Source organism: Rhodococcus sp. LB1, assembly GCF_001583455.1.
GTDB classification, from domain to species: Bacteria; Actinomycetota; Actinomycetes; order Mycobacteriales; family Mycobacteriaceae; genus Rhodococcus_F; species Rhodococcus_F opacus.
In genome coordinates, this window is sequence record NZ_LTCZ01000005.1 from 1 (window position 1) to 47,259 (window position 47,259).

Annotated in this window: 41 protein-coding genes and 1 riboswitch; of the genes, 25 read left to right on the forward strand and 16 right to left on the reverse strand. The window is 67.6% G+C overall.

Annotated features, from left to right (window positions below; all coding sequences use genetic code 11):
• From AZG88_RS01195 to AZG88_RS01210, 4 genes are all read right to left on the reverse strand, one after another.
• Window positions 1–768 (reverse strand): alcohol dehydrogenase catalytic domain-containing protein (locus AZG88_RS01195; protein ID WP_061696802.1); only part of this gene is annotated, 768 nt, incomplete at its 3' end.
• Window positions 765–2,147: an MFS transporter gene (locus AZG88_RS01200; RefSeq protein WP_061696803.1), complete on the reverse strand. Its 1,383-nt coding sequence runs from the start codon at window positions 2,145–2,147 to the stop codon at window positions 765–767. The genes AZG88_RS01195 and AZG88_RS01200, both read right to left, overlap by 4 nt.
• Window positions 2,148–2,243: 96 nt before the next feature.
• On the reverse strand, window positions 2,244–3,665 hold the full coding sequence (locus AZG88_RS01205; protein WP_082764694.1) for an MFS transporter: 1,422 nt from the start codon (window positions 3,663–3,665) through the stop codon (window positions 2,244–2,246).
• A 239-nt stretch (window positions 3,666–3,904) separates the two neighbouring features.
• Window positions 3,905–4,621: a GntR family transcriptional regulator gene (locus tag AZG88_RS01210; protein ID WP_061043536.1), complete on the reverse strand. Its 717-nt coding sequence runs from the start codon at window positions 4,619–4,621 to the stop codon at window positions 3,905–3,907.
• A 156-nt stretch (window positions 4,622–4,777) separates the two neighbouring features.
• Here AZG88_RS01210 and manD point away from each other — a divergent pair, with 156 nt between their 5' ends.
• From manD to AZG88_RS01230, 4 genes are all read left to right on the forward strand, one after another.
• Window positions 4,778–5,989, forward strand: a complete 1,212-nt coding sequence (gene manD / locus AZG88_RS01215) for a D-mannonate dehydratase ManD (RefSeq protein ID WP_061043537.1) — start codon at window positions 4,778–4,780, stop codon at window positions 5,987–5,989.
• Entirely contained in the window at window positions 5,986–6,930 is a 945-nt protein-coding gene (locus AZG88_RS01220; RefSeq protein WP_061696804.1) for a sugar kinase, read from the forward strand. Before manD ends, AZG88_RS01220 begins: the two co-directional genes overlap by 4 nt.
• Entirely contained in the window at window positions 6,927–8,393 is a 1,467-nt protein-coding gene (locus AZG88_RS01225) for a mannitol dehydrogenase family protein (protein ID WP_061696805.1), read from the forward strand. Before AZG88_RS01220 ends, AZG88_RS01225 begins: the two co-directional genes overlap by 4 nt.
• A 155-nt stretch (window positions 8,394–8,548) precedes the next feature.
• Window positions 8,549–9,196, forward strand: coding sequence for an alpha-ketoglutarate-dependent dioxygenase AlkB (locus AZG88_RS01230; RefSeq protein WP_005244217.1), 648 nt, complete (start codon window positions 8,549–8,551; stop codon window positions 9,194–9,196).
• Here AZG88_RS01230 and AZG88_RS01235 read toward each other — a convergent pair whose 3' ends face one another.
• Window positions 9,197–10,285 (reverse strand): 3-deoxy-7-phosphoheptulonate synthase, encoded by a 1,089-nt coding sequence (locus AZG88_RS01235; RefSeq protein WP_005244219.1) that lies wholly within the window; start codon window positions 10,283–10,285, stop codon window positions 9,197–9,199. It lies immediately after the preceding gene.
• A 281-nt stretch (window positions 10,286–10,566) separates the two neighbouring features.
• On the opposite strand from AZG88_RS01235, the gene AZG88_RS01240 reads away from it, so the two are divergent.
• The 5 genes from AZG88_RS01240 to metE all read left to right on the forward strand — a co-directional run bounded on the left by AZG88_RS01240 (window position 10,567) and on the right by metE (window position 16,750).
• Window positions 10,567–11,514, forward strand: coding sequence for an ABC transporter ATP-binding protein (locus AZG88_RS01240; protein ID WP_005244221.1), 948 nt, complete (start codon window positions 10,567–10,569; stop codon window positions 11,512–11,514).
• The gene (locus tag AZG88_RS01245; RefSeq protein ID WP_061696806.1) at window positions 11,514–12,290 is read left to right on the forward strand and encodes an ABC transporter permease; all 777 of its coding nucleotides are present in this window, start codon (window positions 11,514–11,516) and stop codon (window positions 12,288–12,290) included. Before AZG88_RS01240 ends, AZG88_RS01245 begins: the two co-directional genes overlap by 1 nt.
• A gap of 19 nt (window positions 12,291–12,309) precedes the next feature.
• Window positions 12,310–13,425, forward strand: coding sequence for a sensor histidine kinase (locus tag AZG88_RS01250; protein WP_231913757.1), 1,116 nt, complete (start codon window positions 12,310–12,312; stop codon window positions 13,423–13,425).
• On the forward strand, window positions 13,422–14,030 hold the full coding sequence (locus AZG88_RS01255; protein WP_061043544.1) for a response regulator transcription factor: 609 nt from the start codon (window positions 13,422–13,424) through the stop codon (window positions 14,028–14,030). The genes AZG88_RS01250 and AZG88_RS01255 overlap by 4 nt, the downstream gene beginning before the upstream one ends.
• A 140-nt stretch (window positions 14,031–14,170) precedes the next feature.
• Window positions 14,171–14,361: riboswitch (cobalamin riboswitch) on the forward strand.
• A gap of 127 nt (window positions 14,362–14,488) precedes the next feature.
• Window positions 14,489–16,750, forward strand: a complete 2,262-nt coding sequence (metE, locus tag AZG88_RS01260) for a 5-methyltetrahydropteroyltriglutamate--homocysteine S-methyltransferase (RefSeq protein ID WP_061696808.1) — start codon at window positions 14,489–14,491, stop codon at window positions 16,748–16,750.
• Window positions 16,751–16,793: 43 nt separating this feature from the next.
• On the opposite strand, the gene AZG88_RS01265 is transcribed toward metE, so the two are convergent.
• Window positions 16,794–17,801: an AraC family transcriptional regulator gene (locus AZG88_RS01265; protein WP_005244230.1), complete on the reverse strand. Its 1,008-nt coding sequence runs from the start codon at window positions 17,799–17,801 to the stop codon at window positions 16,794–16,796.
• A gap of 170 nt (window positions 17,802–17,971) precedes the next feature.
• Between AZG88_RS01265 and AZG88_RS01270 the strand changes: the two genes are divergently transcribed.
• The 5 genes from AZG88_RS01270 to AZG88_RS01290 are packed head-to-tail and all read left to right on the forward strand — an operon-like array spanning window position 17,972 to window position 23,606.
• The gene (locus AZG88_RS01270) at window positions 17,972–19,411 is read left to right on the forward strand and encodes a GntP family permease (protein ID WP_005244232.1); all 1,440 of its coding nucleotides are present in this window, start codon (window positions 17,972–17,974) and stop codon (window positions 19,409–19,411) included.
• Window positions 19,412–19,436: 25 nt separating this feature from the next.
• Entirely contained in the window at window positions 19,437–20,690 is a 1,254-nt protein-coding gene (locus AZG88_RS01275; RefSeq protein ID WP_061696809.1) for a CaiB/BaiF CoA transferase family protein, read from the forward strand.
• Window positions 20,687–21,625, forward strand: coding sequence for a hydroxymethylglutaryl-CoA lyase (locus AZG88_RS01280; protein ID WP_005244236.1), 939 nt, complete (start codon window positions 20,687–20,689; stop codon window positions 21,623–21,625). Before AZG88_RS01275 ends, AZG88_RS01280 begins: the two co-directional genes overlap by 4 nt.
• Complete coding sequence (locus AZG88_RS01285; RefSeq protein WP_061696810.1) at window positions 21,622–22,617, forward strand: 2-hydroxyacid dehydrogenase; 996 nt, start codon at window positions 21,622–21,624, stop codon at window positions 22,615–22,617. The genes AZG88_RS01280 and AZG88_RS01285 overlap by 4 nt, the downstream gene beginning before the upstream one ends.
• Window positions 22,614–23,606, forward strand: coding sequence for a glycerate kinase (locus AZG88_RS01290; RefSeq protein ID WP_005244240.1), 993 nt, complete (start codon window positions 22,614–22,616; stop codon window positions 23,604–23,606). The genes AZG88_RS01285 and AZG88_RS01290 overlap by 4 nt, the downstream gene beginning before the upstream one ends.
• Here the strand turns inward: AZG88_RS01290 and AZG88_RS01295 are convergent.
• Window positions 23,572–24,357 (reverse strand): IclR family transcriptional regulator, encoded by a 786-nt coding sequence (locus AZG88_RS01295; RefSeq protein ID WP_025431892.1) that lies wholly within the window; start codon window positions 24,355–24,357, stop codon window positions 23,572–23,574. The genes AZG88_RS01290 and AZG88_RS01295 overlap by 35 nt on opposite strands.
• Window positions 24,358–24,680: 323 nt before the next feature.
• Here AZG88_RS01295 and AZG88_RS01300 point away from each other — a divergent pair, with 323 nt between their 5' ends.
• On the forward strand, window positions 24,681–25,148 hold the full coding sequence (locus tag AZG88_RS01300; RefSeq protein ID WP_061696811.1) for a DIP1984 family protein: 468 nt from the start codon (window positions 24,681–24,683) through the stop codon (window positions 25,146–25,148).
• Between the two features lie 263 nt (window positions 25,149–25,411).
• Here the strand turns inward: AZG88_RS01300 and AZG88_RS01305 are convergent, their stop codons facing one another.
• Both AZG88_RS01305 and AZG88_RS01310 read right to left on the reverse strand, forming a co-directional pair.
• Window positions 25,412–27,838, reverse strand: a complete 2,427-nt coding sequence (locus tag AZG88_RS01305; RefSeq protein WP_061696812.1) for an ATP-dependent Clp protease ATP-binding subunit — start codon at window positions 27,836–27,838, stop codon at window positions 25,412–25,414.
• Between the two features lie 152 nt (window positions 27,839–27,990).
• Window positions 27,991–28,878 carry an arginase family protein gene (locus AZG88_RS01310; protein WP_061696813.1) on the reverse strand — a complete coding sequence of 296 codons (888 nt, stop codon included), beginning with the start codon at window positions 28,876–28,878 and terminating at the stop codon, window positions 27,991–27,993.
• 103 nt (window positions 28,879–28,981) lie between these two features.
• Between AZG88_RS01310 and AZG88_RS01315 the strand changes: the two genes are divergently transcribed.
• Window positions 28,982–31,006: an APC family permease gene (locus AZG88_RS01315; protein WP_025431890.1), complete on the forward strand. Its 2,025-nt coding sequence runs from the start codon at window positions 28,982–28,984 to the stop codon at window positions 31,004–31,006.
• On the opposite strand, the gene AZG88_RS01320 is transcribed toward AZG88_RS01315, so the two are convergent.
• The gene (locus tag AZG88_RS01320) at window positions 30,975–32,591 is read right to left on the reverse strand and encodes an FAD-dependent monooxygenase (RefSeq protein ID WP_061696814.1); all 1,617 of its coding nucleotides are present in this window, start codon (window positions 32,589–32,591) and stop codon (window positions 30,975–30,977) included. The two genes, AZG88_RS01315 and AZG88_RS01320, sit on opposite strands and share 32 nt — an antisense overlap.
• Window positions 32,592–32,682: 91 nt before the next feature.
• Complete coding sequence (locus AZG88_RS01325; protein ID WP_061696815.1) at window positions 32,683–33,447, reverse strand: ABC transporter permease; 765 nt, start codon at window positions 33,445–33,447, stop codon at window positions 32,683–32,685.
• Window positions 33,448–33,583: 136 nt separating this feature from the next.
• Between AZG88_RS01325 and AZG88_RS01330 the strand changes: the two genes are divergently transcribed.
• The gene (locus AZG88_RS01330; RefSeq protein WP_025431887.1) at window positions 33,584–35,905 is read left to right on the forward strand and encodes an ATP-binding cassette domain-containing protein; all 2,322 of its coding nucleotides are present in this window, start codon (window positions 33,584–33,586) and stop codon (window positions 35,903–35,905) included.
• Between the two features lie 15 nt (window positions 35,906–35,920).
• Here the strand turns inward: AZG88_RS01330 and AZG88_RS01335 are convergent, their stop codons facing one another.
• Window positions 35,921–36,508 (reverse strand): carboxymuconolactone decarboxylase family protein, encoded by a 588-nt coding sequence (locus AZG88_RS01335; RefSeq protein WP_061696816.1) that lies wholly within the window; start codon window positions 36,506–36,508, stop codon window positions 35,921–35,923.
• 239 nt (window positions 36,509–36,747) lie between these two features.
• Between AZG88_RS01335 and AZG88_RS01340 the strand changes: the two genes are divergently transcribed.
• Window positions 36,748–37,692 carry an alpha/beta hydrolase gene (locus AZG88_RS01340; protein WP_061696817.1) on the forward strand — a complete coding sequence of 315 codons (945 nt, stop codon included), beginning with the start codon at window positions 36,748–36,750 and terminating at the stop codon, window positions 37,690–37,692.
• Entirely contained in the window at window positions 37,689–39,188 is a 1,500-nt protein-coding gene (locus AZG88_RS01345) for an FAD-dependent oxidoreductase (protein ID WP_061696818.1), read from the forward strand. The genes AZG88_RS01340 and AZG88_RS01345 overlap by 4 nt, the downstream gene beginning before the upstream one ends.
• A gap of 21 nt (window positions 39,189–39,209) precedes the next feature.
• Here AZG88_RS01345 and AZG88_RS01350 read toward each other — a convergent pair whose 3' ends face one another.
• Complete coding sequence (locus AZG88_RS01350) at window positions 39,210–40,133, reverse strand: LysR family transcriptional regulator (RefSeq protein ID WP_005244270.1); 924 nt, start codon at window positions 40,131–40,133, stop codon at window positions 39,210–39,212.
• Window positions 40,134–40,226: 93 nt separating this feature from the next.
• On the opposite strand from AZG88_RS01350, the gene AZG88_RS01355 reads away from it, so the two are divergent.
• From AZG88_RS01355 to AZG88_RS01370, 4 genes are all read left to right on the forward strand, one after another.
• On the forward strand, window positions 40,227–41,591 hold the full coding sequence (locus AZG88_RS01355) for an amidohydrolase family protein (protein WP_061696819.1): 1,365 nt from the start codon (window positions 40,227–40,229) through the stop codon (window positions 41,589–41,591).
• A 144-nt stretch (window positions 41,592–41,735) separates the two neighbouring features.
• Window positions 41,736–42,992 (forward strand): MFS transporter, encoded by a 1,257-nt coding sequence (locus AZG88_RS01360; RefSeq protein ID WP_025431886.1) that lies wholly within the window; start codon window positions 41,736–41,738, stop codon window positions 42,990–42,992.
• A gap of 38 nt (window positions 42,993–43,030) precedes the next feature.
• Complete coding sequence (locus AZG88_RS01365) at window positions 43,031–43,912, forward strand: fumarylacetoacetate hydrolase family protein (RefSeq protein ID WP_005244276.1); 882 nt, start codon at window positions 43,031–43,033, stop codon at window positions 43,910–43,912.
• A gap of 12 nt (window positions 43,913–43,924) precedes the next feature.
• Window positions 43,925–44,851, forward strand: coding sequence for a VOC family protein (locus AZG88_RS01370; RefSeq protein ID WP_005244278.1), 927 nt, complete (start codon window positions 43,925–43,927; stop codon window positions 44,849–44,851).
• 27 nt (window positions 44,852–44,878) lie between these two features.
• Here the strand turns inward: AZG88_RS01370 and AZG88_RS01375 are convergent, their stop codons facing one another.
• Window positions 44,879–45,100, reverse strand: coding sequence for a hypothetical protein (locus tag AZG88_RS01375; RefSeq protein WP_005244280.1), 222 nt, complete (start codon window positions 45,098–45,100; stop codon window positions 44,879–44,881).
• A 282-nt stretch (window positions 45,101–45,382) separates the two neighbouring features.
• On the opposite strand from AZG88_RS01375, the gene AZG88_RS01380 reads away from it, so the two are divergent.
• Complete coding sequence (locus AZG88_RS01380; RefSeq protein WP_025431885.1) at window positions 45,383–45,787, forward strand: C40 family peptidase; 405 nt, start codon at window positions 45,383–45,385, stop codon at window positions 45,785–45,787.
• Window positions 45,788–45,858: 71 nt separating this feature from the next.
• Here AZG88_RS01380 and AZG88_RS01385 read toward each other — a convergent pair whose 3' ends face one another.
• Complete coding sequence (locus AZG88_RS01385; protein WP_005244283.1) at window positions 45,859–46,200, reverse strand: histone-like nucleoid-structuring protein Lsr2; 342 nt, start codon at window positions 46,198–46,200, stop codon at window positions 45,859–45,861.
• A 140-nt stretch (window positions 46,201–46,340) separates the two neighbouring features.
• On the opposite strand from AZG88_RS01385, the gene AZG88_RS01390 reads away from it, so the two are divergent.
• Window positions 46,341–46,520 (forward strand): hypothetical protein, encoded by a 180-nt coding sequence (locus AZG88_RS01390; RefSeq protein WP_005244285.1) that lies wholly within the window; start codon window positions 46,341–46,343, stop codon window positions 46,518–46,520.
• 1 nt (window position 46,521) lies between these two features.
• Here AZG88_RS01390 and AZG88_RS01395 read toward each other — a convergent pair.
• A partial coding sequence (locus AZG88_RS01395; protein ID WP_269455021.1) for an SLC13 family permease occupies window positions 46,522–47,259 on the reverse strand: 738 nt, incomplete at its 5' end.

Genomic DNA, 47,259 nt, shown 5'->3' on the forward strand with positions numbered 1-47,259 from the left:
GCCACCGCGCGCGGTGGCACGCAACACCGCGCCGAGTGCGGCAGCGGCACCGGACGCCTCGAACACGATCTCGACGTCCGCGGGTAGCTCCTCTCCCGCACTCAGGTCGACGACGCTGTCAGCACCCATCGCACGGGCGATCACCAACGGAGCCGCTGCCATGTCCGCGGCGACGACCGTGCGGGCGCCGGCGTACTTCGCCGCGGCGACGACGAGCGCGCCGATGGGGCCGGCTCCGTTGACGAGCACGTCTCGACCGGTCAGGTCGGCTGCCCGGCCGACGGCGTGCATGGCGACGGCGAGCGGCTCGGCCAGCGCCCCGCGGTCGGTTCCGACCCCGTCGGGAAGCGCACGGATCTGATCGGCCCGGACGACTTTGAGTTCACTGAAGCCGCCGTCCGTGTGCGGGGTGAATGCGGCGGAACCGCAGTAGCGCACTCGCGGGTACAGGTTGGTGCGGCCCGCGATTCGTTCCGGAAGAGGTTCGTTGCCGACCGGTGTCGCCGGGTGGACGGTGACCGGGGTACCGAGATCGATGCCCGTCACACCCGGGCCGGTGCCTGCGACTCGGCCGGCCATCTCGTGTCCTAGGACGAGGGGATGCTCGAGCACGGCCGTTCCGGACGCTCCGTGTCGCCAGTAGGCGACGTCGGATTCGCAGATTCCACCCCACTCCATGGCGATGAGCACTTCCCCGCCCCCTGGCACCGGGTCGGGCAGTTCGTCGACCCGAAGGTCCTTCGCTCCGTGTACGACAACGGCTTTCACAGTGCATCCTCCAGTCGGACGAGATCGCGGCCACGGGTCTCCGGGGCGAGCGCGGCGGAGACCAGGGTGATGAGCGAGTACACGATAAGCATCGCTGCGATGGGCCACCAGCTTCCTGTCATCGCCGTGAACGTCGCCGCGAGCAGGGGGCCGACGGCTGTCGCCGCGATTCCGCCGATTTCCTTCGCCAGGGCGAGCTGGGTGAAGCGGGTCCGCGATCCGAACAGCTCCGCCATCGTGACGCTCTCCAGGGCGAACAGCCCCAGCACGCCGATATTCAGGCCGATCACCATGGCGAGCAGCAGTCCGGCGTTGTTGCCGCTGGTGACCATGAGCAGCATCGGGAACGCGAACACCATCGTCAGCGCGGTGAGGGCGAAGTAGATGGGACGGCGGCCGAAACGGTCGCCGAGCCAGCCGACCACGGGGATCGTGGCAAAGCCGAGCAGGGAACCGTAGACGATCGCGTCGGTGGCGATGGAACGGTCGACCATCAGAGTGGTCGCGATGTAACCGACCAGGAACGTCTGCACGAGGCCGGAGTTGCCCGCCTGCCCGAACCGCAGACCGAGTGCGACGAGGAAAGCCTTGCCCTTCCGCTCGCGCAGTCCCGCCTCGAGGACACTCTCCGGATTCTCCTGCGCGACAGCTTCCAACTCGTCGCGGGAGAGGGCGACGCCGTCCACGATGTCGGGGCGTTCTTCGAAGACCGGGCTTTCCTTGAGGTTGCGCCGCAGCCACACCGCGAAGATCATCAGGACGAAGCTGAGCAGGAACGGCAGACGCCAGCCCCAGCTGACGAGTTGCTCGTCACTGAGCACACCGAGAAGCAGCGCCCAAAGTGCGGACGCCGCGAGCGTTCCCGAGTTGGTGCCCAGGCAGACCAGTGACGCGACCAGCCCGCGGCGGGGGGTGGGGGCGTACTCGACCAGCATAGTAGTGGCACCCGCGATCTCGGCGCCGGCGCCGAAACCTTGGATGAGACGGAGGGCGACGAGGAGAATCGGTGCGAAGATGCCGATCGCCTCGTATGTCGGCAGCACACCGATCAGCGTGGTCGAGGCACCCATCATGGTGATGGTGATGAACAGGACCTTCTTGCGGCCGATGCGGTCACCCATGCGTCCGAACACGATCGCCCCCGCCAACCGTGCCACATATCCGACCCCGTAAGTCGCCATCGCAGCGATCAGACCGATGGCGGGACTGACGTCTGGGAAGAAGATCTTGTTGAAGACGATGGCGGCGGCAAGCGAGTAAAGCTGGAAGTCCATGAACTCCATGGCGGTTCCGAGCCAGCCGGAAACGGCCGCCTTGGCCAGGTCGCGCGTCGTCCGTTCGGCGACGCCCTTCGGTGGGGCCTCCGCATTGTTCGTCATCGCATGTGCTCCTTGCTCGTGAGGTCGTGGTCCGGTGACACCGGGAGCGCCGCACGGAACGTCACGGAAGTGGATGGGTGGGCCGACACGGACCGATCAGTGCGACCAATCGGCGTACTCGGCGCCATCACGGCGCCGCACGGCAGTTTCCGGCATCTTCGTCAGTGCGATCATGCTGATGACGATGAGAACGCTCACGTAGACCGCGACCCATCCGAACGACCCGTCTCCCGCGAGAAGCAGCGCGGCGGCAACGACGGTGAACGGACCACTCGCGATCATGGCACCGAACTGCCAGACGACGGACACACCGCTGTAGCGCGCGGAGGACGGGAACAGCTCCGGGAAATAGGACGCCTGGGGCGCGTACGTCCCCGCGTGTCCAATCGCGAGACCAGCGATCAGCAACAGTGCGATCACCGCGATGTTCCCGGTTTGGACGGCGTAGAAGGAGGGGATCAGAAGAACGAGGTTCAATGCCGCAGCGCCGATATAGACCGGCTTACGTCCCACCCGGTCGGACAGCTTGCCCCACAAGGGAATCATGACGATCTCGGCGACGATCGCGATGATCACCGCGTCGAGAACCACCGACGCGTCCACATCCTGACTGCGTGCGTACGTGACGAGGAAGATCGTGTAGAAGGGGAACATCGCGGCCTCGACGAACTTGACGGCGATACCGCCGAAAACTTCCAGGCGGTGGTCGCGAAACAGAGTTCGAATCGGTGCAGGGCGGTGTCCACTGTGCTCCTTCATGTTCCGGAAGACTTCCGTCTCCGGAACCCGCAGGCGAATGTACAAACCGACAACGACGACGATCGCGCTCAGCAAGAAGGGAATTCGCCATCCCCACGACAGGAACAACTCTTCACTCATGCCGCCTTGCAGGACCGCGAAGAGCGCGGTCGGGATCAGATAGGCGACAGGAGAACCCAGTTGGACGAAGCTGGCGAAGAACCCCCGCCGCCGCGCCGGCGACGCTTCCGCTGTGAGTAGGACTGCACCACCTTGTTCGCCACCGACACCGAACCCCTGTATCAATCGGACGACGACGAGAATGACTGCGGCCCACAGTCCTATCTGCTCGTAGGTCGGCATCACACCGACCAGGAAAGTCCCGATTCCCGTCAGCAACAAGGTGAACACGAGTGTCTGCCTGCGACCGATTCGGTCACCGACATGCCCCCACACGATCCCGCCCAGCGGCCGCGCAAAGAACCCGACCGCGTAGGTCGAGAATGCGGCCAGGGTGCCCACCAGCGGGTCGACATCGGGGAAGAACACCTTGTTGAAGACCAGCGCCGACGCGGTGCCGTAGATGAAGAAGTCGTAATACTCGGCGATCGTTCCGACGACGGAGGCGAGGACGGTCCGACGCAAGCCGGCGTTCCCGGACCGATCGTCGACGCCATCCGCCGCCGCGCTTGTCGAACATTCACCTGGCGACGGATCCTCGTCCAACGTTGTCGACCTTTCGGTGCCCGCCCGCGGCGAGGTCTCCGCATTGTTCGTCATCGCATGTGTTCCTTGCTCGTGAGAGGTCGTGGTCCGGTGACGCCGGGCGTGCTGCACGATCGCGACCGGAGGTGGGCGCAGTCGCTGCGCGCACCGGTCCGGTGCGCCGTTCCGGTGGATTACCGCGGCGGCTTGTGAACCGGCTCACTTACATACAAGCCCTGAGAACCAGATCTTGTCAACATGCGATTTCGACAAGCGTCACTCACAGCGGAGCGAACAGCGGATACGCCCCGGGATCAGCTCCAGACGGCCACGACCCGGCGCGTCGGCCGGGTGACGGTGCCGTCCGAGAACAGCTCGGGAGAGCGGTCGCGGATCTTCTCGATGTCGGTGAACACCTTGCGAAGATGGGTCCGCAGAGCCGCGGCCGCACGCTCACCGTCCCGCGCTTCCAACGCGTCGACCACGGCGGCGTGCTCACAGGCCAGGGACTGCAGCGAACTCTCACCCATGATGCCGAGGCGGCGCGCGCGGTCGAGGTGAGCCTTTGCGCCGACGACCGTGCGCCACGCGGAACCGTGGCCGCCGACGGCGAGCAGGGACTTGTGGAACTGCTCGTCGAGTTCGAAGAAGGTGTTGACGTCCGTCGTCGCGTTCTGCGCCGCGATCAACTCCCGCAGTTCGGCGATCGCCGGCTCGTCCACCAATTGTTCGGCGTCCGCGATGGACGCGAGTTCGATGGCCTCGCGCACGAACTGCGCATCGGCGACCCGCTCGGGATCGATGCGCGCCACGAACGAGCCGAGCTTCGGAAAGATGTGCACGAGCCCTTCCTCGGCGAGGAGGATCAGGCTCTCACGGACCGGCGTCCTGCTGACCGACAGCTGTGCGGCGAGCTCGTTCTCGGACAGCGAGGCCCCAGGCGCGAGCTCCAACGTCACGATGCGTCGCCGCAGTTCGGCGTACACGCGCTCCCGGTTCGAACCCCGCTTGGCCGCCCCTGCACTCGTCATTTCGACAGTCTATTCCATACCGCAGCTGTTGACATACGCTGCCATTTAGTACTTGTATGTAAGTACTGCCCGAGCGGCCACTCGCTGCGGCGACGCGACTGCCGATTCCCGTCGAGCCCGCCAACGGCCCGATCCTCCTCGAAGGAGAACCAATCCATGAAGATCGTCGGCGCGGACGTGCTGATCACGGCACCGGGGCGCAACTACGTCACCCTGAAGATCACCACCGACGAGGGCCTGGTGGGGTGGGGCGACGCCACCCTCAACGGCCGCGAACTCGCGGTGGCGTCCTACCTGCGGGACCACATCTGCCCACAGCTGATCGGACGCGACGCGCACCAGATCGAGGACACATGGCAGTACCTGTACAAAGGTGCGTACTGGCGCCGCGGCCCGGTGACCATGACCGCGATCGCGGCCGTCGACATCGCACTCTGGGACATCAAGGGCAAGGCCGCCGGCCTGCCCGTGTACCAACTGCTCGGCGGCGCCGCCCGTGACGGCGTCATGGTCTACGGCCACGCCAGCGGCGAGAGCCTCGACGAGATGCTCGACGACTTCGCCGGCTATCTCGACAGCGGGTACCGCGCCGTGCGGGCGCAGTGCGCCATCCCCGGAATGGACACCGTGTACGGGGTCCACCGGGGAGGAGCCGGACTGTACGAGCCGGCGTCGGGTCATCTCCCCGCGGAGGAGACCTGGGAGACCGGCCCCTACCTGCGCTTCGCACCCCGCATGCTCGGTGCGGTCCGCGAGCGCTTCGGTTTCGACGTGCATCTGCTGCACGACGTGCACCACCGGCTCAGCCCGATCGAGGCGGGCCGCCTCGGGAAGGACCTGGAAGAGCATCGCCTGTTCTGGATGGAGGACGCGACGCCCGCGGAGGACCAGGACGCGTTCCGGCTGATCCGGCAGCACACCACCACACCGCTGGCGGTCGGCGAGGTCTTCAACTCGATCTGGGACTGCCAGCAGCTGATCACCGAGCGACTGATCGACTACATCCGTACATCGGTGTCGCACGCCGGTGGCATCAGCCATCTGCGCAAGATCTTCTCCCTCGCCGAGTTGTACGGCGTGCGTACCGGATCCCACGGCGCGGGCGACCTCTCCCCGGTCTCGTTTGCTGCCGCACTGCACGTGGACATGGCGGTCCCGAATTTCGGTATCCAGGAATACATGGGCCACCGCGCACCGGCGGAGGAGGTCTTCCACACCAACTGGACCTTCCGTAACGGTCTGATGCACCCCGGAGACGCGCCGGGCCTCGGCGTCGAGGTCGACGAAGATGCCGCTGCGCGGTTCCCCTACGACCCGAAGTTCCTTCCGGTGAACCGCCGGACCGATGGTTCGGTCCACGACTGGTGAGCGCCAACGATTTCCGGGGCGTCGACGTCGTCGTCCTCGGTGAACCCCTGGTCGAGATCAGCACCCACGGTCCGATCACGGCCGGGATCGACTGCCGGCTCGGGGTATCCGGTGACGTCGTGAACACCGCCGCCGCGGCCGTGGCCGCCGGCGCCCAGGTCGCCGTCATCACCCGCGTATCCCGCGACGAACTCGGCACCGCGGTCATCGACCGGCTCGCCGAGATGGGCGCCGACACGCGCTTCGTCCGCCGCGACGACAGCTTCCAGGGCATGTACGTCCAGTACGCCGACCCACTCGGCGAACGCCAGTTCTGCTACGCCCGGGGCGGTTCCGCCGCGTCCCGGCTCAGCCCCGACGACCTGCCCGAAGGGCTGCTCGAGAACGCGGGCGCGGTGCTGGTCAGCGGGATAGCGGCGGCGCTGTCGGCCACAGCGCGGACGGCCGTGCTCGAGGCTGCCCGTCGATCTCAGCGCTTCGTGTACGACCCGAACTACCGGCAACGACTGACCACTCCCCAGGAGGCGGGCGCCGTTCTCCGCGAGATCGCGCCGCACTGCGCCCTCGTCACCCCGTCGGCGCCGCACGAGTGCGCGACACTACTGGGAACCGAGAGCCCGGCGGAGGCTGCCGCACTGTTGCGTGCCGCGGGCGCGGGCGCCGTCGCCGTCACCTGCGGCGCCACCGGCGTCCACGTCGACACCGTGCACTGGCAGCCTGCGTTCCCCGCACCGGCCGTGGTCGACCAGACCGGTGCCGGCGACGTATTCGCCGGTACCGTGACCGCGCGACTCGCCCTCGGCGACGACCTGCGCACGGCGGTCCGCCTCGGTGCCGCCGCCGCGTCGCTGGCCGTCGGCGGAGCAGGCGGCAGCGGCGGAATCGCACCACTCGACGTGGTGCGCACGCACGCCGCTTCACACAGCGGGGTATCGGCATGACAGGCCTGCGCTACGGAACCTACGGCCGTGCGACACCACCCGATCCCGACCCGCGGAGTCTGACCATCGGCCAGGTGCACCTCGGTCTGGGCGCCTTCCACCGCGCCCACCAGGCCGTCTACACCGAGGACGCGATTCGGAACACGGGCGACAGCCGTTGGGGGATTGCCGCTTTCACCCAGCGCAGCGGCGCCGCGGCCGCGCGGTTGGCACCGCAGGACGGCCTCTATACGGTGGTCGAACGCTGCGCGGACGCCACGCCGCCACGCACTGTCGGCGTTCTCCGCGAAGTCGGGAATGCGGCCGCGGATCCGGGTTCCGTGATCGACCGCATCGCCGACCCTACCGTCCACATCGTGACCCTCACCGTCACGGAGAAGGGGTACCGCCACGATCCGGTGAGGGGGATCCTCCGTGTCGACGACCCCGAGGTACGCGCCGACCTCGCAGGACGCACACCCCGGACGGTGCCTGCCGCCCTCGCGCACGCCATCGCGCGGCGGGCGGCCGCGGGAGCGGGCCCGCTCACCGTCGTCTCCTGCGACAACCTGCCCGACAACGGCCGACTCCTCGAAGGCCTCGTCCGCGACTTCGCGGCGGAGGCCGGACTCGACGCCACCACCGACGCCCTGGCGTCCGCGATGGTGACGTTCCCATCGACGGTCGTCGACCGCATCGTGCCCGTCACCACCGACGCCGACATCGCCGACCTGCAGCGCCGCATCGGGGTTCGCGACGCGGCTCCGGTGATCTGCGAGCCGTTCCGGCAGTGGGTGATCGAGGATCGTTTCGCCGGGCCCGCACCCGACTGGTCCACTGCAGGAGCGCAGTTCGTCGACGACGCCGCACCGTGGGAACAACTCAAGCTCCGCATGCTCAACGCCGCGCACTCGATACTGGCGTACCTCGGCCTGCGGCTGGGGTACCGCTCGATCGCCGCGGCGGTGACGGACCCTGTCCTCGCGGACGCCTGCCGTCGACTCTTCGCGCACGACGTGCAGCCGTCGCTGGTCGTTCCGCCGGGCATGGATGTCGCCGGATACGGCGAATCGGTGCTGGCTCGCTTCGACAACAGTGCGTTGCCGCACACCACGATCCAAGTTGCCGCCGACGGGTCCCAGAAGATCGGCCCGCGACTGCTCGCCACCGTCGCAGCGCGTGCCGCCCAGGGCGCAGCGGCACCGTGGGCGACGCTCGGCGTCGCCGCGTGGGCACTGCACGTGATCGACCCGGTCGACGCCGCCGGCCACTCGGTCGAGTTGGCGGACCCACGGGCCGGCGAACTGCGGGACCTGGTTGCGGGAGCCACCGTTCCGGTCGCTGTGCGCCGCCTCGTCACCGATCCGACGGTGGTGGGCAGCGCACTCGCCGACGACTCGCGTTTCGTCGACCGCGCGGTCGAACTCGCCGACGGACTCCACCAGCACGGATACGCCGCACTCCACCACGAGGTACGAACGTGACCGCCCTCCCCCACAGACGCACCACTTCTTCGCAGCACGCACCCATTCCAGGCCCCGAAAAGTACTGCGTGAACCAAGAAGGGGCGCGTCTGAACGGCGACTGCTGCCCCACAAACAATGTGAACATACGTTCGAATATCGGGTAGCATGGCGGCATGACTTCCGCGGATGCGCGGTATGCGCTCCAGGCTTCACTGTTCGACGACGCGTCGTTCGGTGTCGAGCTGGGCGCGCTCGGGTCGACTGTGCAGCGTCGCACGCTCACGGCGGGAGCGTGGGTCGACGTGCGGCCGGGGTGGCTGACCGGCTCCGACGAGCTGTTCACCACGCTCGCGGAAAGGGTGCCGTGGAAGGCGGAGCGGCGCCAGATGTACGACCGGGTGGTCGACGTCCCGCGCCTCGTCCGGTTCTACCGGGAGGGCGAGCCGCTCCCCGACCCGCTGCTGGTCGCGGCACGCGACGCCCTGAGCACGCACTACCTGCCCGAACTGGGCGAGAAGTTCGCCACTTCCGGACTCTGCTTCTATCGCGACGGCTCCGACAGCGTCGCCTGGCACGGCGACGACACCGGCCGCAGCCGCACCGAAGACACCATGGTCGCCATCCTCTCGCTCGGCGCCGCGCGTCCGCTGCTGCTGCGTCCGCGCGGCGGCGGGCACTCGATCCGGTACTCGCTCGGCCACGGTGACCTGCTGGTGATGGGTGGTTCCTGCCAGCGCACCTGGGAGCATTGCGTACCGAAGAGCACCCGCCCGCTCGGACCGCGGATCAGCGTGCAGTTCCGCACGAGAGGCGTGCGGTGATCACTTCCGACGTGCGGCCACTGCCTGCGCGAGACGGTCCAGCTGCGCCGCCGTCGTGCTCCAGTCGATGCACGCGTCGGTGATGGACTGGCCGTACGTGAGGTCCTCGGCCTTTCCGAGCGTGAGGTCCTGACGACCGGCTTCGATGAAGCTCTCCACCATCACACCGACGATCCCCTTCTCGCCCTCCTCGAGCCGCACCGCGATGTCGTTCAGCACGTCGACCTGCTTCTCGTGGTTCTTGCTGCTGTTGCCGTGGCTGGCATCGATGACGACCCGCTCCGGCAGACCGCCCTTGCGCAGCCGGGCGAGCGTGTCCGCCACCGTCTCCGCGTCGTAATTCGGTCCGTCGCTGCCCCCGCGGAGGATGACGTGGCAGTCGGGGTTGCCGACCGTGCGGATCAGCGCGGCCTGCCCGTCGAGGTCGGTGCCGGGGAACACGTGGCTCGCCGCGGCGGCGCGGGTACCGTCGACGGCCACCTGCACGTCACCCTCCGTCGAGTTCTTGATCCCGACCGGCATCGACAGCGCGCTGCACAGCTGCCGGTGCACCTGGCTGGCGGCAGTGCGGGCACCGATCGCGCCGTACGTGACGAGGTCCGCGATGTACTGCGGCATGATCGGGTCGAGGAACTCGCAGCCGACCGGCAGGCCGAGCGAGGACACGTCGAGCAGCAGCTTGCGGCCCATGCGGATCCCGGTGTCGATGTCGAACGTGCCGTCCAGGTGCGGGTCGTTGAGCAGACCCTTCCAGCCGAGCGTGGTGCGCGGCTTCTCGAAGTAGACCCGCATCACGATGTGCAGGTCGTCGCGCAATTCCTCGGCCTTCGCGGCGAGCAGGCGGGCGTAGTCCATGGCGGCGTCCGGGTCGTGCACCGAGCACGGGCCCACCACGACGAGCAGTCGATCGTCGTCGCCGTTCAGCACGTTCACCGTGTCGGCGCGGCCGGAGCGGACGGTTGCGGACGCGACGTCGTCGGGGGCGTATTCGCGGCGCACGACCGACGGGGCCACCAGCGGGCTGATACTGGCGGTGCGCTGGTCGTCCAGCCGATCACTGCTGGTAGTGGTGTCGATAGTGACAGTCATGGGTTCGGGTTCCTGTTCTCAGGCCGGCCCTCGAAGACTGTGGAGATTCCCGCGAGCCGGTCTGTAATCCGGCTCTGGGGTGGAAGAAGTCAGCGCGTGGTTACGCCGACCGGCCCACCCGGGGCCGGCCTGCTAAACCAGAAATATGCGCGCTGCATGGCGCCCACAGTAACGGCTGCCCCCGATCGGCGCCACACCTACCCCGGCCCCTGACATTTGTCACGGTGAGGTCGTGACGGACGTGTGGGGGTCGGCGGCCGTCCGGATCGCACGCTGAATGCATGACATCGACAGAGCTCCACACCTCCACGAAGGCCTCCGCGTCGCCGGCTCCGGCAGTCAGCCTGCGCGGCGTCCACAAGTACTTCGGTGACGTTCACGCCGTCCGAGGCCTGGACCTCGAGATCCGGCCCGGCGAGATCGTCGCGTTCCTCGGCCCCAACGGCGCCGGCAAGACCACCACCGTCGACATGGTCCTCGGATTGTCCCGCCCCACAGCCGGTGAGGTGTCCGTGTTCGGCACCGATCCGCGCACCGCGATCGCGCAAGGTCTGGTCTCGGCGGTCATGCAGACGGGCGGGCTGCTGAAGGAACTGACCGTCGAGGAGACCGTCCGGCTCACCGCGAGCCTGTTCGCCGACACGCGGCCCGTCGACGAGGTCCTCACCCGGGCCGGCATCGCCGATCTCGGAAACCGGTTGGTGGGCAAGTGTTCCGGTGGTCAGCAGCAGCGACTGCGGTTCGCGATGGCCCTGCTCTCCGATCCCGAGCTGCTGATCCTCGACGAGCCGACCACGGGCATGGACGTCGAGGGCAGGCGGGACTTCTGGTCGGCGATCCGCGCCGACGCGAACAGCGGCCGGACCGTCGTCTTCGCGACGCACTATCTCGAGGAGGCCGACGCCTACGCCGACCGGATCGTGCTGGTGCGCAAGGGAAAGGTGGTGGCCGACGGCACCGCTGCCGAGGTGAAGGCATTGGCCGCGGGACGCACGGTGCGCGCCCACTTCCCGGGCGCCGACAGGGACCAGTTGTTCGCGATTCCCGGTGCCGACAGCATCGAAGTACGCGGCGACAGCGTGCTCGTCCACTCGCGGGACACCGACGCCGTCGCGCGTCATCTCCTCACGCAGACGCCCGCCTGCGACCTGGAAATCATCTCCCGGGGTCTCGAAGACGCGTTCATCGCACTCACCTCCGACGACTCCGCCACGGAAGGATCGAACTGATGACCACCCTCGCCGCACCCCGCCGCGTTCCCCCGTTCGGCGGACTCAACACCACCCTCCTCGGACTCGAACTGCGCCGGCTGCTGCGCAATCGGCGCACGATGATCATCACTCTCGTCATGCCGGTCGTCTTCTTCCTCATCTTCGGCCTGAACCCGAGCTACTCGGGTGAGAGCGCGGGCAACGGGAACGTCTCGGCGTACGTGATGATCAGCATGGCGCTGTACGGCGCGATGATCGCGACGACGAGCGGCGGCGCGATGGTGTCGGTGGAACGGGCGTCGGGATGGAGCCGGCAGTTGCGGCTCACCCCCTTGTCCCCCGGGGTCTACATCTTCGTCAAGGTGCTCGTCGCGATGATGCTCGGGCTCGGGGCCGTCGGCGTCGTCTACCTGGTGGGCGCGTTCACGTCCGTCCGGATGGACACGTCCCTGTGGTTCACGACGGCCCTGATCACCTGGCTCGGATCCGCAGTGTTCGCCGCGTTCGGCCTGTTCATGGGGTACCTGCTGCCGAGCGAGAACGTCATGCAGATCCTCGGCCCCGGGCTCGCCGTGCTCGGTTTCGCGGGCGGGCTGTTCATGCCGCTGCAGGACGGTTCGGTGTGGGCGTCGATCGCGCAGTTCATGCCTACGTACGGGCTGAGTCAGCTGGTGCACGCGCCGCTCACCGGTGACGCGATGCAGTGGACGTGGCTCCTCAACGTCGCGGTGTGGCTGGCGATCTTCGCCGGCGGTACGGCGTGGCGGTTCCAGCGCGACACCGAGCGAGTGTGACGGCGGTATCGTGACTGCCGTGACCACCCCCGACGGCCCCGTCGTGACCAGGCGATGGGGCCGTTTCGGATTCATTTTCGCTGCCGCGTGGACGGTCTTCCTGTTCCAGCCGTTCCTCGACGGGTGGGCCGCCCGCGATCAGCTCCGGGGCTGGATCGGGATGATCGCCACGCTCGCATTCGCGGTGACGTACCTTGCGATGTTCCGGTGGTCGCATACCCGGCGCGCGCACAACGAGTTTCGGCCACCGCTGAACCAGGCGGTACCGCTGGTGGTGGCGTTGTTCGGGCTCGCGGCCGTCATGGTGGTCGCCGTCGGGTCGTCGGGGCTGTCCGCCGCCGTCTTCCTCGCCGTCTCCGCGGTCATGCTGTTCCCCGCGTGGCTCGGCGGGATCACCGCGCTGACCGTCGCAGTTCTCGTGGAAGTGATCTCCACGGTGATGGACTGGGGGTCTGGCACCGGGCTCTCGCTGGGCGTGTGCGCGGCCGCATTCGCGATGTTCGGGGTGACCAAGCTGATCAACCGCAACATCGAACTGGTCCGGGAACGGGAAGCGAGCGAACGACTCGCAGTGCAGGAGGAACGCACCCGGATGGCCCGCGACCTCCACGACATCCTCGGGCACTCCCTCACCGTCATCACCGTCAAGGCCGAACTCGTGGGCCGGCTCCTAGACATCGACCTCGACCGGGCCCGCACGGAAGTGGCAGACCTGGAACGCCTTTCCCGCGACGCGCTCGCGGACGTCCGGCAGGCCGTGCAGGGAATCCGGGGGCTGTCGCTTCCGGTGGAGATCGCCCGGGCCGGGGAAGCGTTGCGGTCGGCCGGAATCGAGGCCGAGCTGCCCAACAGCACCGAGTCGGTGCCCACCGGCCTGCGCGAGTTGTTCGCGTGGACGGTCCGCGAGGGTGTCACGAACGTGGTTCGGCACAGCGGCGCAACGCACTGCTCGGTCACGGTGGGCGAACGCGAGGTCACCGTCGTCGACGACGGCGCCGGCTGCGCCGAATCCGTGCACGGGAACGGGCTGGTGGGCCTGCGGGAGCGCGCCGCCACCGCCGGAGCCCGGGTCGTCATCACCCATCCGCAACCGGGCGGATTCTCGTTGCACGTGCTGAAGGAAGAGGTCCCGTGACGATCCGGCTGCTGCTCGCCGACGATCAGGCACTCGTCCGCGGTGCCCTCGCCGCCCTGCTGGACCTGGAGGCGGACCTGACGGTCGTCGCGGAGGTCGGGCGCGGCGACGAGGTCGTCGCGGCGGCGCGCGAGCACTCCCCCGACGTCGCGCTCCTCGACGTCGAAATGCCCGGCCTGGACGGGATCGCCGCGGCCGCGGCACTGCGGGCAGAGATGCCGCAGACCCGCGTCCTGATCGTGACGACGTTCGGTCGTCCCGGGTACCTGCGCAAGGCACTGCAGGCCGGTGCGTCGGGGTTCGTCGTGAAGGACACCCCGGCCCGGCAGCTCGCCGACGCCGTCCGGCGCGTCCATGCCGGACTGCGCGTCGTCGACCCGGCTCTCGCCGCCGACAGTCTCGTCAGCGGGGAATCACCGCTCACCGACCGGGAGACCGACGTGCTGCGGGCGGCGCGGGACGGTGCGCCGGTCGCCTCGATCGCGGCCGCACTGTTCCTGTCGGCAGGTACCGTGCGCAATCACCTGTCCTCGGCGATCGGCAAGACCGGCGCCAGCACCCGCGCCGAGGCCGTCCGCGCCGCGGAGTCGAACGGCTGGCTCTAGGCCCTTCGCGCCCGTGAGTGCTTGACGAGTACAGGGACCCCTTAACCGCGCACGGGCCGGAGGCCTATGCTGGCCGGTGCAGCTGGTTCGCCCGGCACGGTCGTGAGGAGCCCCGAAGACCGCACCAGGCGTCGAAGCACATCGGACTCCCCGGAGTCCGCGTGTGAGAGGGAACCCGGTGAGAATCCGGGACTGTCCCGCAGCGGTGAGCAGGAACGACCGCCGTCACCATGCACTGGGCACAGCCTGGGAAGCGACGGCCACTAGGTCCGGTGTGATGTCACACCGGCTGCCTGCGAGTCCGAAGACCTGCCGACTGTGTCGGGCACGCCGTGCCCGACGGTTACCGCCTCGTGGATTGGGCGTGTAGACCTTCTCGCGCTGCAGCACGTCCCTGGGCTCGAGAGGTGTACCCGTTTGCCGGCGGTAGCCGTACCGCGTACGCAACTGGAGATACCGTGACATTTTCTTTCACCGCGACCGTGCTGGGCTCACCTCGCATCGGTCCGAATCGCGAACTGAAGAAGGCCGTCGAGTCGTACTGGGCCGGCCGCCTCGACGCCGAAGGGCTCGACGCTCTCGCCCGGGATCTGCGACGCCAGACCTGGACGAGATTGCGCGACGCCGGGCTCGACTCCGTGCCCGTCAACACGTTCTCGTACTACGACCATGTGCTGGACACCGCGGCGATGCTCGGCGCCCTGCCCGACCGTGTCGCCGGCATCGAGAGCGACCTCGACCGCTACTTCGCCGCCGCCCGCGGCAACGACACGGTCGCCCCGCTCGAGATGACCAAGTGGTTCGACACCAACTACCACTATCTGGTGCCGGAGATCTCCCCGTCGACGACGTTCGTCCTCGACCCGTCGAAGGTGCTCCGCGAACTCGAAGACGCACGTGCCCTGGACATTCCGGCCCGGCCGGTGGTGGTGGGTCCGGTGACGTTCCTGCTGCTGTCGAAGGCCGTCGGTTCGGACGCACCCCTCCTCGACCGCCTCGACGAACTGGTCCCGCTGTATGCGGACCTGCTCGGTCAGCTCGCCGACGCGGGCGCCGAGTGGGTGCAGATCGACGAACCCGCGCTGGTCGCCGACCGCACACCGGAGGACATCGCGGCGGCCAAGCGTGCCTACGACCGGTTGTCCGCGGCACCGTCGCGGCCGGCGATCCTCGTCGCGTCCTACTTCGGCAGTCTCGGTGACGCGCTCCCCGCCATCGCCTCGACCGGTGTCGAGGGAATCGCGATCGATCTGGTCGCCGGATCCGACACTCTCGCCACGGTTCCCGATCTGACCCGCAAGCACGTCGTCGCCGGCGTCGTCGACGGACGCAACATCTGGCGCACCGACCTGGACGCGGCACTGGCGTCGCTCGGCACCCTGCTGGGCAGCACCGGTTCGCTCGCCGTCTCGACGTCGTGCTCGCTGCTGCACGTCCCGTACACGCTCGACGCGGAGACCGGCCTCGACAAGGCGCTGCGGTCGTGGCTGGCGTTCGGCACCGAGAAGGTCCGTGAGGTCGTCGCGCTCGGCACCGCACTGACCAGCGGTCGTGAATCCGTCGAGGACGAGTTCGCGCTCGCCCGCGCGGCGGCGTCCACCCGCAGCACCGACAGGCGTCTGCACGACGCCACGGTCCGTGCCCGGCTGGACGCGCTCACCGCGTCCGATCCGGGGCGCAGTCCCGCGGCGGAACGACGCGAAGCCCAGTCGGCGCTGTCGCTTCCGGTGCTGCCGACCACCACCATCGGCTCCTACCCTCAGACGACGCAGATCCGCGTCGCGCGCGCGGCGCGGCGAAAGGGTGAGATCGACGAGGCCGAGTACCTGTACCGGATGCGCGCCGAGGTCGCCGATGTGGTTGCGCTGCAGGAGAAGCTGGACCTCGACGTGCTGGTGCACGGCGAACCGGAACGCAACGACATGGTGCAGTACTTCGCCGAACAGTTGGACGGGTTCTTCGCGACGGACAACGGCTGGGTGCAGTCGTACGGCAGCCGCTGCGTCCGCCCGCCGATCCTGTACGGCGACGTGCGCCGCAGCAACCCGATGACCGTCCAGTGGATCACGTACGCGCAGTCACTCACGCGGCGTCCGGTGAAGGGCATGCTCACCGGTCCGGTGACGATCCTGGCGTGGTCGTTCGTGCGCGACGACCAGCCGCTGGCCGACTCGGCCAACCAGGTGGCGCTGGCCATCCGCGACGAAACGGTGGACCTGCAGGGCGCGGGCATCCGAATCGTCCAGGTGGACGAGCCCGCGCTGCGCGAACTGCTGCCCCTGCGGGCCGCGGCTCAGCCGGCGTACCTCGACTGGTCGGTCGGGGCGTTCCGTCTCGCGACGTCCGGGGTCTCGGACTCGACGCAGATCCACACCCACCTCTGCTATTCGGAGTTCGGTGAGGTCATCGAGGCCATCGCGAGGCTCGACGCCGACGTCACCTCCATCGAGGCCGCGCGCTCGCACATGGAGGTCCTCGACGACCTCAACGCCGTCGGCTTCGATCTCGGCGTCGGCCCGGGCGTGTACGACATCCACTCGCCGCGGGTGCCCGGTGTCGAGGAGATCGCGGCGTCGCTGCGGGAGGCGCTGAAGGCGGTGCCGGTGGAACGGCTGTGGGTCAACCCCGACTGCGGCCTGAAGACCCGCGGTCCCGCCGAGGTCGAGGCGTCGCTGCGCAACCTCGTCGACGCGGCGAAGCTGGTCCGCGCGGAGCTGTAGGCGGCTCCGCCGCCCGTGAGCGGTTGAGGAGTCTCTGGACTCGTCAACCACTCACGGGGCCGAAGGCCCTGCTCTGCGATGGATTCTCACCGAACCGGCGACGGTAGGCGGCCGCGAAGAGGCCGAGGTTGACGTATCCCCACGCGCCGGCGATCGAGGCGACGGTCTCACCCGGCAATGCGGCGAGCAGTTCCTCCCGGATGCCCTGGAGGCGCTGCTCACGCACGTACTCGGCCGGGGTGGTGTCCAGGTATTTCCGGAACGACCCGGACAGGGTGCGGACACTGACACCCACCGCGTCGGCGATGTCGGAGGCGGTCGGCAGTTCGCGGGCGTACTCCCGGATGTATTGGACGGCGTGCCGCACATAGCCGGGCGCCGCCGGGCCGGTGGACCTGTCCGGGTCCACTCCGGCGCGAGCCGCCCATTCGGTGAGCAGGTGCCCGACCAGCAACTCCTGCAGGTTGAGTCCGATGCGCCCCTCGGTGGCGTGTCCCGGTAGCTCTCCCGTCGTCCGCATCGCGTACCCGAGCAGCGCCTGCCAGCCGGATCCACCGCCCCCGATGACGCATTTGCGTTGCCAGAGAAGATCTCCGGGGTCGAATCCCCACCAGCGCACAGCCGTGTCCGTGAGCAACCCGTGGGGAACGGTGAGATTGAGCTGGACGTGGTCGGGAGAGAACTCGACGAGGTAGTCGACGCGACTGCAGTCGGCGACGAACGTGTCACCTACCGGTGTGTCCGCGGTGGCGTCGTGGTCGAGGTGGTGCCGGGCGTTGCCCCGGATGGTCGTGAGAACGAGCGCGTTTCCGGCGTCGGACGAGAAGTCGCCGACCGACACGGGGATTCCGTAGGAGAACCGGGTGACGGTGATGTCGCCGATCTTCGTGGAGTACATGCTCGACCGGGGTGACAGCCCGACACCGAGCGGACGCACGACATAGGGCATGTACACGCGGTCGGACCAGAGTTGGATCTCGCTCCAGTCCTCCGACGTTCTGCGCTCGGCGGCGGTCGGCCGTCCCACCGCAAACGGATCCAGCACGACCATGCGTCGAGTATTCCAGGGCCTTCGGCCCCCGTGCGCCTTTCTGGTTGCCGGAACAACCGGAAAGGCGCACGGGTGGCCGGAGGCCATTGCTTATATCGTGAGTGTGTGCTCATAATATGGGTGTACCTGTGACACCAGTCACTACCCGCCTCCTCGATAAGGACGCGCACATGTCAGACGTAGCAATCCTGATCAACACCACGGTCGCCGTCGCGGCGGTCGTTCTGATGATCGTGCGTTTCAAGTTCAACCCAGTGGTGTCACTGGTCGTCGGATCCGCCTACCTCGGACTCACGACGGGACTCGGCACGGCCGAAACGGTGGAAGTCATCAGCACCGGTTTCGGCGACATCATGGCCGAAGTGGGACTTCTGATCGCCTTCGGCGTCCTGATGGGCGCCATGTTGAAAGAAATGGGCGCGATCCAGCGCCTGGTCGGAACACTTCTGCGAGTGTTCGGGCCGAAACGAATGCCTTATGCGATGTCGCTGACGATCGCGACGTTGCTGCAGTCCATCTTCCTCGACGTCCTGCTCGTCATCTCTGCCCCGCTCGCCCGCAACCTCGCACCGAAGGTCGGCCGGGTCGGGACCGCACGCATGGCCACCGCCCTCGCCATCGGCCTGGAGTGCGGCATCGTGCTGATGGTTCCCGGTGTCGGCGCCCTCGCCCTCGCCGGACTTCTCGGTGTGCCGCTCGGCAAGATGCTGATCTTCGGGTTGATCCTGGTGATCCCGACCGTGGCGATCTCGGTCGCGATCATGTCGTTCCTGTTCACCCGCGGTTGGTGGAACCCGGAGAAGGACGAGGAGCACTTCCATCAGACGGTCGTCGACGACGAAGAAGACGAGTGGACCGACGGCGGCAGCGGCGGGACCACCCCTCGGCCCGAGGCCGGCGGAGGCGTCGCCCAGGCGCAGCGCGCCGCGACCGTCACCGAGGTCACGGCCGAGCGCGCGGAACACGACCGCCCCCTGATCCTGCTCCTCGCTCCGCTGCTCGTCTCCCTCCTGCTCATCGCGACCGGCGCGATCCTGGACATCGCCGAGATCAGCAATCCGGTCGTCGCGTTCGTGTCGGAGCCGCTCATCGCGCTGCTGATCGGACTGATCGGCACCAGCTTCGTCGGACGCCTCACCGTCGGCCAGCACCGTGTCCAGAAGGCGATCGCCAGCGGTTTCAGCGAGAGCGGCCAGATCCTCATCCTCACCGGTGTCGGCGGGTCCCTCGCAGCGACCATCGCCGCGGCCGGTCTCGGTGACATCCTCGGCAAGTACTTCACCGCCAATCACGCCGCTCCGCTGCTGATGGTGTGGGTGATCGCCGCCGTCCTGCACGTCGCCGTCGGCTCGGTGACCATCTCCGCCATCACCGCCGCGGGCGTCCTCGCACCCATCGCCCCGACCCTCGGCCTCGACCCCGTCCTCATCGCCCTCGCGGCCGGCGCCGGCTCCCTGTTCGCGGTGCACGTCACCAGCAACACCTTCTGGCTGCTGCAGTCCTTGATGGGTCAGACCACACGAGGCACGCTGAAGACGTGTTCGGTGGGAGTATCGGTGGCATCGGTCGTCGCAATACTGCTCGTCCTGCCCATGAGCCTCGTTCTCTGAGCGTCACTATCAGTTAAGGATCACCATGTTCTCCGACAACACCATTCGGCCACTCGACGGGGTTCGGGTACTCGAGCTCGGTAACTACATCGCCGCTCCGACCGCGGGCCGGATGCTCGCCGACTTCGGGGCCGAGGTCATCAAGGTGGAGCGCCCGAAGACCGGCGACGAACTGCGCAACTGGCGGCTCTACTCCGGCGACACCTCGATGCTGTACCGCACGATCAACCGCAACAAGAAGTCGATCGTGCTGGACCTGCGCACCGAGGAGGGCCGGCAACTCGTCCTGGACCTCGCCGCCAAGTGCGACATCCTGCTGGAGAACTTCCGGCCCGGCACCCTGGAGAAGTGGGGCATCGGACCGGAAGCGTTGAACGCGGCCAATCCGGACCTGGTGATCACCCGTATCTCGGCGTTCGGGCAGACCGGGCCGATGTCGCAGCGGCCGGGGTTCGCCGCGGTCGCGGAGGCCGCCGGCGGATTCCGTGAGCTCGTCGGCGACCCGGACCGGCCACCGGTGCGGGTGGGGGTGTCGATCGGCGACTCGATCGCCGGCCTCTACGCGGCGTTCGGGGCGGTGATGGCCCTGTTCCAGCGTGAGGCCGCGAAGGTCGCCGGAACCCAGGGTCCGTCCCTGCCACATCGGATCATCGACGTCGCACTCAACGAATCGATCCTGTCGATGATGGAATCGCTGATTCCCGACTACCTCGCGTACGGCATCAAACGCGAACGCGTCGGCGGCCGGATGGAGGGCATCGCCCCGTCGAACGCCTACATCTGCAGCGACGGCGACAGCATCATCATCGCCGGCAACGGTGACGCCATCTTCCAGCGCTACATGGACACCATCGGCCGCCCCGACCTCGGCGCCGACCCGGATCTGTCCACCAACGCCGGTCGGTGGGCGCGCCGCGACGAACTGGACGCGGCGATCGGTGAGTGGACGATCCAGTACTCGCGCGACGAGGCGCTGAAGATCCTCGATGCGGCCGGGGTGCCGTCGGGTCCGATCAACACCGCCGCCGACATCTGCAGCGACGAGCAGTACGCCGCCCGCAACATGATTCAGCAGTTCACCGTCGACACCGGTGAGGCCGAGCCGAAGCAGGTCGGATTCCCCGGCATCGTCCCGGTCATCGGCGGCAAGTCACTGCCCATCCGCAGTGTCGGACCGGACCTCGGCGAGCACACCCGGGAGGTCCTCGAAACATTGCTCGGCAAGACCCCGGAACAGATCGACTCCATCGTCAACGACACAGTAGGTGGCCTCTCATGACGCAGTCCTTCGAATCACGCACCCTGCTCCGCGACGTCACCCTGCGCGACGGATTGCAGTTGACGGGCAAGATGCTGCCCACCGCCCGGAAGCTCGAGATCGCCCGGCGGCTCCTCGAACTCGGCGTGCCCGCGCTCGAGATCGGGTCGATGGCCCGCCCCGACCTCGTCCCGCCGATGGCGAACACCGTCGAGGTGATCTCGGAACTGACCCCGCAGGAACTGGACCACTGCTGGGTGTGGGTGGCGACGCCCCGGCACGTGGAGAAGGCCGCCGCCGCCGGCGCACGCCATTTCCAGTACTGCTTCTCCGCCTCCGATTCCCACAACCAGGCGAACATCGGACGTTCCACCGAGGACAGCCTCGCCGCGATGCCCGCCGCGATCGAACTCGCGCAGGAGGTCGGCGGCAGCATCCAACTGTGCATCGCGACGTCGTTCACCTGCCCGTTCGAGGGCCGGGTGCCCGAGCAGCGGGTCATCGACATCGCCAACGATCCGCGCGCCCACGGCGCCGTCGACGTCGTCGTCTGTGACACCCTCGGCCAGGCCGTCCCCGCCGAGGTGTACTCGCTCGTCTCCCGGGTCCGGCTCGAAACCCCGCAGCGCGGCATCGTCTTCCACGGCCACGACACCTGGGGGCTGGGGGTCGCGAACAGTCTCGCCGCGGTCGCGGCCGGCGCGATGACCGTCGACGGCGCCCTCGGCGGACTCGGCGGCTGCCCGTTCGCACCCGGCGCCAGCGGCAACACCGCCAGCGAGGACCTGCTGTTCGCCACCCGACCGGACTGGCTGAACCCCACCACATTCGGATCGCTCGTGGAACTGTCCGAGAAGACCCTCGCCGAACTCGGCGAAGCCAACCGGTCCAAGGCCGCGCAGGGCGCACGCTCCAATGCCACCGCGTTCGAGTGGGTCATCGGCGGCGGCCGATGAGCGGCGCCCGGTTCTACGTCACCACTCCGATCCCCGAACCCGCTCTCACGCTGCTGCGCGCCGCGGGCAGCGTCGATGTCCCCGAAGAACTTCCGGACGCCGCCCGGCTGCGGGAGGTCTGCGTGTCCGGCGACTACGACGTCGTGGTGTCCCAGCTTCGCGACACGTTCGACGCCGACCTCCTGGCCGCGGCGAAGATCCGCGGGATCTCCAACTACGCGGTCGGGTACAACAACGTCGACATCGGGGCGGCCACCGCGAACTCGATACTCGTCGGCAACACACCCGGTGTGCTCACCGACGCCACCGCCGACGTCGCGATGCTGCTGATCATGGCCACCGCCCGCCGCGCCGTGGAGGCCGACACGTTCGTCCGCGCCGGACGGTTCACCGGATGGGAACCGAACCTGCTCCTCGGCCAGGACGTTTCGGGACGCACGCTCGGTCTCGCCGGGTTCGGGCGGATCGCGCGGGCGACCGCGAAACGGGCACTGGCCTTCGGCATGCAGGTGCAGTTCTGCCCCCGGCCTCCCGGCGACCGGCCGGTGACAGACGAGGAACTCGGGGAGTTCGCCGGACTCGTCACCCACACCGACTGGGACACCCTCGTCGCCACCAGCGACTACCTGTCGCTGCACGTGCCCCTCAACGCGCAGACCCGCCACCTGGTCGATGCGGGCGTGCTGACGGCGATGAAACCCACCGCGATCCTGATCAACACGGCCCGCGGTCCCGTCGTCGACGAAACCGCCCTGGTCGCCGCCCTGAAGTCCGGGGAGATCGCCGGGGCCGGGCTCGACGTCTACGAGGACGAACCCGCGCTCGCCCCGGGACTCGCGGAACTGTCGAACACAGTGCTGCTCCCCCACCTCGGCAGCGCCACGGTGTCGGTGCGCGCCGACATGGCGAGATTGTGCGCCGAGAACGCTGTGGCCATGGCGCAGAACCGGATTCCCCCGCATCCGGTCAACCCGGAAGCGTGGAACTCATGACGGTTCTGATCGCCCCCGACAGTTTCAAAGGCACCTATACCGCAGGCGAGGTCGCCGACGCGGTCGCCGGCGGGGTCGAGTCGTCCGGCGGCACCGCGATCAGGCTGCCGGTCGCCGACGGCGGCGAGGGCACCCTCGACGTTCTCACCGTCCCCCTCGGACTGCGCCCGGTCACCACCCGGTCCCGCAACCCCTGGGGCAGCCCGTGCCGGCCGACGTACGGACTGTCCGACGACGGCACCGCGGTCATCGAGATCGCCGCAGCCTCCGGGATCACCACGCCGCACGACGGCCCCCGCGACCCGATCACCGCCACCACCTACGGCACCGGGATGCTCGTCGCCGACGCCGCCCGGCGCGGTGCCCGGCACATCGTCGTCGCGGCCGGCGGGTCCGCGACCACGGACGGAGGCACCGGGGCCATCGCCGCCATCGAGGCGGGCGGCGGACTCCGGGGCGCCGCCGTCACCGTGCTGACCGACGTCACCACCCGGTATGTCGACGCCGCCAGGGTGTTCGGACCGCAGAAGGGCGCCGACTCGGGCGCCGTGCAGGTCCTCACGCGGCAACTCGAGGCGAAGGCGCGGGCCCTGCCCCGCGACCCGTCGGGTGTCGACGCGACCGGTGCGGCGGGCGGGTTCTCCGGCGGGATGTGGGCGCGGTACGGCGCCGAACTACGCTCGGGCGCCGATTACATCCTCGACGTGATCGGCTTCGACACCCTGACCGCGGACGCGTCGGCGATCGTCGTCGGTGAGGGCAGGCTCGACGGGCAGACGAAAGCGGGCAAGATCATCTCCGCGATCCTCGCCCGCGCGGGCGCCACACCGGTGTACGCCGTCGTCGGCTCCGTCGGCGACGATCTCGGCGGCTACCGGTCCCGGTTCGCCGGCGTCCTCGTCGCCACGGACGCCGTGGCCATGCACGAAGCCGGCCGCGCGATCGCGGCGCAGCTCATGACGGGTAGCGGCCACCCAGCGTCCGGGTGACCTGCTCGGCGCTGCCGACGAGCAGATCCACCCATTTCTCGCACTGTTCGCGTGGCATGCGCAGTGTCGGCCCGCTGATCGCCAGAGCACCGATCACGTCGGCGGACGAATCGAACACGGGCGCAGCCAGTCCCGAGGCGCTGTCCTCCCGCTCGCCCGCGGTGATGGCGTATCCGTCGGCCTTGGCCTGGTGGATCAGTTCACGCAGCACCGCGGTGTCGGTGACGGTGCCCTCGGTCATCGGCTCGATGGGGCCGGCGAGGACCTGTTCGGTGAGGTCCGGGTTCCAGGCGAGCAACACCCGCCCCGCCGATCCTGCGGGCAGGGGGACGATCTTTCCGACGTACATGTTCCGGCGCAGCGCGTGCTCGGTCTCCGCGATGGCCACGCACACGCGGTAGCCCTGCTCGACCCGGAAGAAGCTGGCGGTCTCGCCGGTGGCGTCGCGGATCTCCTTCAGCACCGGCGTGACGACAGCCAGTATGTCGAGTCCCTTGGTGGCCGTCGCGGCCCAGAACGCCATCTTCACGCCGATCCGGATCTGGTCGCCGGACCGGTCGAGGAATTCCTGCGCCACCAGGTTGCTGACCAGCCGTTGGACGGTCGACGTCGGCAGACCCGTCGCCTGGTGGATCTCGCCCAGCGTCATCGACGGACGCGTCAGGCTGAACGCATCGAGGATCTCCGTGATCTTGCTCAGCACCAGCAACGGTTGGTGCTTGGAGGTCAATTCGCCGTCTTCCGCTCGCATGCCTTCGACGATAGTCGCCCTCACCAGCACGTGAGTGCCAACGAACGGCGGAACACACTTCGGCACTCACCTGGGGCGAATTGACTGTCGCCACACGGGCGGGGATGTGGTACTTATGGAAGATGCTCGATTTCAAGTCGACGAAAGGCGCATGAGCGCCCACCGAGACATCTCTCCGACACAGCGGTTCGGGGAATTCATCCGCGCGTTCGACGCGCTTCGCTCGGCACCCCGGCGGTGCCGCGACCCTTCCGCGCCCGGACGGGCGATTCGTGGGTCCCTATTTGTGATGCCATTCAACGACTTCGAGGAAGGAGGTACACATGAAGTTGGCTGAGGCACTGGCCGAGCGCGGCGATCTGACACGTCGGGTGGAGCAGCTGAAGTCGCGCATCCTCACCAATGCGCGGCACCAAGAGGGCGAGTCGCCGGCGGAGGACTCCGCGGCGCTACTCGTCGAACTCGAGGAGGTCCTGGACCGCCTGGAGGTCCTCGTCCGAAGAATCAATCGAACGAATACCGCTGCGCCACTGGGCGACGCGAGCATCACGGACGCGCTTGCCCGCCGGGACATGCTGCGAATCCGGCACCGGGTGGTGTCCGCCGCCGCGGATGCCGCCTCCGGTCGCGAGCAGGACCGATACGGCAGGCAACTCCGCTCCGAACTCGTCTTCGTCGCGGCGTTGCCCGTCCGGGATCTCCGGCGGACCGCAGACGATCTCGCCCGGCAGATCCGGGAAATCGATCTGCAAGTGCAGAAGGAGAATTGGGAAGTCGAGTTGCTCGACTGAACAGCCTGGGTAGTAGGTAACCGTCTCGGAGGCGAGCACACACCGCGAGTCGACGGTAATTCGGCTCTTCTCCGGCGTGGAGGGCAACGCTCCGGGCACACACCCGGATCACACTGCAGCCCTGCACACCACACAGGTGACAGTGCACGACGCACAGCTCATCACCGGGTACTGATCCGAGACGGCGAGGGCGGGCAAGGGGCCTACCCACACACGTGAGTGGCAGAGCGTGCCGAAGCACACTCTGCCACTCACGTCGGGGATCAGCCGACTACGAGGTCCAACTCGTCGTCGGACACTCCGACCGCGATGCTGCCACCCTCGACGAGGACGTCGTCGAGCAGCAGATCGGCGATCCGGTCGTCGACTGCCCGTTGGATCGACCGGCGCAGCGGACGCGCCCCGAACTCGGGTTGGTGTCCGTGCTCGGCAATCCAATCGACCGCGGCGTCGCTGAACGAGATCTCGATGCCCTTGGACTGCAGCCGCTTCCGGCTGTCGTCCAGCAGCAGGTCGGTGATCCGGTGCAGCTGCTCGGTGTCGAGCTTGCGGAAGATCACGATCTCGTCGATCCGGTTCAGAAACTCCGGGCGCATCGACTCACGCAGCCGGCCCATCACCCGATCCCGCAGCGGCTTCTCCGAAGCCTCGGCGTCACCGGTGCTGAAGCCCAGCGCACCCGACTTGCTGGAGATGATGTCGGATCCCAGGTTGCTGGTCATGATCAGAACGGTGTTCTTGAAATCCACCGTCCGGCCCTGCCCGTCCGTGAGCCGACCGTCGTCGAGCACCTGCAGCAGCGTATTGAACACGTCGGGGTGTGCCTTCTCGATCTCGTCGAGCAGGATCACCGAGTACGGGTTCCGGCGGACCTGCTCGGTGAGCTGTCCCGCCTCCCCGTATCCGACGTAGCCGGGAGGGGCACCGACGAGCCGGCTGACCGTGTGACGTTCACCGAACTCGCTCATGTCGAGTCGCAGCATCTTGTTCTCGTCACCGAACAGCGTGGCGGCCAGCGCCTTCGCCAGTTCGGTCTTGCCGACACCGGTCGGTCCGAGGAACAGGAAGCTACCCACGGGGCGATCCGGATCGTTCATGCCGGTGCGGCTGCGGCGCACCGCCCGGGCGATGGCCCGCACGGCGTCGTCCTGGCCGATGACACGACGATGCAGTTCGTCCTCGAGCCGGCGGAGGCGTTCCTTCTCCTCCTCGGTCATCTGGCTGGCCGGGATTCCGGTGGCCCGCGACACGACCTCGGCGATCTGCTCGGCAGTCACCTCGGGCGTCACGTCGGTCGTGCCGACCGCCTTCCCCTCGATCCGGGCCTGGACCTCCATCGCCTCGTCCCGCAGTCGCGAAGCCTTCTCGTACTGCTCGTCGGCGACGGCCTGCTCCTTGGCCTGCTCGAGTTCCGCGAGCTTCGCCCGCAGAGCCTCGACATCGACGCTCGGCATCCGCAGCCGCAACCGGGCTCCGGCCTGATCGATCAGGTCGATCGCCTTGTCCGGCAGGAAGCGGTCACCGATGTAGCGGGCCGACAGCTCGACGGCCGCCGTGATCGCCTCGTCCGTGTAGCGGACGCCGTGATGCTCCTCGTACCGGTCACGCAGACCGGACAGGATCGCCACCGCATCCGGGACACTCGGCTCCGCCACCGTCACCGGCTGGAAACGGCGTTCGAGCGCAGGGTCCTTCTCGATGTGCTTGCGGTACTCGTCGAGCGTCGTCGCACCGACGATGTGCAGCTCACCGCGGGCGAGCTTCGGCTTGAGGATGTTACCCGCATCCATCGCGCCGTCGGCGCCGCCACCGGCACCGGCGATGGAGTGGACCTCGTCGATGAAGACGATCAGCTCGTCCGAATGGGCCGAGATCTCGTCGATCACCTTATTGAGACGTTCCTCGAAGTCGCCGCGGTACCGGGTGCCCGACACCATGCTCGACAGGTCGAGCTGGACGATGCGCTTGCCCGTCAGGCGGTCGGGTACGTCGCCGTCGACGATGCGCTGGGCCAGGCCCTCGACGACCGCCGTCTTGCCGACGCCGGCCTCACCGACCAGCACGGGGTTGTTCTTGGTGCGGCGCGACAGGATTTCGATGGTCTGCTCGATCTCGTCGGCACGCCCGATCACCGGGTCGACTTCGCCGCCGCGTGCGCGTTCGGTGAGGTCGAAGCCGTACTTGTCGAGCGTGGGGGTCCCGGAGTTCGAGGACTCCTCCTCCACCGATCCACCCTGCACGGCGGTCTGCAGGCGCTCCGGGGTGATTCCCTCGGACGCGAGCAGGCGTCCGGCGGCGTGGTCCTGATCCGCGGCGAGCGCCAGGAAGAGGTGCTCGGGATCGATGTAGGTGGACCCGAGGGCGCGCGCGAGTTGGTGCGCCTCGAGCAGCGCCGTCTTCAGCGCGCCGCTCAGTGCGGGTGTTGCAAAGCCTGACGTGTCACGGCTCTGGGGCAGACGCAGTTCGACGGCATCGGCGACGGCCGACGTGTCGGCGCCTGCGCGGCGCATCAGAGAGGTGACGGGTTCGTGTTCTGTCATGACGCGCAGAACGTGGAGTGCATCGAGTTCCGCATCGCCACGACCTGCGGCGAAACGGGCAGCAGCAGCCATGAACTCCTGGGTGGAGCGGCTCATGAGCCGACTGATGTCGATGCGACCTGGGCCCTCCGGCCCGAAGAATGCTGGCATTCCTCAGCCTCCTAATAAGTTGAGCGTTACTCACTCAACTAACGTGCCAACCCTACGATCAATTCCCGCAGGGGATGGATGTGAGCTCGATCACGACGGTCCGTGGCGGTGCCGACTCGGTCCAACGACGACAGGAACCCGGATCTTCCCGCTCACGGCAGGGTGCGTCCGAGAAAGTCGAGCACTCGGGTCGCCTGGTCGCCGGTGGGATCGAGATCGGGGCGGAAGTCGGCGACGCTGACTCCCACGAGTCGAGGTGACCGCGCCAGAGGCGCGACGACGTCGGCGAGTTGATCCCAGTCGAGGCCACCCTGCTGGGGGTACGTCACCGCATCGAGCGACTCGGGATCCAGCACATCCAGGTCGAGGTGCAACCACACCCCGGTGCCCGTGCTGGCCAGCCATGCGGCAGCCTGCCGACCTGCGACGACAGGGTCATGCACGACGGCCGACGCGTCGATGCGGCGCAAGTCGGAGGGCAACCGGGCCAGTTCGGCGGCGGACGCCGCGTCCAGGCCCTCGGTGCGATGGCCGATCAGAACGGTGTCGCTCGCCCCTACCATCGGGGGCGTCCCGGCCAGCGTGATCAACGCGTCGGCGCCGACTCCGGCGAGCACCGCAAGCTCCATGTCCGCCGTCTCGCCCGTGTCCGAGGAGAGTCCGTCGAGATAGTCCGGATGCCCGTCGACGAACCACAGTCCCGCCGAACCCAGGTGCCCGCGCAGCGCGGGAAAGATCCCGAGCAGAATGCTGCAGTCGCCGCCGACCACCAGCGGTCGCCGGCCCGGCAGGTCCGTCATCGCGACCGCCAGATCGTCCGCCAGCGCGTGAGCGGCCCGCACCGTCTCGGACAGTGCTATCACGCCCGTCCGTTCGTCCCGGTGCGTGCGGTCGATCACGGTCGCGGCGTCGCCGACATCCCGGCCGACCATCGCGGACAGGCCGGCCTCCCGAAACGCGTGCGGCGCTGCCTGTTCGCCACGAGCCGAACCGGAGCAATCCCACGGTGCACCCAGCAGGAACCAGCCGGCAGCGTCCATTCGGCCATGATCCACCAGGCGCTCCGCACCCGTGCGCCTTTTCGGTAGCGGGAACAACCGGAAAGGCGCACGGGCGCGAAGCGCCTGGTTCTACGCTGAACTGGTGGTGGCTCTCGTTCGAGCGGTCCGGCGGCTGGCTCTGGGACGCCCGCTGCGCAGTGACGACCTCGGGGAGCAGTTGCTGACCAAGCGTCTGGCGCTGCCGATCTTCGCCTCCGACCCTCTGTCGTCCGTGGCGTACGCGACGCAGGAGATCCTGCTGATCCTGTCCCTGGGCGGTCTCGCGTATTTCTACCTGACGCCGTATCTGGCAATCGGGGTCGTCGTGCTTCTCGCCGTGGTCGCCCTGTCGTACCGCCAGGTGGTGTACGCCTACCCCAGCGGGGGCGGCTCGTACGAGGTGGCCACCAAGAATCTCGGGCCCTCAGCCGGCCTGACGGTGGCGTCGGCACTGCTCATCGACTACGTCATGACGGTGGCGGTGTCGGTGTCGGCCGGCGTCGACAATCTGATCTCCGCCGTGCCCGCGCTGAACACGCACCGGGTGGCGCTGGCCGTGGCGTTCGTCGTGCTGCTGACGGTGATGAACCTGCGCGGCATCCGCGAATCGGGGACCACGTTCGCCTTCCCGACGTACGGGTTCATCGCCGGGGTGATGATCCTGATCGTGACGGGGTTCGTCCGCGTCGCGGCCGGTTCCACACCCGTCGCCGAAAGTGCCGGGTACACCATCGAACCGGAACTGTCCGGGCTGACCGGTCTTGCCCTCGTGTTCTTCGCGCTGCGCGCATTCTCGTCCGGATGTACCGCGCTGACGGGTGTCGAGGCGATCTCCAACGGGGTGCCCGCGTTCCGTAAACCCAAGAGCGCCAACGCCGCGAAGACACTCATGGCGATGGCGGCGACGGCCATCGTGATGTTCGCGGGGATCACCGCGCTGGCCATCGTCGCCAAGGTGCACGTCGCGGTGAACCCGTGCGATCTGATCGGGTTCGCCGGAAACTGCGAGACCGATCCGCAGCGCACCGTCATCGCCCAGATCTCGGCCGCCGTGTTCGGCGGCACCACCAACATCGGCTTCTTCTACGTCCAGGCCGCGACCGTGCTGATCCTCGTGCTCGCCGCGAACACCGCCTACAACGGTTTCCCGCTGCTCGCCTCGGTGCTCGGCCGCGACCGCTACCTCCCCGTCCAGCTCAACACTCGCGGCGACCGGCTGGCGTTCAGCAACGGCATCGTGCTTCTCGCCGTCACGGCGGGCGGATTGATCGTCCTGTTCGACGCGTCCGTCACCCACCTCATCCAGCTGTACATCCTCGGTGTGTTCACCTCCTTCACTCTCAGCCAGGCGGGCATGGTCCGGCACTGGAACCGCGTGCTGGCAACCGAATCCGACGCCCGCGAACGTCGTCGCATCCACGGCCGACGGGCCCTCAACGGCACCGGCGCCGTCCTCACCGGCACCGTCCTGATCATCGTCACGATCACGAAGTTCACCCAGGGCGCCTACCTCGTAGTCATCGCCATGCCGATTCTGTTCTTCCTGATGCGCGGGGTGCGGCGGCACTACGACCGGATCGCGGCCGTCCTCGTCGTCGACGAGGACAGCTTCACCCTCCCCTCCCAGGTGCACACCATCGTGCTGGTGTCCGTGCTCAACAAACCCACCGCCCGGGCGCTGGCCTACGCCCGCGCCACCCATCCGACGACGCTCGAGGCCGTCACCGTGCTGGGCGACAGCACCGGAAAACTGCAGCGGGAGTGGGAGAAGTACGAAGTTCCGGTGCCGCTGAAAGTCCTCGAATCGCCGTACCGTGAAGTCACCCGGCCCATCGTGGGGTACGTGAAATCCGTCCGGAAGCGGATCCCGGACGGAGTCGTCACCATCTTCATCCCCGAGTACGTGGTCGGTCGCTGGTGGGAACACCTGCTGCACAACCAGAATGCGCTGCGACTCAAGGGCCGGTTGCTGTTCACGTCCGGGGTGATGGTCACGAGCGTGCCGTGGCTGCTGGATTCGGCCACCCGGGTCGGGGCGCCGCTCGGCAAGCCGGCGCCGGGCGACATCCGGCGCGGCCTGCCCACCACTCCCGAGCTCAGCGGAAAGTCGACTTCAGGTACTCCGTGAGACCGTCGACCGCGACCGGACTCTGCCGGAACCCGAGATAGCCGTCCGGACGGACGACGAACGCGGCGGAACCCTCCGCGCCGTACGCGTGCGCGAACTCGCCGTCGCGGTCCCGGACGAGGGGAAGCACCGTTTCCCCGACATCGGCGGAAGGCGACGCGACGAGGTACGTGTCGACGAGTCCCTGGGTCGCCGCCTCCACGGACGTCGCCGCGGCCTCGAGCAGTTCCAGCCCACGCGCGTCGACCGATTCGTCGGCGTACAGCAGCAACGTGTGGTTCCGTCCCGCGAGGAGAGTGAACAGCCGGAGGGGAAACGCGACCGCGGCACGGGTCAGCCCGCGGGCGTCCGGTGCGCGGCTGCCGGGCGTGAGCGCCGCATTCGACTCCGGTTGGGCGACGATCGGACTGTCCGCGTAGCTGATGAGGAGTTGAGCCTCGCGTCGGATCACATAGTCGGGATCCGACGACCCCGCCCCGATTCCCTCCCGGGCGCTGCGCACGGTGCGTCCCACCACCTCCTCGCCGACGGGCCGCCGTTCGGCGTCGTAACTGTCCAGCAGATCGGAGGCCGCGGCGCCGGACACGGCCAGCGCGACCTTCCACGCCAGGTTGTGGGCGTCCTGGATGCCGGTGTTCATGCCCTGCGCGCCGGTCGGCGGATGAATGTGGGCGGCGTCGCCCGCGACGAACACCCGTCCGCGCCCGTACGAGTCGACGATGCGGTGGCTGATCCGGAAGACGGAGGACCAGCGGAGGTTCGACGCCCGCGTCGGCTCGGGTGACAGGCGGTCGAGCACGGCCTGGATGTGGCTCAGCTCCGGTTTGGGTCCCGCTTCGAAGCCGTGCGCGATCTTGTCGGCGGCCGGGGTGCCGGTGCCGGCGAGGTCGCTGGGCACCAGCATCGACATCCGGTAGCGGCGGCGCCCGGGTAGCGGAATGCATACGAGCAGATCGTCGGTCTCGCCGTCCGTCTGATGCATCGACCGGATTCCGTAGCCACGCGGCATCGACCAGTCGACCTCGACGTCGCCGAGCATGTACTGCTCGACGAACGCACCGCCTTCGAAGGTGAGGCCGAGGCCCTTGCGGACCACGCTGTGGGCGCCGTCGCAGCCGAGAAGGTACTGGGTTCGGACGGTTTCGTCGCCGTCCGCGCCGGTGACCGTGGCGACGACGCCGTCGTCGTCCTGTTCGAACGCCGTCAGTTTCGTACCTCGTTCGATCGTGGTGCCGAACGTGGCCAGATATTCGGTGAGGATGCGTTCGGTCTCGTACTGGGGCAGACCGATGAATTCGAACGGGACGTCGGCCGGTAACGCCAATTCCAGACGGGCAACCTCGTCGCCGTTGACATACACGATCTGTCCGCGCATCTGGATCGCCGCGTCCAGGATGTGCCGCAGCACACCCATGCTCTCGAACACCTCGAGGCTGCGCGGTTGGATTCCCACCGCCTTCGCATACTGCGGTGGCTCGAGGAGTGGATCGATGATGCGGCAGGCGACACCTCGCCTGCGCAGTTCGATCGCCGCCGTCAGACCGACCGGACCAGCTCCGACCACCAATACCTCGGGATGCACCACAAGACACCGCCTCGTCAGCAGGGACCGACCACCGACCAGTATGCGGGACCGACGATGCACTTGACCGGCGTTCGGGCCAGACCCGGATCCTTCACGTTCGCGCGGTGTGGAGTCTCGGCCGGTGAACTGCTTCCCGGGCCACCAGTTCGATCGTGACGGCCACCGCACACGTCTGCGCGAGCAGCAGCCCTACGAGGACGAGGATCTGGACCGCCCCGGCCTGAACGGCGGAACCGCTTGCCAGCAGCACCCCGACGAACGCCCCCGGCAGGGTGACCAGCCCGACCGTCCGGGTCTGATCGAGTCCCGGGAGCAACGCATCCGAGGCCGCAGACCGGACCACTTCCATGCGGGCATCGCGGACGTCGAGTCCGAGGCTGAGCCCCGCCTCCACCTCACCCCACCGCTGTTCGACCGCATCGAGCGCGCGTCGCGCGGCGAGGGAGGTGGCCGTCATCGCACCGCCGAGCACGATTCCGCCGACGGGAACGATTGCGACACCTTCGAGCGGAACCACCCGGCTGACCAGCATCAACGGCACGACGATCCCCACACCCGCAGCGAGGGACAGCGCCAGCCACGCGGCCGACCGGCCGGCTTTCGCGCGGCGAGCGGACGTTCCCACCGCCGCCACGAACATCACGGCCAACACGAGGATCGAGGACCACAGATGCGCGAGAGCCGCGGCCAGGATCAGGGACACCGCGGCGAGCTGGGCAGCGCCGCGAATCGCCGCGGCCGGCACGACGAGTGGGCTACCGAGGTGGGTGAAGCGGTAGACCACCGCCGCGCACACGACCATCACGGTGCACAGCACAGCCAGTCCGACACCGGGATTCGCCAAGGACGTACTCACCCGGCTCAGTGTTCCTCACTTCCTGGCCGCGAGAATACCGAGAGTGACCGTTATGCCGACGAATCCCGGGCCGCGCATGCGACCATGGATGGAGTCGACGCTCTACGCCCGATGACGCTGACCGGAGGCCGTGGCGATGGACGACCGGGCGAACACAGCGCACCCGCGGGTCGTGGTCGAGACCGAACACGACCGGACGAGCTACAGCGCGGGCAAGGCCGTCCGCATCGGCCGGGATCCGCAGCTGGAGATCACGATCGTCGATCCGATGGTGTCGCGCGAGCATGCACGGCTCACCTGGGACGAGGGATGGCAGCTGGTCGACTCCGGCAGCAAGAACGGGATCTACGTCGACGGTGCGCGCCGAGAAAAGGTCCCCGTCACGAACCCCGTCGTCGTCCGCCTGGGTGACGCTGCCGAGGGGCCGGTCGTGCGGATCTCGGTCGAGGACCCGGACGCGACGCGACAGGACGTGGGCGCTCGATGGGACGAGTCGACGATCGGCGTAGGTGCCCCGAGCGCCCCGCCCCCGACACCGCACGAGGCGGTCCCGAAAGGATCCCTCACGGTGGGACGGTCGCCCGACAACGACATCGTCGTCCGGGACGTGCTGGCCTCACGCCATCACGCCATCGTCCACAACGTGCCGTCCGGCCTCGAGATCGACGACCTGGGGAGCGTCAACGGAACGTTCGTCGGAGACATCCGGGTGTCGCGCGCGCAGCTGACCGACGGCGACGTCGTCACGATCGGCAACACCGATTTCAGCGTGCAGGAAGGCAGGCTCGTTCCACGGCAGGCGGTGGTTCCGACCGCAGGCGGGCTGCGGGTGGACGGCGTCGGACTCACCATCGAAGGCGGGCGTCGGCTGCTCGAGGACGTCACGTTCACTGCCCAGCCCGGCAGTCTCACCGCGGTGATCGGCCCCTCCGGCGCGGGAAAGACCACGGTGGCCACCATCATCTCCGGTTCGGAACGCCCCACGGAAGGTGTGGTCGAGTTCGAGGGACGCAGCGTGCACGCCGAATACCAGGTGCTGCGCTCCCGAATCGGGATGGTCCCCCAGGACGACGTCGTGCACCGGCAGTTGACGATCAGGCAGGCGCTCGGCTACGCCGCGGAGCTGAGGCTGCCGCCGGACACCAGCCGGGCCGACCGTGAGGAGGTGATAGAGACCGTGCTCGACGAGCTGCAGCTGTCCGAACACGCCGACACAAGGGTCGATCGGCTGTCCGGCGGCCAGCGCAAACGCGCGTCCGTCGCGATGGAGTTGCTCACCGGCCCGTCCCTGCTGATCCTCGACGAACCGACGTCGGGTCTCGACCCTGCGCTCGACCGGCAGATCATGGCGACGTTGCGCCGCCTCGCCGATTCGGGCCGCGTCGTCGTCATCGTCACGCATTCGCTGTCGTATCTCGAGATGTGCGATCAGGTCCTGCTCCTCGCACCGGGCGGCAAGACCGCCTACGTGGGCCCGCCGGACAAGGTCGGGGCCGCGCTGGGCAGCACCGATTGGGCCGATATCTTCGCCCGCGTCGCGGCCGACCCCGACGGGGTGTTCGCCGAGTACCGCGCGACCCGCCCCGCCGTAGAGGTGCCACCACCGAGCCCGCCCGGACCTCTCGGCAGTCCCGCGCACACGTCGCGGCGCAAGCAGTTGAGCACCGTCGTCCGCCGGCAGGCGCGGCTGATCCGCGCCGACCGTGGGTACCTGATCTTCCTGTCCCTTCTTCCGTTCGTGCTCGGCGGCCTGGCCGTGCTCGTGCCCGGAGACACCGGGTTCGGTCCGTCGGGCCTCGACGAATCCGGTGAACTCACCCAGATCCTGGTCGTTCTGATCCTCGGCGCCGCGTTCATGGGTTGCTCACTGACCATCCGCGACCTCGTCGGGGAGCGCATGATCTATCACCGCGAACGTGCCGCCGGCCTGCTGCCGTCCGCCTACCTGACGGCGAAGATCGTCGTCTTCTGCGCCGCCGCGATCGTGCAGTCGGTGATCATGGTGACGATCGTGTTCGTGGGCAAGGGTTTTCCGGGCCGGGGCAGCGTGATCCCCTCCGGCTCCGTCGAATTGATCGTGGACATCGCCGTCACCACCTGCTCCTGCGTCCTCGTCGGATTGGCGTTGTCGTCGGTGGCGCGCTCGAACGAGCAGGTGATGCCGATGCTGGTGGTCACGATCATGGTGCAGTTGGTGATGTGCGGAGGACTGATCACGATCACCGGACGCGCCGTGCTCGAACAGGTGTCGTGGCTCTTCCCCTCCCGCTGGGGGTTCGCGGCCGCCGCCTCGACGGTGGACCTGCGCACGAACGCCACCGGCACCGAACCCGACACGCTCTGGCAGCACAGCGCATCGTGGTGGCTGCTCAACATCGCCATGCTGGTGCTCATCAGTTGCGTGCTCGCGGTCGTCACCTACAGCCGGCTCCGGCTGCGCCGTCCCCGCCGGCGCTGAAACAGATGCTGCGGTCTACTCGTCTTCCAGACCCGCCGGTGCGCCGACGCCGAAGACATTCATCATCTGAGACAGGGTCCGGTAATAGCCGACCAGGACCACGAGTTCGAGCAGCGCCGAGTGACCGAGGCCGGCTTCGAATCGACGGAAGTCCTCGTCGCCGAGGGTGTTGGCGCCCGCGAGCAGATGACGGCACACGTCGTACGCAGCCTGTTCAGTGGGGTCTTCGGAACGGAACTCGCCGCTCCGAAGTGCCGTCGTCTCTTCGGCGCTCAACCCGACGGCGTGTCCGACCCGTTCGTGGGCATAGCGTTCGAACTCGCTCTCCGTTGCGGCAGCGACCGTGAGTATCGCGATTTCTCTGATCCGGGCGGTCATCGCCGTCCGATATCGCACCGCACTCCCGAGTTCCTGCAGCGCTGAACCGAGTCCGGGCACGTGCAACATCAACCCGAAGGGCCCGTTGAGCCTGCCCTCGTCATCCTGAAACGCGAACAGCTGGGGCCCCTGTGCGCGCGGACCCGTCACGATGCTGTCGTACAACGCCTGCTGCTCGACGTCCAACTCGGCGGGCGTCAGGGCCTTGATCCGTGAATCTTCCATGGAGTTACCATCTTTCAAAATTGTCGGCCAGCGGAGACGCGGTGACGAGACAGAGTATGCCGCGCCGGGCGCCGTTGTCCTCCGCCGACCTCGAATCACACCCCGAACTGAAGCTATTCGTTCGGTGGATTTCCCCCATACAGAACTGCCGATTCCCGAATACATCCTGATCCGCCACCCTTGAGCCACGGGCCACCGCGGTGAGTGGACCCGCGTCCAGGCGAAGAGGTGACGTCAACGTGAGAACCCCGGTCGGGCAGTCCGCCCGATACGAGATCCAATTCTGTCCCGACATCGAGTTCGGGCGTCCCCACGGGCACGTCCTCCGACTCGATCTGTCTCTCCCGCTCGGCGTTGCCGGCCCCGCCGTCGTCCTCTACCTACACGGTGGTGGTTGGATGACCGGTTCTCGCAAGAGTCATGCCGCGCGGGCGGAGCGACTCGCGCAACACGGATTTGCTGTCGCGAGCATCGACTACCGCTCCTCCACCGCCGCTCCCTTCCCCGCCCAGATCATCGACATCGTGACCGCGATCGAGTGGCTGAACGGGCCCGGGCAAGCCTTCGGTGTCGACACGAATCGTGTCGCTCTCTGGGGCGCTTCGGCAGGCGCCCATCTCGCGCTTCTGGCCACCGCCACTCCGGCGATTCCGCGTGCACCGCACGATCTGCCCGGGCCACACGTGCAGGCCGCTGTCGGCTACTTCGGATGTTACGACCTCACCTCCCGGGGCGACCGCGACCGTCCGGACGCCGACTCGCCGATACCGCGGGAGATCCTCGAGCAGGACTGGCCGTCAGGGGTCCCCGCACCGCCGTCGGCTCGTTACCTGAGAGCCCGATTGCTGGGGATCGACGAATCGACGGTGTGCGATCGCGAACTCGCCGCTATCAGCCCGTTCGCGAAGGCGCACGACATTCACGTGCCGGTCTTCCTCCTCCACGGAACACGCGACTCGGTCACGTCGGTGCAGCAGAGCCGGCGGATGGCACAGGAACTTCGACGCCGCGGGAAGACGGTACGCCTGCGCCTTCTCGAGGGCGCCAACCACGAGGACTCCGCGTTCCACACGGACACCACGGTCGCCGAAGTGGCCGCGTTCCTGCACGAACACCTGGGCCGGTCCTACCCCACGCCCCCGCTTCCCACGATGCCGTACAACAAGGAGATTGATTCGAAATGACTGCTCGAGTAATAGTCGTCGGCGGCGGACCGTCGGGTCTGACGGTCGCGACCGAACTGGCCCGGGCCGGAGTCGACGTCGTCGTCCTCGAACGTCGAACGCAGCCGGTGCAGTCGCGGGCCGGGACCGTATTGCCGAGGGTTCTCGAGCTTCTCGATTCTCGGGGCCTCGTGCAGAAGTTCATCGACCGGGCCGCGACCATTCGGTCCAATCCGCTGATCCCCGTTCATATCTGGGCCGGGATGCAACCGGTGGAATGGCGTCACCTCGAATCGAGATTCGGGTTTCGGCTGGTTCTTCCCCAGAATCACACCGAGGAACTGTTGCTGGAGGAAGCGCTCCGTCTCGGTGTTGTCGTCCGGCACGGCGTGACTGTCGAATCCGTCGTTCAGCAGTCGACCGCCGTGACCGTGACCGCGGCGGCCGAGGACGGACCCGTGAGGTTGTCAGCCGATTATCTGGTCGGCGCGGACGGCGGGCGGAGTATCGTGCGGTCGCAGCTCGGTCTCGGTTTCGAGGGCCACGGGCCGACATTCACCGGAATCGTGGCAGACCTGAGGATGGATCGGCCCTGGCCCGAAGCGCGGCGGATGATCGACAACGACAAGGGCTGGGTCACCTCGTTCCCGTTCGGTGAGAACGAGTCCATCACCCGGTTCAACATCGTGCACGCCGAGCGCAGGCACGCTCCTGCGTCGGAGCCGATCACGGCCGACGAGGTCCGCCGATGCCTCACCGATGTTCTGGAGAAGGACCTGCCGTTCGACGACCTGGTGTGGGCGTCCCGTTTCACCGATTCGCTCAGAATCGCAACGAAATTCCAGCAGGGTCGAGTGTTCCTCGTCGGCGAATCGGCGCGCATCCACTATCCCGCCAGCGGCGTCGGGATGAACTTCTGCATCCAGGATGCGTTCAACCTCGGGTGGAAACTCGCCGCGGTCATCAATGAACACGCAGGACCGGCGCTCCTGGAAACCTACGAGGCCGAACGCCGCCCGGTGGCGGAAGCACTGCTGAGAAGTGTCGCGGCGCAGTGTTCGGTCCAGTTCGACTTCACACCGGAGGGGGTGGCGTTCAAGCGGATGTTCGAACGCGACCTGATGCCCATTCCGGAGGTCAACCGCCGAATCGGGCTCGAACTCAACGGGCTGTCCTTCCCCTACCCCGCTGATTCGCACCAACACCCGATGGTCGGATACCGCTGTCCCGATCTGGATCTCGTCACCCGGGCCGGTCCGATGAGGATGGGTGAAATGCTGCGCGAATCCGCTCTCGTCCTCGTCGACGCCACCGGGGCGGGCACATACGCGGACCTCGCTCTGCAGGGCGTGCCGGTTCGCGCACACACCGGCCACATCGTGCTGGCACCCACCGGGCTGGGCGACGTCAAGAGCCTGCTGGTCAGGCCGGACGGATACATCGCCTGGGCCAGCGCCGACACCCCCGCACGCGAGGACGCACAGCTGGCGATCAAGCGGTGCCTCGCCGTCGAATGAAATGCCGGGAGGGCCCCGCACTCACTCGAGCGACTTGACGAGTTGCGCTCTGAGCCAGCGATGTTCGGGATCCGCGTTGTACATCGGGTGCCACCACAGCGCATGGTTCAGTGGGGCGAGATTCAAGGGGAAGTCGACCGACCGAATTCCCATTCCGCCGCTCATCCGGGCCGCCAATCGCTCCGGCAGAAGGGCGATACGATCGGTGTGGGCGACGAAATACGGCAGAGCCAGGTAGTTCTCGCCGACAACCTGCACGTACGGTTCGACTCCCTGAGCCCTGACCTGATGCAGCGGTGTCGTCGCGGCGTGGGGATGCGTCTGAAACACAGCCCACGGGTATTCGGTGAGCTGGTCCAGCCGTATTGCGTCCCCGACGTGCTCGTTGTCCTCGGCCACCACGCAGACCCACCGGTCGGAGAAGAGGTCGACCGAGGGCAGGTCGCTGACGAAGCCACGGGGTACGACCAGGGCATCGGCGGTACGGAGACTGTCCGATGCGCGGTCGACGATCTCCGGTCGCAACTGCACGAAGTTGATGCGCAGGTGCGGAGCCTGCGCCAGCAGATCGCGGGTGACGGTGTCGCCGACGGCGGCGAGCATGTAGTCGGACATGATCAGGGTGAACTCGCGGCTGGACCGTTCGATCTCGATGCCCGGCTCGGCGTCGAGCACTCGATCGACTGCGGAGATCGCCACCGTCGTGCGCTCGACCAGGCTGCGGGCGAGCGGCGTGAGTTGATACGAGTTGCCGACCCGAGCCAGTAGCGGATCCCCGAAGTACCTCCGAAGCCGCGCGAGAGCCGCACTCATTGCCGGCTGGCTCAGACCGACTTCGATCGCCGCGCGGCTCACGCTCCGCTCGCGCAGGAGCGCGTCCAAAGACACGATGAGGTTGAGGTCCAGCTTCGCGCGATGGCCGGAGATCCGCTGTATCGAGCTCATGGATACAAACTATAGGCAACCCGGCGTTCCCAAATAGCCGCGGGAAAATGAGACTGAGAGCAGTCAATCTGCCTCTCTCCGAACAGGACATTCATGGACCCGAGTCATGCCCGACCACGCCGCACACTCCTCCGGGGAGCAACGGTCGTCAGCGTCGATCCGGCCATCGGAAACTTCGACCGAGCCGACATTCTGATCTGCGACGATCTGATCGCAGGAATCGACGCGCGGATCGACGTCGAACCGGACGTCGAGGTCGTCGACGTCGACGGCATGATCGCGCTTCCCGGATTCGTCGACACTCACCGCCACACCTGGCAGAGCGTCATGCGGCACGGATACGCCGAACTCGATCCTCTCCAGTACTTCGACGAAATGCTCAGGGGAATCGGGGCGGGGTACGAGCCCGAGGACGTCAGGATCGGAAACCTCCTCGGCGCGGTCTCGGCGCTGAGTGCAGGCACGACCACCCTCTTCGATTGGTCCCACATCCAGAACTCGCCCGAGCATTCCGACGCTGCGGTCACCGGTCTGCGCGAGGCGGGTATCCGTGCCGTCTTCGGCCACGGATGGCCACTGCAGGGCGACGGCCGGTGGACCGAGAACAGCATGCTCACCCACCCGGCCGACATCGAACGGCTGCAGAAGGAGCACTTCTCCGATCCCGGCGGACTCGTGACGTTGGCGATGGCGGCCAGAGGCCCCGAGATGGCGGCGCCCGGGGTATGGCAGGCCGACCTCGCCCTCGCGCGCGACCTGGGTATCCGCACGTCGGTGCATGCCGGCGCGTACACGCACAACGAACCGGTACACGCCGTGGCGCAGTACGACAAGGCGGGCCTTCTCGCCGACGACCTGACGTTCGTGCACTGTTGCCGCTCCTCCGACGCCGAACTCGCGATGATCGCCGACGCCGGCGCCACCGTGTCGATCGGCGTGCACTGCGAGCTCAACTCGCAAGGCATCGGCGACGTCCCCCTCGACCGCATGCTCGCCGCCGGTGTACGACCGAGCCTCAGCGGGGATACCGAAACCAAATGCAGCGGAGACATGTTCACGCAGATGCGAATGCTCTTCGGTTACCACCGTTCGTGGATGGGCGGCGGGCACAGCTCCGTCGCCGCCGATCGTACGCAGCTGTTCCTGCAAGATGTGCTGGCATTCGCCACCATCGAGGGGGCGAGAGCGATCGGACTCGACGACCGGATCGGCTCGCTCACTCCCGGCAAGCAGGCCGACATCATCCTGGTGCGTGCAACCGACCTGAACCTGGTGCCCGTACTCGATCCGGTTGCGTCCGTGGTTCTCGCCGCTCACGAGGGCAATGTCGATTCGGTGCTCATCGGCGGGCGATTCGTCAAGCGCGGCGGAGTCGTGCTCGGGTGTGATCCGTCCGCTCTCGTCGATGCGGCGGAGGCATCGCAACGACGGATCCTGGGAAGACGCGCCGGCCGCTAGCACCCGTGTGCGCGTGACCCCCGTCCGAACAGGGTGTATTCACAGCACGAATTCCCTCCATCATGAGTTGCCGCTTCCCGGATAACCCGAGAACAGGAACAGTGATGGTCATCACCACCGCAACAAAGGAGCAAGGCATTGACCATGTCACGCGGGGACGAATTCAGGCGCGGGTGGCCGACTCTGTCAGCGGCCGCCGTGGGTGTCGGCACCGGGGTATCCGGGCTCGCCATCTACTCGGCGGGTCTGTTCACCAGCGATCTCGGTAGGGAGATCGGCCTCAGCGCTGCAATGTACGGGCTGTCCATCACCTTGCTGACCTTCGGGATGGCACTCGCCGCCCCCGTCGTCGGCTACGCCGTCGACAAGTTCGGAGTCAAGGCCCCGACGATTGCCGGAGCACTGTGCCTGGCAACCGGATTCGCCGCACTGGGAACGGTCGTGCACTCGGTGCCGGCCTACATGACAGCGATGGCGTTGATCGGATTCTTCGGTGCAAGTTCCGGACCGATTGCCTTCACCCGGGCGGTGAGCAGCTGGTTCGACCGCGCCAGGGGCCTCGCGCTCGGCATCACGATGATGGGAATGGGACTCTCCGGCGCCATCATTCCGGTCGCCATCGGACGCGTCATCGAACTCGAAGGATGGCGGCTCGGCTACCTCACGTTGGCCTGCATCGCGCTTGCCGGAACCCTTCCCACCCTCTTCCTCCTGAAGGTTGCACCCCGAAGCGTACGTACGCAGAGCACGCCCGGCCGGCAGGGCGACGACGGTGACGACTTCGCCACAATCCGTCGGAACCCGCTCTACTGGCGGCTGATTCTCACATTCGGCCTGATGTCGGTCGCCTTCACCGGCCTCGTCCCCTACCTGGTCCCCATGCTTCGGCAGTACGGGATGAGCGTCGGCGGTGCGGCATCGATCGCATCGATCATGGGACTCGCGGTCATCCTGAGCCGACTGGTGATCGGACTGCTCATCGACATCCTCCGGCCGACCGCGGTCGCGGCCTCGCTCTGCCTGCTGTGTGCCACCGGCGTCGTTCTGTTCGCAGTCGGCGGAGTCGGATTCGCCCCCGTCCTGGCCTTTACGCTGGGGTGCATGCTCGGCGCCGAGCTGGACATGGTGGGCTACTTCACGTCGCGGTACTTCGGACTCGCCGCCTTCGGAAAGGCCTATGCAGGACCGTATATGGCGTTCGTCCTCGGCGGCGGTATCGCGCCGTTGTGGGTCGGTGCCGTGGTGGACCGAACAGGAAGCTACACCGCAGTCCTCTACGTCGTCGCCGCGCTGACGGTCCTGTGCGCCGTCGCCTTCCTGGCCCTGCCGTCCCCGCGGCGGGTCACCCCCGACCCTTCCGATACGAGGCCGACACCCGCCTCCGTCAACGCAGATCTCTGACCACACACAACAGACACCGCTCCAGGAGAACCACTTTCATGCGTATCGCCAACATCGACGACCGTGCCGCCCTCGTCATCGGAGACGAGGGGGCCGAGCGAGCCGTCGACCTCGCCCACGCCTCCCGCGGCCGGTTCGGCCCCGAACTGCTCGCCGCCTACCAGACTTGGGACGCCGTCACCGGATGGGCCGCCGAACAGGACCTCTCGGCCCTGGCCGATGACAGCTTCGCGATCGACCGCACCCTGCTGGGTGCACCGTCACCGGCCCCCCGGCAGGTGTTCGCCGTCGGGCTGAACTACCACGCCCACGCCGCCGAATCCGGCTTCGAATCCCCCACCCACCTGCCACCGGTGTTCACCAAGTACGCCTCGTCCTTCACCGGCCCCGACACCGACGTCGTGATTCCCGCCGGCGGCAACGTCGACTGGGAGATCGAACTCGTCGCCGTCATCGGCCGCGAAACCACCAACATCGACGAGGCCGACGCCTGGGCGCACGTCGCCGGCCTCACCGCCGGACAGGACATCTCCGAACGGATCACCCAGACCCGCGGTCCCGCACCACAATTCGGGCTCGGAAAATCGTTCGCCGGGTTCTCCCCGCAAGGCCCCTGGCTGGTCACCCCGGACGAGTTCACCGACCCCGACGACCTCGAACTCGGCTGCACCATCGACGGTGAACAAGTGCAGAAGGGCCGCACCCGCGACCTGATCTTCCCGATCTCGACGCTGATCGCCGCCCTCTCGCACAATGTGACCCTCTACCCCGGTGATGTCATCTTCACCGGCACCCCCGCCGGCGTCGGCGTCGGCCGCAACCCGCAACGGTTCCTGCAGCCCGGCGAGAAGCTCGACAGCTGGATCGACGGCATCGGTCAGCTGCACCAGCGTTTCGTCGCCCACCCCGACGCGAAGTAGAGGACACCGATCATGGCACTACACGGACTGGGCAAGGTCACCGTCGGCGTCCCCAACGTCGACGACACCATCGCCTACTACACCGAATTCGGACTCGAACACCGCGGGAACGGGGTGTTCGCGACCCGCAACGGCGGCGAACAACTCCACATCGTGCACGCATTCACCCGTCGACTGGTCGAATTGACCGTCGCCGCCGACGACCCCGACGACATCGCCGCCATCACCCGGCGTTTGCACGGCCTCGGTGTGGCGACCCGTCAAGACGGCACGTCCGTCAGTGCCGTCGAACCGGTCACCGGCACGATCGTCAGGGTGGCGGTCCGGCCCCGGATCGTCATCGAGCCCGCGGTGTTGCCGACGCCGTACAACGGGCCCGGGCGCATCGACCGCTGGGGACGGGCCCCGTTCCTCACCCGCACCGAACCGGTGCGCCCCCGCAAACTCGGGCACGCGGTGATCGGGTCCACCGACCTCCAGACGACGATGAAATTCTTCACCGAGGGCCTGGGCTTCAACGTCAGCGACTACATGGGCGACAAGGCCGCGTTCCTGCGGTGCTCCGTCGAGCATCACAACGTGCTCGTGATGGCCGCACCGGTGAACTTCATGCACCACACCAGCTGGCAGGTCGACGACATCGACGAGGTCGGCCGCGGCGCGCACGCGATGCTCGAGAACAACCCCGAACGCCACATCTGGGGACTCGGCCGGCACCATGCCGGCGCGAATTTCTTCTGGTACCTCAAGGACCCGGCCGGGAACTTCTCCGAGTACTACTCCGACATGGACACCGTCGCCGAGGAAGAACTCTGGTCACCGGAAGTGCTGCACGGACTGCAAGGTCTGTACGCCTGGGGGCCACCACCGCCCCCGTCGTTCCTCGAACCCGATGACCTCGCCGCCCTGATGACCGGAGCACACTCCGGCACGGGGTGACGAGCGGGTCGAGGGATTCGGTGCCGGCTAGATCAGTTCGACGACGGTCCCCAGGTCGTGCACATGCTCGCTGTCCGACGTTCCGGGGGCCGGCGTGATGTCGCCACGTGCCGTGAGTGCCATCGACCTCGCCTCGCCCGCGGCGAAGGCGACCGGTACTGCCACGGCAACGGACAGGAGGGCAGCTCCTGCGTCGAACGCCAAGCGTGCGACACCGAAAGCACAGTTCGCCGATTCTCGGATCGTCATCGTCCGCCTTCCTTCATCCCAGTCCACGGGACGTAGCGGACCACTCCCTTTGACCTGACAATTACCCGTTCGACGTTACGAGGGGCCCGCACTACTCGCGAGTACCAAACCGACCATATCGAATGGTTTACTCAGCGGCCGTCGAATCCGGCGACGGAAGCAGAGAAGACAGGCACGTATCCGGGTAATTCAGCCGATGCGCCCGGATCGGCCCGGGACCACCCTGTAATCGGACGTCCCGACGACGCGACACCACACCGAGCGCACTGGAGCAACGACGGCATGAACCCACACACCGGGAATCACGGATATCACCTGGTTCACACGTTCCGCCGGCCTCCGGTACGGCCGGGGCGCCACGCACTGCATGCCGCCGCATCCAGGATCGGAATCCCGTGCACCCTCGGCGCCGGCGACCACCGCGCCTTCGACAGCTCCGGTCTCGTTCAATGGGCGTACAAACAGGCCGGTGTGGCCGTTCCTCGCACCACCTACGAGCAACTCCGACACGGGACTGCCGTGGACGAGAGCGACCTGCAGCCCGGTGACGTCGTCCTCTTCTACGGGGGCGGCCACGCGGGGATCTATGCAGGAAACGACACGGTCGTCCACGCACCCGCTCCGGGACGGCCGGTCACGCGAGTGGCCATGAGCTCCATGTCATTTCACGCAGCGCGCCGATACTGACGACCGGCTACAGCCTCCAGCGACCCCGAACAGGGCGGCTGGAGGCGTCGACCACCCGCGACACCGTTGACTCAGTGAGCGGCGTTGTACGCATCCTCGATCTCGGCAGGAATACGTCCACGCGCGGACAACTCATACCCCTGCGACGTCGCCCATTCTCGAATTTCCTTTGCCTGGCTCCGTCCCTGGGACGGTGCCACTGCAGGAGTCGACCGACGCTTTCTTCCACCGACCCGAGTTGCATGCTCGATGTAGTAGTCGAGAGTCTTGTGGAATTCCCTGGCGTTCTTGACCTTCAGATCGATCTCGTAGTCGACGCCGTCGACAGAGAACGGAATGGTCTCCCCCTTACCGTTCTTGATCGGAGTTCCGTCGATGTCGTCGATGCGTTCGACAACAACTTTGCGCGCCACAGTTCCACTCCTTCATCGTCGATAACCCGGGGAACACTACGTCGAAGTATTGTTCACCTGCCAATCCCCGACGGAGTTTTCGAATTGCAGACCCGGGTCCGTCTGATTGGAGCACCCAGCTGTCGGGGTATTCGCCGGACATGACACCGAAGGACGCATCCGGACCGAAGACCACGACCACCGACAGCGGCGCCCCGGGCGCGGACAAGGACGTGATGTCCGATCCGGCCGAGGACGACAAGAGTTCGGGCGCCGACTGGAGCGGCGAAGGTGGCGCGACCCCTGAGGGGCCCGCCACCGACACCGACACCGAGGACTAGGTCACCAGGGGATCTGACCGAGGACCACACCGATCACCAGCATCGACAGCGACACCAGCGCCGCGCGCCACAGCACCTTCTTGTGATGGTCCGCCAGCGGGACACCCGCCAGGGTCACGAGCAGAAGGATGGCCGGGACGAGGGGGCTCTGCATGTGGAACGTCTGGCCGGTGATGGATGCGCGGGCCATCTCGACCGGCTCGATGCCGTACGTGGCCGCCGTCTCGGCGAGCACGGGCATGATGCCGAAGTAGAAGGCGTCGTTGCTCATGAAGAACGTGAACGGCAGGCTCAGGATGCCCGTGATGACGGCCAGGTGCGGTCCGAGCGAGGCCGGGATGATCTCGAGCAGCCACTGCGCCATGGCCTCGACCATTCCGGTGCCCTGGAACACGCCGGTGAGCACGGCCGCGGCGAACACCATCGCGACCACGGAGACGATGCTCGACGAGTGGCGGGTGATGGCTTCCTGCTGTTCCTTGACCCGCGGGAAGTTCACCGTCAGCGCGATCGATGCGGCCACCATGAACAGGACCGGAATCGGCAGCACGTCCATCACGAGCACGACGAGCAGCGCCACGGTCACGAGCGCGTTGAACCACAGCAGCTTCGGTCGCAGCGTGGGCCGCTGGGGGTCGAGACCGTCGACGAAGCCCTGGCCGTCGTCCGATCCGGCGTCGCCGGAGCCGCCACCCGTTCGGGGTGTGTCGCCGTTACCCCCGGATCCGGATCCGGTCAC

What these genes read in the sequence shown, in the direction of transcription:
- AZG88_RS01365 (WP_005244276.1), top strand. Translation starts at nt 43,031, where the DNA reads ATGCGTATCGCCAACATCGACGACCGTGCCGCCCTCGTCATCGGAGAC.
- AZG88_RS01205 (WP_082764694.1), bottom strand. Translation starts at nt 3,665, where the DNA reads ATGACGAACAATGCGGAGACCTCGCCGCGGGCGGGCACCGAAAGGTCG.
- AZG88_RS01375 (WP_005244280.1), bottom strand. Translation starts at nt 45,100, where the DNA reads ATGACGATCCGAGAATCGGCGAACTGTGCTTTCGGTGTCGCACGCTTG.
- AZG88_RS01270 (WP_005244232.1), top strand. Translation starts at nt 17,972, where the DNA reads ATGTCAGACGTAGCAATCCTGATCAACACCACGGTCGCCGTCGCGGCG.
- AZG88_RS01290 (WP_005244240.1), top strand. Translation starts at nt 22,614, where the DNA reads ATGACGGTTCTGATCGCCCCCGACAGTTTCAAAGGCACCTATACCGCA.
- AZG88_RS01310 (WP_061696813.1), bottom strand. Translation starts at nt 28,878, where the DNA reads ATGGACGCTGCCGGCTGGTTCCTGCTGGGTGCACCGTGGGATTGCTCC.
- AZG88_RS01235 (WP_005244219.1), bottom strand. Translation starts at nt 10,285, where the DNA reads ATGACTGTCACTATCGACACCACTACCAGCAGTGATCGGCTGGACGAC.
- AZG88_RS01350 (WP_005244270.1), bottom strand. Translation starts at nt 40,133, where the DNA reads ATGAGCTCGATACAGCGGATCTCCGGCCATCGCGCGAAGCTGGACCTC.
- AZG88_RS01230 (WP_005244217.1), top strand. Translation starts at nt 8,549, where the DNA reads ATGACTTCCGCGGATGCGCGGTATGCGCTCCAGGCTTCACTGTTCGAC.
- AZG88_RS01370 (WP_005244278.1), top strand. Translation starts at nt 43,925, where the DNA reads ATGGCACTACACGGACTGGGCAAGGTCACCGTCGGCGTCCCCAACGTC.
- AZG88_RS01345 (WP_061696818.1), top strand. Translation starts at nt 37,689, where the DNA reads ATGACTGCTCGAGTAATAGTCGTCGGCGGCGGACCGTCGGGTCTGACG.
- manD (WP_061043537.1), top strand. Translation starts at nt 4,778, where the DNA reads ATGAAGATCGTCGGCGCGGACGTGCTGATCACGGCACCGGGGCGCAAC.
- AZG88_RS01360 (WP_025431886.1), top strand. Translation starts at nt 41,736, where the DNA reads ATGTCACGCGGGGACGAATTCAGGCGCGGGTGGCCGACTCTGTCAGCG.
- AZG88_RS01300 (WP_061696811.1), top strand. Translation starts at nt 24,681, where the DNA reads ATGAAGTTGGCTGAGGCACTGGCCGAGCGCGGCGATCTGACACGTCGG.
- AZG88_RS01335 (WP_061696816.1), bottom strand. Translation starts at nt 36,508, where the DNA reads ATGGAAGATTCACGGATCAAGGCCCTGACGCCCGCCGAGTTGGACGTC.
- AZG88_RS01210 (WP_061043536.1), bottom strand. Translation starts at nt 4,621, where the DNA reads ATGACGAGTGCAGGGGCGGCCAAGCGGGGTTCGAACCGGGAGCGCGTG.
- AZG88_RS01285 (WP_061696810.1), top strand. Translation starts at nt 21,622, where the DNA reads ATGAGCGGCGCCCGGTTCTACGTCACCACTCCGATCCCCGAACCCGCT.
- AZG88_RS01280 (WP_005244236.1), top strand. Translation starts at nt 20,687, where the DNA reads ATGACGCAGTCCTTCGAATCACGCACCCTGCTCCGCGACGTCACCCTG.
- AZG88_RS01330 (WP_025431887.1), top strand. Translation starts at nt 33,584, where the DNA reads ATGGACGACCGGGCGAACACAGCGCACCCGCGGGTCGTGGTCGAGACC.
- AZG88_RS01355 (WP_061696819.1), top strand. Translation starts at nt 40,227, where the DNA reads ATGGACCCGAGTCATGCCCGACCACGCCGCACACTCCTCCGGGGAGCA.
- AZG88_RS01265 (WP_005244230.1), bottom strand. Translation starts at nt 17,801, where the DNA reads ATGGTCGTGCTGGATCCGTTTGCGGTGGGACGGCCGACCGCCGCCGAG.
- AZG88_RS01200 (WP_061696803.1), bottom strand. Translation starts at nt 2,147, where the DNA reads ATGACGAACAATGCGGAGGCCCCACCGAAGGGCGTCGCCGAACGGACG.
- AZG88_RS01305 (WP_061696812.1), bottom strand. Translation starts at nt 27,838, where the DNA reads ATGCCAGCATTCTTCGGGCCGGAGGGCCCAGGTCGCATCGACATCAGT.
- AZG88_RS01245 (WP_061696806.1), top strand. Translation starts at nt 11,514, where the DNA reads ATGACCACCCTCGCCGCACCCCGCCGCGTTCCCCCGTTCGGCGGACTC.
- AZG88_RS01225 (WP_061696805.1), top strand. Translation starts at nt 6,927, where the DNA reads ATGACAGGCCTGCGCTACGGAACCTACGGCCGTGCGACACCACCCGAT.
- AZG88_RS01275 (WP_061696809.1), top strand. Translation starts at nt 19,437, where the DNA reads ATGTTCTCCGACAACACCATTCGGCCACTCGACGGGGTTCGGGTACTC.
- AZG88_RS01240 (WP_005244221.1), top strand. Translation starts at nt 10,567, where the DNA reads ATGACATCGACAGAGCTCCACACCTCCACGAAGGCCTCCGCGTCGCCG.
- AZG88_RS01390 (WP_005244285.1), top strand. Translation starts at nt 46,341, where the DNA reads ATGACACCGAAGGACGCATCCGGACCGAAGACCACGACCACCGACAGC.
- AZG88_RS01295 (WP_025431892.1), bottom strand. Translation starts at nt 24,357, where the DNA reads ATGCGAGCGGAAGACGGCGAATTGACCTCCAAGCACCAACCGTTGCTG.
- AZG88_RS01380 (WP_025431885.1), top strand. Translation starts at nt 45,383, where the DNA reads ATGAACCCACACACCGGGAATCACGGATATCACCTGGTTCACACGTTC.